At 45.4% G+C, this 57,671-nt stretch carries 55 protein-coding genes, 1 tRNA gene, 3 rRNA genes and 1 riboswitch (2 of these 60 cut by a window edge); of the genes, 20 read left to right on the top strand and 39 right to left on the bottom strand.

Annotated elements, in window-relative coordinates:
* Positions 1-709: the 5' portion of a pur operon repressor gene (gene purR / locus ACSYSK_RS01970; protein WP_491715290.1), read on the bottom strand. Its footprint begins 131 nt before the window's first position; only the first 709 of its 840 coding nucleotides appear in the window; the start codon lies at positions 707-709; its stop codon lies off the left edge, out of view.
* A gap of 267 nt (positions 710-976) precedes the next feature.
* Here purR and ispE point away from each other — a divergent pair, with 267 nt between their 5' ends.
* Positions 977-1,828, top strand: a complete 852-nt coding sequence (ispE, locus tag ACSYSK_RS01965; protein WP_491715289.1) for a 4-(cytidine 5'-diphospho)-2-C-methyl-D-erythritol kinase — start codon at positions 977-979, stop codon at positions 1,826-1,828.
* A 293-nt stretch (positions 1,829-2,121) separates the two neighbouring features.
* Here ispE and ACSYSK_RS01960 read toward each other — a convergent pair whose 3' ends face one another.
* The 12 genes from ACSYSK_RS01960 to rsmG form a co-directional block, all read right to left on the bottom strand.
* A complete protein-coding gene (locus tag ACSYSK_RS01960; protein ID WP_491715288.1) occupies positions 2,122-2,358 on the bottom strand; it encodes a Veg family protein in 237 nt (78 codons plus the stop codon).
* Positions 2,359-2,457: 99 nt separating this feature from the next.
* Positions 2,458-3,342, bottom strand: a complete 885-nt coding sequence (rsmA, locus tag ACSYSK_RS01955) for a 16S rRNA (adenine(1518)-N(6)/adenine(1519)-N(6))-dimethyltransferase RsmA (protein WP_491715287.1) — start codon at positions 3,340-3,342, stop codon at positions 2,458-2,460.
* Positions 3,332-3,910 carry a ribonuclease M5 gene (gene rnmV, locus ACSYSK_RS01950; RefSeq protein WP_491715286.1) on the bottom strand — a complete coding sequence of 193 codons (579 nt, stop codon included), beginning with the start codon at positions 3,908-3,910 and terminating at the stop codon, positions 3,332-3,334. The genes rsmA and rnmV overlap by 11 nt, the downstream gene beginning before the upstream one ends.
* Positions 3,903-4,673, bottom strand: coding sequence for a TatD family hydrolase (locus tag ACSYSK_RS01945; protein ID WP_491715285.1), 771 nt, complete (start codon positions 4,671-4,673; stop codon positions 3,903-3,905). The genes rnmV and ACSYSK_RS01945 overlap by 8 nt, the downstream gene beginning before the upstream one ends.
* A 287-nt stretch (positions 4,674-4,960) precedes the next feature.
* Entirely contained in the window at positions 4,961-6,982 is a 2,022-nt protein-coding gene (gene metG / locus ACSYSK_RS01940) for a methionine--tRNA ligase (protein WP_491715284.1), read from the bottom strand.
* A 22-nt stretch (positions 6,983-7,004) separates the two neighbouring features.
* Entirely contained in the window at positions 7,005-7,748 is a 744-nt protein-coding gene (locus tag ACSYSK_RS01935; protein WP_491715283.1) for a DUF1129 family protein, read from the bottom strand.
* Between the two features lie 20 nt (positions 7,749-7,768).
* Positions 7,769-8,872 carry a redox-regulated ATPase YchF gene (ychF, locus tag ACSYSK_RS01930; RefSeq protein WP_491715282.1) on the bottom strand — a complete coding sequence of 368 codons (1,104 nt, stop codon included), beginning with the start codon at positions 8,870-8,872 and terminating at the stop codon, positions 7,769-7,771.
* Entirely contained in the window at positions 8,873-9,073 is a 201-nt protein-coding gene (locus ACSYSK_RS01925; RefSeq protein WP_491715281.1) for a DUF951 domain-containing protein, read from the bottom strand.
* A gap of 11 nt (positions 9,074-9,084) precedes the next feature.
* Complete coding sequence (locus ACSYSK_RS01920; RefSeq protein ID WP_491715280.1) at positions 9,085-9,945, bottom strand: ParB/RepB/Spo0J family partition protein; 861 nt, start codon at positions 9,943-9,945, stop codon at positions 9,085-9,087.
* The gene (locus ACSYSK_RS01915; RefSeq protein ID WP_491715279.1) at positions 9,932-10,702 is read right to left on the bottom strand and encodes a ParA family protein; all 771 of its coding nucleotides are present in this window, start codon (positions 10,700-10,702) and stop codon (positions 9,932-9,934) included. The genes ACSYSK_RS01920 and ACSYSK_RS01915 overlap by 14 nt, the downstream gene beginning before the upstream one ends.
* 1 nt (position 10,703) lies before the next feature.
* Complete coding sequence (gene noc / locus ACSYSK_RS01910) at positions 10,704-11,546, bottom strand: nucleoid occlusion protein (RefSeq protein WP_491715278.1); 843 nt, start codon at positions 11,544-11,546, stop codon at positions 10,704-10,706.
* A 17-nt stretch (positions 11,547-11,563) separates the two neighbouring features.
* Positions 11,564-12,289 (bottom strand): 16S rRNA (guanine(527)-N(7))-methyltransferase RsmG, encoded by a 726-nt coding sequence (gene rsmG, locus ACSYSK_RS01905; protein ID WP_491715277.1) that lies wholly within the window; start codon positions 12,287-12,289, stop codon positions 11,564-11,566.
* Between the two features lie 160 nt (positions 12,290-12,449).
* Here rsmG and ACSYSK_RS01900 point away from each other — a divergent pair, with 160 nt between their 5' ends.
* From ACSYSK_RS01900 to ACSYSK_RS01890, 3 genes are all read left to right on the top strand, one after another.
* The gene (locus ACSYSK_RS01900) at positions 12,450-13,229 is read left to right on the top strand and encodes an alpha/beta hydrolase (protein ID WP_491715276.1); all 780 of its coding nucleotides are present in this window, start codon (positions 12,450-12,452) and stop codon (positions 13,227-13,229) included.
* A gap of 13 nt (positions 13,230-13,242) precedes the next feature.
* Positions 13,243-13,899: an HD domain-containing protein gene (locus tag ACSYSK_RS01895; RefSeq protein ID WP_491715275.1), complete on the top strand. Its 657-nt coding sequence runs from the start codon at positions 13,243-13,245 to the stop codon at positions 13,897-13,899.
* Between the two features lie 61 nt (positions 13,900-13,960).
* A riboswitch (THF riboswitch) is annotated at positions 13,961-14,057 on the top strand.
* Between the two features lie 52 nt (positions 14,058-14,109).
* Positions 14,110-14,637 (top strand): folate family ECF transporter S component, encoded by a 528-nt coding sequence (locus ACSYSK_RS01890; protein ID WP_491715274.1) that lies wholly within the window; start codon positions 14,110-14,112, stop codon positions 14,635-14,637.
* Positions 14,638-14,994: 357 nt separating this feature from the next.
* Here ACSYSK_RS01890 and ACSYSK_RS01885 read toward each other — a convergent pair.
* Both ACSYSK_RS01885 and ACSYSK_RS01880 read right to left on the bottom strand, forming a co-directional pair.
* Positions 14,995-16,406 (bottom strand): IS3 family transposase gene (locus ACSYSK_RS01885; protein ID WP_491715273.1). Its coding sequence is split into 2 segments (ribosomal slippage): positions 14,995-15,914 and positions 15,914-16,406, totalling 1,413 coding nucleotides; the frame shifts between segments, so codons are not numbered across the junction.
* A 95-nt stretch (positions 16,407-16,501) separates the two neighbouring features.
* Positions 16,502-17,086: a uracil-DNA glycosylase family protein gene (locus tag ACSYSK_RS01880; RefSeq protein ID WP_491715272.1), complete on the bottom strand. Its 585-nt coding sequence runs from the start codon at positions 17,084-17,086 to the stop codon at positions 16,502-16,504.
* A 388-nt stretch (positions 17,087-17,474) separates the two neighbouring features.
* Between ACSYSK_RS01880 and ACSYSK_RS01875 the strand changes: the two genes are divergently transcribed.
* Positions 17,475-18,467, top strand: coding sequence for a C40 family peptidase (locus tag ACSYSK_RS01875; protein WP_491715271.1), 993 nt, complete (start codon positions 17,475-17,477; stop codon positions 18,465-18,467).
* Between the two features lie 101 nt (positions 18,468-18,568).
* On the opposite strand, the gene ACSYSK_RS01870 is transcribed toward ACSYSK_RS01875, so the two are convergent.
* The 6 genes from ACSYSK_RS01870 to ACSYSK_RS01845 form a co-directional block, all read right to left on the bottom strand.
* On the bottom strand, positions 18,569-20,344 hold the full coding sequence (locus ACSYSK_RS01870; protein ID WP_491715270.1) for an alpha amylase N-terminal ig-like domain-containing protein: 1,776 nt from the start codon (positions 20,342-20,344) through the stop codon (positions 18,569-18,571).
* A gap of 164 nt (positions 20,345-20,508) precedes the next feature.
* Positions 20,509-20,625: ribosomal RNA gene (gene rrf, locus ACSYSK_RS01865) — 5S ribosomal RNA — on the bottom strand.
* A gap of 72 nt (positions 20,626-20,697) precedes the next feature.
* Positions 20,698-23,606 (bottom strand): 23S ribosomal RNA (locus ACSYSK_RS01860).
* Between the two features lie 139 nt (positions 23,607-23,745).
* Positions 23,746-23,818, bottom strand: a tRNA-Ala gene (locus tag ACSYSK_RS01855).
* Positions 23,819-23,879: 61 nt separating this feature from the next.
* Positions 23,880-25,443: ribosomal RNA gene (locus tag ACSYSK_RS01850) — 16S ribosomal RNA — on the bottom strand.
* The 16S, 23S and 5S rRNA genes sit together here with 1 tRNA gene alongside, the layout of an rRNA operon.
* A 449-nt stretch (positions 25,444-25,892) precedes the next feature.
* Positions 25,893-26,291: a PTS sugar transporter subunit IIA gene (locus ACSYSK_RS01845; RefSeq protein ID WP_491715269.1), complete on the bottom strand. Its 399-nt coding sequence runs from the start codon at positions 26,289-26,291 to the stop codon at positions 25,893-25,895.
* 357 nt (positions 26,292-26,648) lie between these two features.
* Here ACSYSK_RS01845 and ACSYSK_RS01840 point away from each other — a divergent pair, with 357 nt between their 5' ends.
* The 3 genes from ACSYSK_RS01840 (at position 26,649) to ACSYSK_RS01830 (ending at position 29,296) form a co-directional block, all read left to right on the top strand.
* Entirely contained in the window at positions 26,649-26,870 is a 222-nt protein-coding gene (locus ACSYSK_RS01840; protein ID WP_491715268.1) for a hypothetical protein, read from the top strand.
* A gap of 472 nt (positions 26,871-27,342) precedes the next feature.
* Positions 27,343-27,768: an Hsp20/alpha crystallin family protein gene (locus ACSYSK_RS01835; RefSeq protein WP_491715267.1), complete on the top strand. Its 426-nt coding sequence runs from the start codon at positions 27,343-27,345 to the stop codon at positions 27,766-27,768.
* 205 nt (positions 27,769-27,973) lie between these two features.
* Positions 27,974-29,296: a replication-associated recombination protein A gene (locus tag ACSYSK_RS01830; RefSeq protein ID WP_491715266.1), complete on the top strand. Its 1,323-nt coding sequence runs from the start codon at positions 27,974-27,976 to the stop codon at positions 29,294-29,296.
* Here ACSYSK_RS01830 and ACSYSK_RS01825 read toward each other — a convergent pair.
* On the bottom strand, positions 29,293-29,661 hold the full coding sequence (locus ACSYSK_RS01825; protein ID WP_491715265.1) for a PaaI family thioesterase: 369 nt from the start codon (positions 29,659-29,661) through the stop codon (positions 29,293-29,295). The two genes, ACSYSK_RS01830 and ACSYSK_RS01825, sit on opposite strands and share 4 nt — an antisense overlap.
* Positions 29,662-29,694: 33 nt before the next feature.
* On the opposite strand from ACSYSK_RS01825, the gene menB reads away from it, so the two are divergent.
* On the top strand, positions 29,695-30,513 hold the full coding sequence (gene menB, locus ACSYSK_RS01820; protein WP_491715264.1) for a 1,4-dihydroxy-2-naphthoyl-CoA synthase: 819 nt from the start codon (positions 29,695-29,697) through the stop codon (positions 30,511-30,513).
* Between the two features lie 6 nt (positions 30,514-30,519).
* Positions 30,520-31,962, top strand: a complete 1,443-nt coding sequence (locus ACSYSK_RS01815; RefSeq protein ID WP_491715263.1) for an o-succinylbenzoate--CoA ligase — start codon at positions 30,520-30,522, stop codon at positions 31,960-31,962.
* A gap of 80 nt (positions 31,963-32,042) precedes the next feature.
* Here the strand turns inward: ACSYSK_RS01815 and ACSYSK_RS01810 are convergent, their stop codons facing one another.
* From ACSYSK_RS01810 to ACSYSK_RS01795, 4 genes are read right to left on the bottom strand one after another with little or no spacing between them, the layout of a single operon-like run.
* A complete protein-coding gene (locus ACSYSK_RS01810; protein WP_491715262.1) occupies positions 32,043-32,870 on the bottom strand; it encodes a bifunctional 5,10-methylenetetrahydrofolate dehydrogenase/5,10-methenyltetrahydrofolate cyclohydrolase in 828 nt (275 codons plus the stop codon).
* Between the two features lie 4 nt (positions 32,871-32,874).
* Entirely contained in the window at positions 32,875-33,483 is a 609-nt protein-coding gene (locus ACSYSK_RS01805) for a cyclodeaminase/cyclohydrolase family protein (protein ID WP_491715261.1), read from the bottom strand.
* A 20-nt stretch (positions 33,484-33,503) separates the two neighbouring features.
* Complete coding sequence (locus tag ACSYSK_RS01800; RefSeq protein WP_491715260.1) at positions 33,504-34,496, bottom strand: hypothetical protein; 993 nt, start codon at positions 34,494-34,496, stop codon at positions 33,504-33,506.
* A 23-nt stretch (positions 34,497-34,519) separates the two neighbouring features.
* Positions 34,520-35,701 (bottom strand): MFS transporter, encoded by a 1,182-nt coding sequence (locus tag ACSYSK_RS01795; RefSeq protein WP_491715259.1) that lies wholly within the window; start codon positions 35,699-35,701, stop codon positions 34,520-34,522.
* 210 nt (positions 35,702-35,911) lie between these two features.
* On the opposite strand from ACSYSK_RS01795, the gene ACSYSK_RS01790 reads away from it, so the two are divergent.
* Together ACSYSK_RS01790 and ACSYSK_RS01785 are read left to right on the top strand one after the other, a co-directional pair.
* Complete coding sequence (locus ACSYSK_RS01790) at positions 35,912-36,787, top strand: NAD(P)-dependent oxidoreductase (RefSeq protein ID WP_491715258.1); 876 nt, start codon at positions 35,912-35,914, stop codon at positions 36,785-36,787.
* Entirely contained in the window at positions 36,784-36,999 is a 216-nt protein-coding gene (locus ACSYSK_RS01785; RefSeq protein WP_491715257.1) for a hypothetical protein, read from the top strand. The genes ACSYSK_RS01790 and ACSYSK_RS01785 overlap by 4 nt, the downstream gene beginning before the upstream one ends.
* 135 nt (positions 37,000-37,134) lie before the next feature.
* Here the strand turns inward: ACSYSK_RS01785 and ACSYSK_RS01780 are convergent, their stop codons facing one another.
* From ACSYSK_RS01780 to ACSYSK_RS01765, 4 genes are all read right to left on the bottom strand, one after another.
* On the bottom strand, positions 37,135-37,998 hold the full coding sequence (locus ACSYSK_RS01780; protein WP_491715256.1) for a cation diffusion facilitator family transporter: 864 nt from the start codon (positions 37,996-37,998) through the stop codon (positions 37,135-37,137).
* A gap of 13 nt (positions 37,999-38,011) precedes the next feature.
* Positions 38,012-38,326: an ArsR/SmtB family transcription factor gene (locus ACSYSK_RS01775; RefSeq protein WP_491715255.1), complete on the bottom strand. Its 315-nt coding sequence runs from the start codon at positions 38,324-38,326 to the stop codon at positions 38,012-38,014.
* A gap of 132 nt (positions 38,327-38,458) precedes the next feature.
* Complete coding sequence (locus ACSYSK_RS01770; protein WP_491715254.1) at positions 38,459-39,046, bottom strand: DJ-1 family glyoxalase III; 588 nt, start codon at positions 39,044-39,046, stop codon at positions 38,459-38,461.
* Positions 39,047-39,592: 546 nt separating this feature from the next.
* Positions 39,593-40,996 (bottom strand): C69 family dipeptidase, encoded by a 1,404-nt coding sequence (locus ACSYSK_RS01765; RefSeq protein WP_491715253.1) that lies wholly within the window; start codon positions 40,994-40,996, stop codon positions 39,593-39,595.
* 146 nt (positions 40,997-41,142) lie between these two features.
* Between ACSYSK_RS01765 and ACSYSK_RS01760 the strand changes: the two genes are divergently transcribed.
* On the top strand, positions 41,143-41,694 hold the full coding sequence (locus tag ACSYSK_RS01760; RefSeq protein ID WP_491715252.1) for a GNAT family N-acetyltransferase: 552 nt from the start codon (positions 41,143-41,145) through the stop codon (positions 41,692-41,694).
* 260 nt (positions 41,695-41,954) lie between these two features.
* On the opposite strand, the gene ACSYSK_RS01755 is transcribed toward ACSYSK_RS01760, so the two are convergent.
* The 5 genes from ACSYSK_RS01755 to ACSYSK_RS01735 all read right to left on the bottom strand — a co-directional run bounded on the left by ACSYSK_RS01755 (position 41,955) and on the right by ACSYSK_RS01735 (position 45,786).
* A complete protein-coding gene (locus tag ACSYSK_RS01755; protein WP_491715251.1) occupies positions 41,955-42,290 on the bottom strand; it encodes a hypothetical protein in 336 nt (111 codons plus the stop codon).
* Between the two features lie 21 nt (positions 42,291-42,311).
* A complete protein-coding gene (locus ACSYSK_RS01750; protein ID WP_491715250.1) occupies positions 42,312-43,142 on the bottom strand; it encodes an SPFH domain-containing protein in 831 nt (276 codons plus the stop codon).
* Between the two features lie 14 nt (positions 43,143-43,156).
* On the bottom strand, positions 43,157-43,474 hold the full coding sequence (locus tag ACSYSK_RS01745; protein WP_491715837.1) for an Arc family DNA-binding protein: 318 nt from the start codon (positions 43,472-43,474) through the stop codon (positions 43,157-43,159).
* Positions 43,475-43,640: 166 nt separating this feature from the next.
* Positions 43,641-44,759, bottom strand: a complete 1,119-nt coding sequence (locus tag ACSYSK_RS01740) for a uroporphyrinogen decarboxylase/cobalamine-independent methonine synthase family protein (protein ID WP_491715249.1) — start codon at positions 44,757-44,759, stop codon at positions 43,641-43,643.
* Between the two features lie 229 nt (positions 44,760-44,988).
* Positions 44,989-45,786 (bottom strand): hypothetical protein, encoded by a 798-nt coding sequence (locus ACSYSK_RS01735; protein WP_491715248.1) that lies wholly within the window; start codon positions 45,784-45,786, stop codon positions 44,989-44,991.
* Between the two features lie 133 nt (positions 45,787-45,919).
* Between ACSYSK_RS01735 and ACSYSK_RS01730 the strand changes: the two genes are divergently transcribed.
* A complete protein-coding gene (locus ACSYSK_RS01730; RefSeq protein ID WP_491715247.1) occupies positions 45,920-46,666 on the top strand; it encodes a tyrosine-protein phosphatase in 747 nt (248 codons plus the stop codon).
* 84 nt (positions 46,667-46,750) lie between these two features.
* On the opposite strand, the gene ACSYSK_RS01725 is transcribed toward ACSYSK_RS01730, so the two are convergent.
* Positions 46,751-47,515 carry a flavodoxin family protein gene (locus ACSYSK_RS01725; protein WP_491715246.1) on the bottom strand — a complete coding sequence of 255 codons (765 nt, stop codon included), beginning with the start codon at positions 47,513-47,515 and terminating at the stop codon, positions 46,751-46,753.
* A 174-nt stretch (positions 47,516-47,689) separates the two neighbouring features.
* On the opposite strand from ACSYSK_RS01725, the gene ACSYSK_RS01720 reads away from it, so the two are divergent.
* The 6 genes from ACSYSK_RS01720 (at position 47,690) to ACSYSK_RS01695 (ending at position 53,550) form a co-directional block, all read left to right on the top strand.
* The gene (locus ACSYSK_RS01720; RefSeq protein WP_491715836.1) at positions 47,690-49,051 is read left to right on the top strand and encodes a cytosine permease; all 1,362 of its coding nucleotides are present in this window, start codon (positions 47,690-47,692) and stop codon (positions 49,049-49,051) included.
* A 312-nt stretch (positions 49,052-49,363) separates the two neighbouring features.
* On the top strand, positions 49,364-49,822 hold the full coding sequence (locus ACSYSK_RS01715; protein ID WP_491715245.1) for a LytTR family DNA-binding domain-containing protein: 459 nt from the start codon (positions 49,364-49,366) through the stop codon (positions 49,820-49,822).
* Positions 49,822-50,619, top strand: a complete 798-nt coding sequence (locus tag ACSYSK_RS01710; protein ID WP_491715244.1) for a LiaF transmembrane domain-containing protein — start codon at positions 49,822-49,824, stop codon at positions 50,617-50,619. Before ACSYSK_RS01715 ends, ACSYSK_RS01710 begins: the two co-directional genes overlap by 1 nt.
* Before the next feature lie 286 nt (positions 50,620-50,905).
* Positions 50,906-51,193, top strand: coding sequence for a hypothetical protein (locus ACSYSK_RS01705; protein ID WP_491715243.1), 288 nt, complete (start codon positions 50,906-50,908; stop codon positions 51,191-51,193).
* Positions 51,194-51,434: 241 nt separating this feature from the next.
* A complete protein-coding gene (locus ACSYSK_RS01700; RefSeq protein WP_491715242.1) occupies positions 51,435-52,334 on the top strand; it encodes an ABC transporter ATP-binding protein in 900 nt (299 codons plus the stop codon).
* Positions 52,327-53,550, top strand: coding sequence for an ABC transporter permease (locus tag ACSYSK_RS01695; RefSeq protein WP_491715241.1), 1,224 nt, complete (start codon positions 52,327-52,329; stop codon positions 53,548-53,550). The genes ACSYSK_RS01700 and ACSYSK_RS01695 overlap by 8 nt, the downstream gene beginning before the upstream one ends.
* A gap of 212 nt (positions 53,551-53,762) precedes the next feature.
* Here ACSYSK_RS01695 and ACSYSK_RS01690 read toward each other — a convergent pair whose 3' ends face one another.
* The 3 genes in view from ACSYSK_RS01690 to ACSYSK_RS01680 are tightly spaced (at most 37 nt apart) and all read right to left on the bottom strand, a layout consistent with a single transcriptional unit that may run on beyond the window.
* Positions 53,763-55,130 carry an APC family permease gene (locus tag ACSYSK_RS01690; RefSeq protein ID WP_491715240.1) on the bottom strand — a complete coding sequence of 456 codons (1,368 nt, stop codon included), beginning with the start codon at positions 55,128-55,130 and terminating at the stop codon, positions 53,763-53,765.
* 37 nt (positions 55,131-55,167) lie between these two features.
* The gene (locus tag ACSYSK_RS01685; RefSeq protein ID WP_491715239.1) at positions 55,168-57,492 is read right to left on the bottom strand and encodes an ABC transporter ATP-binding protein/permease; all 2,325 of its coding nucleotides are present in this window, start codon (positions 57,490-57,492) and stop codon (positions 55,168-55,170) included.
* An 11-nt stretch (positions 57,493-57,503) separates the two neighbouring features.
* A protein-coding gene (locus tag ACSYSK_RS01680; RefSeq protein ID WP_491715238.1) for a type 1 glutamine amidotransferase crosses the window boundary here: on the bottom strand, positions 57,504-57,671 show its 3' portion. It continues 531 nt past the right edge of the window; the window shows 168 of its 699 coding nt (coding positions 532-699); its start codon lies off the right edge, out of view — the gene reads right to left on this strand; the stop codon is at positions 57,504-57,506.

Genomic DNA, 57,671 nt, shown 5'->3' with positions numbered 1-57,671 from the left:
ACGCCCCTTCGGCAAAAACGGTGATCCCAACTAATTCCGAATCAAATTCTTCGATCATCGACCGCATGCCGTTGACGGTGCCGCCACCCTTAATAAAATCGTCGACCACTAAAACATGAGAACCGCGCTTTAAACTCCGCTTTGAAAGTTCCATTTTTTCGATCCGTTCGCTAGAACCGGAAACATAATTGACCGATACCGTGGCGCCTTCAGTGATCTTAGAATCACGCCGCACGATCACAAAGGGAACGTTCAGGTATTCGGAAACACTTTGCGCGATCGGCACACCCTTAGTTGCCACCGTCATCACCGCATCGATCTGTTGTCCTAAATACTGGCGTGCGATCACCCGCCCGATCTTGCGCAAAACAGCCGGGTTGCCTAACAAGTCTGACAAATAAACGTAACCTCCGGGCAGTAGCCTACTTTTAGCGGACAATTCTTTGACCATCTCGGCGATAAAAGTGCGCACTTCACTTTCCGCGATCGAAGGAATAAAACGCGCTCCACCAGTTGCTCCGGGAATGGTTTCTAAAATGCCGATCCCCCGGGCGCGAAAAGTGCGTTTAACAATCCCCAGATCCTCTGAGATCGACGATTTAGCGGAACCATAACGTTTCGCAAAAAAAGTCAAAGAAATCACAGTATGTGGCCGTTGCATTAAGTAATTAGTAATATCGATCAATCTTTCGCTTCTTCTGATTTTCATTTTAACTTCCCCCAGATTAGTATAGTTTAACTTATCAGTGTTCGCTTTTTTATGTAAAAATTCCCCAATCAATGAGATTTAACTCCTTAATAAGGGCTGTAAGCTAACGTTCGGTTATTATAAATTGCAAAATTAAGGCTATCACTTTTAGGAGGCAAACGCAACTCTCATTAAAGCCGACTTATCATTAATTAAGCTAGTGCTTTTAAAATTCAAAGTTAACCTATATAATGAAAAATAATACCCAAATAGAAATCAGGTGAGACCTTGGAGCAGCTAGTAAAGGCACCGGCAAAGCTCAACCTTTGCTTGGACACGCCCTACCGCCACCAAAACGGCCAGCCCGAATGGCAAATGGCTATGACTGCGATCGATTTAGCAGACAGGATCAGCATTCAGTCCCTGACAAATACCCGGAAAATCACCGTAGAAAGCGACGCAGATTTTTTACCAGCCGACGGCCGCAACTTGAGTTACCAAGCCGCGGCTAAAATCAAAAAAATGTTTCAGATCACCACCGGCTTACAAATCAACATCTCCAAAAAAATCCCCGTTTCGGCGGGAATGGGCGGTGGTTCGGCCGACGCCGCTGCAGTTTTACGGGCTTTAAATCAAATGTGGCACTTACAATTAAATAACGCACAGTTGGCAAAAATCGGACTCGAAATCGATTCCGACGTTCCTTTTTGCGTTTACAGTCAATCGGCGATCGTCACGGGCAGAGGCGAGATCGTTACCCCACTGGCAATGCCTGCGATGTGGTTTGTGATCGTCAAACCACTGATCAGCGTTTCGACACCCCGGATCTTAAAACAGATCGACTACCAAAAACTACATCACCTAGACTTGGGTGCCTTTATTAGCGCCGCACGAGAAAATAACTTCGCCCAAATGACCGCCAACATGGGAAACGTCTTAGAACCGATCACCATGGGAGAATACGAAGAAGTGCGCAAGATCAAAAATAAAATGCTCCAGTTTGGAGTCAACGCCGCGGTAATGAGTGGAACGGGCCCGACAGTTTTTGGCGTTTGTCAGCAACGTTCTCAGGCCCTGCGCGTTTACAACAGCTTACGTGGGTTTTGCCCGCAGGTATATTTGGTGAGACAAAACAACTAAGACGTAAAAGCTAGCGGTTGGTCGCTGAAGTTAACCTAACTGGGAACTCGGGTTTTGTTTTTAGCATAGTTAAACTAAGCGGCCGCCAGCTGGGACACGATTAAAACAAGCTGTAAAGCCATGTCGCTTAGTCCCAAAATTACCATAAAAAAAGGAACTGCGACAAAATCAATTTGCCCCAGTCCCTTTTGTATCTCCGTAAATAATAGGCTAAGCACGGTACTCAAAATAATTAGCTTCCTCGCTTCTTGTGCCGCCAGCCATCATAACCCGTGGTTGTTTTTCAGCTCAACTTATTCACTATCAAAATCTAAAGCAATATTCTTCGTTAAAACATCCGTATAACTATACGAAACCCGTTTTAATGCGTCCTTTTGATCCAGTTCAACTACAAAAACAGCCGGAAAAGTTTCACGCAATACTCCGTGTTTAGTAGTCGCCTTTTTGCGCCCGACTTGAGTCGTTACCGTCAAATTATTACCGATCCGATTATCAAGGCGCTTTTTAATTGCAGCCAGTGTCAGCGGCATAACCTCAACCCCTTCGTGCGTTCTATTATACCATAATTAGATAAAAATTTCAATTTTACCATAACAACACACGAAAATGCAATAGTTAAACTAATTTTATCATTTAATTTTAAGGCCGCACCGAGACAAAGCCGCACTCATTGCAATAAATTGCTCCAAGCTAAGCGTCTCGGCTCGCACCTGCGGCGAGATCTTCACCTGAGCTAAAACTGCCTGCAACTTCTCTTTAGTGTCCTCTTCCCTGCCAAAAGTCCCTAACAAGTTGTTCCATAAATTTTTCCTCTTATGCATAAAGCTGCCGCGCACTACCCGATTGAAATAGTCTTCATCTTCCGTGCTTAACCGTGGCTGCTTTTTTTGAAGCACAATGATCGCCGAATCGACAGCCGGTTGGGGAATAAACGCAGTCCTCGGAACCTTGAATTTGATCTGAGCGTCTGCGCGGTACTCAATTTCAACAGTCAGTGAACCGTATTGTCTCCCCCCCGGAGCAGCCGTAAAACGCTGCGCCACTTCTAGCTGCAACATCACCGTGATAGACGCAAAAGCGGCAGGCGCAGCCAGTACCTTAGTAATGATGGGCGTCGTGATATAGTACGGCAAATTAGCCACGATCTTCACCGGATGCTTGCCATCGAAATAACGGTCCAGCAACTCGGCTAGATCCGCTTGCAAAATATCCTGGTGGATAATAGTCACGTTAGTATAGTCAGCCAACGTTTCTGCCAAAACGGGTAGCAGATCTTGATCGATCTCTAATCCCAACACGTGGTGTGCTTTTTTAGCCAGTTGTTCTGTCAACGCACCGATCCCCGGACCAATTTCAAGCACATCGTCATTTTCATCTACCTCTGCCGCCGCCACGATCTGCTGCAAAACGTCCAAGTCCGTTAAGAAATTTTGTCCCAAACTTTTTTTAGAACGTAAACCATACGTAGCCATGATCGCCCGGGTACGCGTCGGCGAACCAATTTCATAATCCATGTTTTTCCTCCCACTTTTGCACGTCTTTAAGTGCCGCCGCAAAATCTGCAGCCGTCACTTGAAATAGTTTAAGCCGCTTATACAACTGCTTACCGTTGACGTAACCGAGCTGCAAGCTTTCGCACAACACCGTTCGTTTCTGCTTGGCGTGCGGTCCGGCAACTAGTCCAGCGGCTAACAGGTCTTCTTTAGTGATCAATTCTTGTCCCGCCGGTTTTTCCGTGTAAACGTGGGCTAACGCCTGCCGAATGGCACGGGGACTAGCGTGTTCTACTCCTAGGCTCCCCTTCTTATGAGGACGAGCCGCTTTCTTAGCCAAAAAAGCGTGCTTAACTCCGGGGACTGCCTGTTGGATCGTATTTCTAATTTTTTCACCGGGAAAATCCGGATCGGTAAAAACGATCACACCCCGGGTCTGATTCAAGCGGGCGATCTGTTTTAACGTAGCTTCATCGATCGCAGAACCCCGAGTTTCTAACGTGTCGGCGTTGAGGGCTTCTTTGATCCTTTTGGTATCGTCTTTGCCTTCAACTACGATCACTTCTTGCACGTTTGGTTTTTCAGTCATTGATATGCAGCACTCTTTTCGTATTTTTAGTAGTGATTGCCGCGAGTTGGGCGGCGGAAACGTGCACTAACTGAGCCACGTATTCCAAAGTATAACGGGTCAGCGCAGGCTCATTTAATTTACCACGGTAGGGAACGGGTGTCAGGTACGGCGCATCGGTTTCTACCAGCAAGTGTTCCACAGGCGTTGCTAAGGCAGCCTGCCTTACTTCTTGCGCCTTGTTAAAAGTGATCACTCCGCTATAAGAAAGTTCCATTCCCAGGTCCAAAAAACGCTGGGCCCAAGATGCATTGCCGTTGAAATTATGCATGATCCCGCCATAACACCCGACGTCTGCTTTTTTTAACAGGCAATAACAATCGGCAAAGGCCTCCCGGTTATGCACGCAAACCGGCAAGTGTAACTCCTTAGCCAACATTAACTGGTCCCAAAAAACTTTTTGCTGTAAGTCAGGGGCAACGTCACAATGATAGTCCAAACCAATTTCACCAACAGCCACCATTTTGGGCCGTTGCAGCGCCGTTGCCAGTTGGCGTCTTACTTGTTGATCGTATTTAGCAGCGTCTTCTGGGTGACAGCCCAACGCTCCGTACACGTTCTGGTATTTTGCTAACAACGTAGTCAATGCTACCGTACTGGGCTTATCATAACCTAAAACTAACATTCTCGTCACGCCCGCCGCTTGCGCCCGTAAGATCACGTCGGGCACATCATTAGCAAATTCAGTGGCGTTGATATGCGTGTGCGAATCAAAAATTTCCATTAGTTTGACCTTCTTTCCCCGCTTAAGTACAACAGTTTTACCAGACATCAAACTTCATTTCCATGAAAATAAAGAAAAGACCGGGACAAAAGTCATTTTGTTCCGGCCCCATTTTTTCCGTAAGTAATAGACTTAATCGCGTTTTTCAAGCCAGCAGTCTAGGTACTAAGGACACTGACAAACAAATCTAAGTACAGGATTTGCTTGTCAGTGCCACTTAGTCCACGACCGCTAACCGGCTTGACTCACAACTTGTTTGATCGTACTCCCCCTATATCATGTAATTTTTAGCTGACCGGTGAGCCTGCCGGGATCTGTTCTGGCACCGTTACTAACTGAACCTGATCACCGTATTCTGCCGACAGCAACATTCCCTGGCTGACCTGCCCGCGCATTTTGCGGGGCTGCAAATTGACCACTGCAATCACTTTTTGTCCCACCAATTTTTCCGGTTGCGGGTACCACTGCGCGATCCCCGAAAGGATCTGCCGTGGCTTAGGATCGCCCGCGTCAAGCGTAAATTGTAACAGCTTGTCAGCACCAGCTACCTTAGAAACCGCCTTGATCTGAGCTACTCTTAATTCTACCTTGTCGAACTTATCGAAGCGAATTTCTTTTTTGGTCAGCTTCAATTCATCATTGTCGCTGAGCACTTGTTGCTTTTGAGCAGCCATCGCTTTTCTGCCCTTAGCCTTTTCGTTTTTCGTCATCTTAGACTGAATATAGGCAACTTCTTTTGCGGTATCCAACCGCGGAAAGATCGGGGTCCCCTTAGCAACTACCTGACAACCTAACGGTAAATCAAAGTAACTAACACCGGCGATCATGACCTGTCCTGCGGGTAAACCGAGTTGTTCAAAAATTTCTTTAGGTGTGTGCGTCATTACCGGCTGCAGTAAAACTGCCACCAACCGTAAGCAAGCAGCTAAGTGTGCCAAAACACTGTCTAGTTGTTCTTTTTTAACAGGATCTTTAGCCAGCACCCACGGCTCTGTTTGGTCGATATATTTGTTAGAGCGGGAAATAAACTTCCATAGCGCAGCTAGTGCGTTAGCAAAGTGCACCTCGTCCATTTCTTTTTGGTACTCCTGCAAAACAGTGGCGGCACTTTGCTCTAAATCGCCATCGAATTCGGTGACTCCCGCTTTGAGTGCCGGAATTTTGCCGTCACAATACTTATTGATCATCGCAACCGTTCTGTTCAACAAGTTTCCTAAGTCGTTTGCCAAATCGTAATTGACCTTCGCCACAAAATCTTCGGGGGTAAACAAGCCATCGTTGCCAAACGGTACCGCCCTCATCAGGTAGTAACGCAAGGCATCCAACCCGTAACGTTCTACGAGCATCTCAGGATAGACCACGTTTCCCTTAGACTTCGACATCTTTCCGTCTTTCATCAACAACCAGCCGTGACCGATAATATGTTTTGGTAGCGGCAAGTCGAGTGCCATTAAAATGATCGGCCAGTAGATCGAATGGAAACGCACGATTTCTTTACCGACCATGTGAATATCTGCGGGCCAGTATTTTTTAAATAACGAATCGTCAGCCGAACCGTAACCTAACGCCGTAATATAGTTGCACAGTGCGTCGATCCACACGTAGACCACGTGTTTCGGGTCGTTAGGGACCTTGACGCCCCAGTTAAAACTGGTTCGGGTAATCGCCAAATCTTCTAGTCCGGGATTGATGAAGTTTTTTAGCATTTCATTTTTACGACTTTGGGGAATAATAAAATCAGGATGTTCATTATAATAGGCCACCAACCGGTCGGCATATTTACTCATCTTGAAAAAGTAGCTTTCTTCTTCCACTAAAGTCACTTCGTGGCCGGACGGAGCCTTGCCCCCGGTCATTTGGCCATTTTCGTCGCGGTAAACTTCGCTCAACTGCGATTCCGTAAAATACTCTTCGTCCGAAACGGAGTACCACCCCTTATACTTGCCCAGGTAAATATCTCCTTGGTCCAACAGCTTTTGAAAAATCTTTTGAATTGCTTTTTCGTGGTAATCGTCAGTCGTCCTAATAAACTTGTCGTTAGAAATCTCTAACAGCTGCCATAATTGTTGCACTCCAGCCGCCATCTGATCGACATACTGTTGAGGTTGCAAGTTGAGTTGCTCGGCTTTTTCTTCGATCTTTTGACCGTGCTCATCGGTCCCAGTCAAAAAGAACACGTCAAAATTTTGCAGGCGTTTATACCGGGCTAAAACATCGCACGCGATCGTCGTATACGCGTTGCCGATATGTAATTTACCGGACGGATAATAAATCGGGGTCGTCAAATAAAAAGTTTCTTTAGCCATCAAATTCGTCTCCTTTGTTCAGTTACTAACGCGTTGGACGCGGAAAATTCAGTTTATTTTTAAGGTAATAGCGGGCACCAAAAGCTACCACACCAACGATCACGTACATCAACGGGCTAAGATTTTGGTTGATCGCCGCTGGGATCTTACTGATCAGTGCAAATAAAACAAACCACAAAACGATCAGTGCCAAAGTCGCCGCGATCCCGCGCAACCATTTATGACTAGCATTGCCCGAGATCTGCGGGTCCATCACGATATTCAGTGCCGCCAAACCTAAACCGGCGATCACAGAAACGCTCAAAAGCGTGATCCAACCGCCTTCCAGCGCTTGATTTTGCTTGTTAACAAAAAAGCCCATGATCGCATACATCACGCAAAACATGATCAACATCAACAGTCCATTGTCTAGTGACATTACCCAAAAAAGTTCTTTAATGCTGCGCTTTTTCGGCTTTTCCGTCTTACCCGCGATCACTTTTTGCGCGTACTGATTGGCGGTACCGTAAAGTCTAGCCGCAGTGATCCCCTTTTTTTGGTTTTCCAGTAATTCATGGTAGGTTTTATCCAGTGCAGCTTGCTTTTTTTGTTCATCATAATTGTGCGCCGTTAAATTTTTGTTCAAGTGAAACATAAAATCTTCGTTACGCTTAGTCAGTGCAGCATAAGAAACGGCTGCCTGTTGTTGCTCTTTTTGTTCTTCTTTCAAATATGCGTTTTGCTTTGCAGCAGCATCTTGATTTTTTTGCCTAGTCGTTTTTTCTGCCACGCTAATTCCTCCGTTTATTATTAAACATTGAAACGAAATTCAATAATATCGCCGTCTTGAACCTCGTATTCCTTACCTTCTAAACGCAAACGTCCCGCCTGTCGTGCGGCTTGCAAACTGCCATACTTGACTAGATCATCGTAAGAGACGGTTTCTGCCCGGATAAAGCCCCGTTCAAAATCAGAATGAATGATCCCCGCAACTTGAGGGGCTTTCATTCCCTGTTTAAACGTCCAAGCCCGCGTTTCCTTGCCACCAGCAGTGAAGAAAGTTGCTAAGCCTAACAACTTGTAAGAAGCGGCGATCAAACGATCCAAACCCGATTCGCTAACACCCTCAGCAGCTAAGAAATCCTGGCGGTCACTTTCCGGCAGTTCGGCGATCTCTTCTTCCGTCTGAGCACAAACAGCCAAAGCCTGAGCCCCTTCGCTTTGCGCGTAATTTTTGATCTCTTGGTAATAATGCGACTGGTCGGGTTGGGCCATATCGCTTTCGGCAATATTGGCAACATACAAAACCGGCTTAGCGGTCAGTAAAAATAACCCGCGCACGATTTTTTGTTCTTCTTCGTTAAATGCTAACGACCGCACCGGCTTCCCCGCTTCTAACACCGGCTTGATCTTTTCTAAAACTGCAAACTCGGCCAAAGCTTCCTTGTCTTTAGTAGTCCGGGCTACCTTTTCAACTTTAGTATAACGCTTATTGACGGCTTCTAAATCGGCCAGCGTTAATTCCAAATTGATCGTTTCAATATCGTCTAGCGGTGCGATTTTGTCGGATACGTGGGTCACATTTTCATCGTCGAAGGCCCGTACAACGTGAACGATCGCGTCAACTTGCCTAATGTTTTCCAAAAACTGGTTACCTAAACCTTCACCCTTACTTGCGCCCTTCACGATCCCTGCGATGTCAGTAAATTCAAAGGTCGTATGAATGATCTTTTTAGCCGGAATAATGCTATCGATCTGTGCGAGTCGTTTGTCGGGGACCTCGACCATCCCTACGTTAGGTTCGATCGTCGCAAACGGGTAATTAGCCATCTCGGCTCCCGCCTTAGTGATTGCATTAAATAAAGTCGATTTACCTACGTTGGGCAAACCAACGATCCCTGCTGTCAGTGCCATTTATTTCACTTCTCCTTGATCTGTGTGTTTTTGTAGTACCTTTTTCATCCTGCGTTCAAATTCACGCCGCGATAACATGACCAGCCGGCCACATTCCGTGCATTTAATCTTAATATCCATTCCCATGCGCACGATTTCCCAACAATTTGCGCCACAGGGATGCTTTTTTTTCATTTCAACTAAATCATGCAAACCGTACATTTACCCACCACCTAATCTAAATTGACCTGCAAAACAGCTAAGATCCGGTTCAAGTCCTCACTGGAAAAATACTTGATCTCGATTTTACCCTTACCAGACTTCTCGTTTTTAATGGCTACCTTGGTGCCAAACTTTTCTTCCAGTTGATTAGCGCTCTCCTTTAAAAACGGGGACTGCTTTTTGGGGGCCCGCTTGCGTTTGCCGTTCAAGTTAGCGACCGCGGCCTCCAATTGCCGCACGGTCATCTTTTGGTCCTGCGCTTTTTGAGCCAGTGCCAGTAACTGATCTTTATTTTGTAACGAAAGTAGCGTCCGGGCTTGTCCCATCGACAACTTCTTATCTTGAATCATCTGCTTAACGGGTACCGGCAAACTCAGTAAGCGCAGGTAATTAGCGATATACGGACGCGATTTGCCTAAACGTTGCGCCACTTGAGTCTGTGTTAGGTCTAATTTTTCCATCAGCATCTCGTAGGCCTGCGCTTCTTCGATTGGATTCAAGTCCTCGCGTTGCAAGTTTTCTAGCACCGCGATCTCCATCATCAGCTCGTCGTCTAACTGGCGAATGATCGCCGGAATAGTTTGTTTACCCGCGATCTTAGAAGCCCGAAAACGCCGTTCTCCGGCAATGATCTCGTAACCTTTGATGGCAGAACGCCGCACGATGATCGGCTGGAAGACCCCATTTTTCGCGATCGAATTAGCTAACTCATTCAACGCGTCTTGGGCAAAATCCTTCCGCGGTTGGTAAGGGTTGGGTCTGATCTGTTCCAATTCTAATTCGACCACCGTTTCGTCGCCAACTTGTTCCTGGGTAAAATCGGTAAATAAAGCCTCGATCCCGCGCCCTAAGCCTTTTTTATTCTGTGTCATGAGCAGCCAAGACCTCCTTTGCTAGTTGGGCATATTTCCAAGCTCCCTTGGAATTTGGATCATAATCAATGATTGCCATTCCGTGGCTGGGTGCTTCTGACAGTCGCACGCTACGCGGAATGATCGTCTGGTAAACTTTTTGCTTAAAGTAACTCTTAACTTCGTCAACTACTTGGTTAGCTAAATTAGTCCGCGCGTCATACATCGTCAGCAATACCCCTTCGATCTTAAGCATGGGGTTGAAATGTTTTTGCACCAAACGGATCGTATTCATCAGCTGACTTAGCCCTTCCATCGCGTAATATTCAGTCTGGACGGGAATCAAAATGCTATCACAGGTCGTAAAAGCATTGATCGTCAGTAAGCCTAACGACGGCGGGCAGTCGATCAAAACATAATCGTAATCGTCAATGATAGGTAACAACGCGTCCGCTAAACGCTTTTCGCGAGCCATCTGCGCGGTCAATTCGATCTCCGCTCCCGATAACCGGATCGTCGCCGGGACCAAGTCTAACCCCCGAGTTTTAGTGTGCAAAACTACCTCTTGCACCGGAGTTTCATTAATCAAAATATCGTAAATGTCTTGTTTGATCTCTGACTTATGAACCCCCAGTCCGCTGGTAGCATTACCCTGTGCGTCTAAATCTACCAGTAAGACCCGCTGACCTTTACGCGCCAAACAAGCGCTTAAATTGATCCCCGTCGTAGTTTTTCCGACGCCGCCTTTCTGGTTGGCCAGTGCAATCACTACTGCCATATTAGGATCTCCCCTTTTGTTTTGTCTTCTGTGTTGCGACCGGAATATCGATCACGATCCGGTGAAAATCCGCATGATCTTCCTCGCTAGTCTGCAACTCAATGCCACTAGCACGAACCATTTTAAGCGCCCGTCGGATCGTATTAGTCGCGATCTTGGCGCTCTTAGCACTACCCTTGAGCTTCACTTTTTTAGTAGGCTTAGCCTTTTTAGCCTGCAACAACTGTTCGATTTCTTTGACGGACAGTTTTTCCGTCAAGATCTTTTGTAATAACACCTGCTGTTGTTTGGGGGAAGCCGTTACCAAAGCACGGCCGTGTCGTTCACTGAGTTGGCGGTTCAATAACGCCTCTTGGACCGGCGGGATCAGCTTTAATAACCTTAATTTGTTAGCGACAAATGACTGACTTTTGCCTAACGCCTCGGCCAATTGCTTTTGCGTACAATGATTCAGTTCTATTAGTTTTTGGTAGGCTTTTGCTTCTTCGATCACGCTGAGCTGTTCTCTTTGCAAATTTTCGATCAGCGCAAACGACGCCGTTTCTTGGTCTGACATCTGGCGAACAATCGCCGCAATTTCACTCCAACCTAGCTTTTGGGCGGCTCGAAAACGTCGCTCCCCGGCAATGATCTCGTAACGTCCATCATCTGGTAATTTACGCACGACGATCGGTTGAAGCAAGCCGTGTTCTTCAAGTGTCTGTGCCAGCTCAGCAATACTAGCCGCACTAAACACCCGCCGGGGTTGAAACCGATTCGGTACGATCCGGTCCAAGGAGATCTTAGTGATCGTTTGTTGTGCTGAAGTCGTCGGCGTTTTATGGTTAAAAAAAGAAAATGCCATTTACTCCCACCTTCTTTTTACAGTAACGGTTCTTTTGCCGGTACCCCCGCTTTACGCGGATATTTTACCGGAGTTTGTTTTTCCTTATTAATAATAATAATTTGGCGCTGTTCTTGGCTTTGTGGTAAATCCAAAACCTCTCTTGCGACTGTTTTACCGCCCAAAAGCGTGATCGCCTTGTGCGCCTCTTGTAATTCCACCTGCGCATTTTTCGCTTTTAGCGCCACCAACTTACCGCCAACAGCGACCAGCGGCAAGCATAACTCGACTAGCACCGGCATTTTAGCGACTGCCCGCGCCATCACCACGTCATAGTGCGCGCGTGCGGGACTTTTTTTAGCACCAAAGTCCTCGGCCCGTGCGTGCGTCAAAGTAACGTCCGTTAAGCCTAACTGCTCGATCAGCGTGGCTAGAAATTTGAGCCGCTTATTCAATGAATCTACGATCGTGATCTTTAACTGCGGAAAAGCGATTTTCAGTGGCACCGACGGAAAACCCGCTCCCGCACCAACGTCGCACACTGCTAATTTTTGCGCACGCAAAGTCGGGAGGTAAAAAGCGGGGGTCAGTGAGTCGTAAAAATGTTTGCTGTAGACCTCTTCTTTAGCAGTGATGGCAGTCAAGTTAATTTTTTGGTTCCACTCGACTAGCAACTCATAATAAGTCGCAAACTGGTGGACCTGCTGTTCGGTCAAATCGATTTGTTGTTTGTGTAATTCGGCCACAAATTCTATTGGTGTCATGCCATCCCTCTTATCTTTGCTTTTGTGAAACAACATGTTAACCCTAATGTTTCACACATTAACTACAGTTTAATTTATTTGTACCCCAAATACAACCTTTGCAACTGGGGGAAAGTTAATTTAAGATAGAAGAAAATTTATCAGTAAAGAAGAGTGCGCGATGACGATCACCTCACCTTTAAATACTGGCAGCCATGAGCTCCACGAACCTGCCATTGCTAGTCAACCGTTAATTTTTAGCGGACTACGTTATAATTTGCAAGCGCCGACTCACCGCTTAACGTTGGCCGTGCCGCCCACGACCAATGAAGTTAAAAAACACTTTCCTGTCCTACTATTTATGCCCGAACAAGACGAGTTGGCGACTAAAAATCGCTTTAGCGGTCTGTTGCAACTGGTCCGTGGCGGGATCGCGTTAGCTTTTTTGGCAGGCAACGCCTACACGACTAACGAACAACTGCTGGCCTGCCACGATTTTAACTGCGCGGCCCGTTTTTTAGTGGACCACGCCTGGCAATACCACTTAGACCCCCGGATCATCGCCGCGGGTGAAGGTTACGGCGCGATGATTGCGACAAGTTGCGTGTTGACCACCCGCCAGCAAAAATTCAACTCGGCAGACATTCACTTAGCGCCGTTGCATTACCACGGATGTATCACTTTAGGATTAACGCCTGACCTAACTGCTGATCCCGCGCAAAAGGAAGTGTTTCGTTTGGCACCACCCAAACTACCACCATTTTTACTTTTTCACGCCAGCGCCGATCACATCGCACCACTGGTCAACAGTCACCACCTATATTCCTGGCTGCAACACCAAAAAGTTCCCGTATCTTATTACCAATTTAAAAAAACAGGGCATAAAACCGAAGCCTACTTTACCCCCTACGTCTTAGATATCTTAGCAGAATTCTGGCGCAACGCCGTCCACTTTCATTAAGGGAGGAAACATCATGGAACAAGCAGAACAGTTGGCCCAGATCGCCAAATTTACTCACGACAAACTGACTCACGACCGGACCGGACACGGCTTCGATCACATCAAACGAGTAGTTAACATGGCTAACGAATTGAACCAAAGCGAACACGCCGATCAATTTATCACCACCGCGGCGGCGTACCTCCACGACGTGATCGACGAAAAATTAGTCGCCAGCCAAGACGAAGCGGTCGCCGAAGTCAAAGCCTTCTTAAATCGCATTGAACTGACGACCAAGCAAATCGATCAGATCATCACGATCATCACCAGCATTTCTTTTGCCCATAGCTTGGAAGATTCCACGCAAAAACTACCGCTAGCCGGACAGATCGTGCAAGACGCCGATTGGCTCGACGCGATCGGCGCGATCGGGATCATGCGCGCTATTTATTACGGTGGCCACCACTCCGAAAAAATTTACGATCCTCAAATCAAACCGCGCACCAACATGACTAAAGCTGAATATCGTAACCTGGCTAACGAAACGATCATTAACCATTTTTACGAAAAACTGTTACTGATCAAAGATAAATTAAACACTGCCAGTGCCCGCCAAATCGCTGCCGGTCGGCAAGAATTCATGTTGGCGTTTCTAGCAGAATTTAAAGCCGAATGGAATGCGACCAAATAATCAGCTTGCACCAAAAGCTATTTACTAGTATTACCTGGTATTTAATGTTATCGTAAGAGCGCTAGGGGTAGGTTTGAACGCGTTAATGGCTGACGGAACGGAATGTGAACGCCAGCAGAAAAACCAGTTGGTTTGCGTGCCCATACCGCATTCACCAGATCATTTTGTGGTGCTTGTCCCCCTTAATTCTAAATTAGGGAGATGCATAACATGTCACTTTTATCTTGGAGAAGCCCGAAATTAACTACTAAAACGTTAACTTTGGCTTCTTTTTTAATTGCACTTAATGTTGTCTTGGCTAAAATTGCGCTCGGCAGCGACAACTTAGTCAAATTTAGTTTTGGTTTTTTAGGTACGATGCTTATCGGTTATTATTTAGGACCATGGCTGGGTGCCTGTGCTAAGATCATCTTCGATCTACTCAGTAATACTTTGCTGGCGACAAACGCTCAATTTTTCATCGGCTTCACCTTTACTGCTGCCATTTCGGGGATCATCGCGGGCCTGTTTTTAGCTCACCAAAAAATCACTTGGCGCCGCTTGGCTCTTTACGAAGTGGTGCAAGTAACAGTCACCAACATATTTTTTAATACACTGTGGATCCACTTACTGTATCAGACTTCATGGCAAGCATTGCTAGTGGTACGTTTACCCAAAAACCTTTTATTATTGCCAGTTGAAGTCGTGATCGGGATGCTAGTTTTTAAGGCATTGGAGCGGACAAAGGTCAAAATATAAGCTGTGAGACAAGTCGTTTAGCAGTCGTGGACTAAGTGGCACTGAATGACAAATCCTGTACTTGGATTTGTTGTTCAGCGTCCTTAGAGCCTAGACTGCTGACTTGACGAACGCGATTAGATCAAAGCTATGGGACAAGCCTGTCAGCAGTCATGAAGCAAGAATCACTTACAAAAAACTAAAGGGATCTAGGACATAATTCATGAAGTGCAACAAAAAAGTTAGACATTTATAAAAGCTTAAAAATTTATCGCTTAACCAAAAAAGCAAAAACTCAAGTCATGTATATTTAAAAACCAATGGAGGTTTAGGAAGCGTCGTGCCTAAGCCTCCATTGGTTTTATGTACATTTTTAAATTAAGCCGTCAGTTTTTGGCGATAAGCGCTTGGCGTAGCGTAATTTAACTTGTTAGATCTCCTAACTTGGTTAAACCAAGCAACGTATTCTGTTAAGATTGCCTGCATTTTTTCCAGTGAAGCTATTTTTTCTCGATTTAACTTTTCTCTTTTTAACAAGTTAAAAAACGTTTCTGCTGGAGCGTTATCTAAGCAGTTACCTTTTCTAGACATACTTTGCTTGATGTGCATTTGCTTTAAGCGAGATTGGTAATTAGGATTACGGTATTGAAAGCCTTGATCTGAATGCAAAATGGGACGAGCGTCTGCTGGTAAGTTAGCTTGTAATTCTTCTAACATTGCATAGACTAATTCCATATTAGGTGAATAACTAACCTGACAGGCTAAGATTTCTAGCGAAGCTTCATCAATTACTGGTGAAATATAGACCTTACGGCCGGTAGTTAATTTGTATTCAGTAATGTCGGTGTGTAAAACGTGGTATGGCTGAGTTTCATCGAATTGTTGTTTTAGTAAATTAGCTTTAGTCGTCCCCATTGGTCCCGCATAAGAACTATAACGAGCTGTGTGGCGACTATAAACTTGAGTTTTAAGCCCCAACTGCCGCATAATTTTACGAATTGTATTCAATGAATAACGGTAACCGCGGTCTAATAAAGCACTATGAACACGTCGATAACCGTAGGTTGCATGACCTTCATGATAAAAAATATCTTGAATAATAGGTCTTAAACTAGCGTATTTATCGGGCTTATTAAGTCGATTCCAACAATTATCATAATAGGTTTTCCGATTCATATTTAACTTCTTGAACAAGACTTTTAATGGAATATCTGGTCTTTGTGCCCGAATTTCCAAGATTATTCTGGTTTTTTGGCGGTTGGTAAGCTTGGATATCGGGCAGCCACTTTTTTTAAGATCAAATTATCTAATTCGAGATCTTGCTTTTCTGCCTTTAACTTAATATTTTCTTGGCGTAATCGTTCAATTTCAGTTAATGGTTTAGTTGGTTTTTTGGTCCGTTTTTTAATTTTTTTAGTTTTTTTCTTAGCCACTTGAGATCGTCTCCCTTTAGGTTGAGGTGCTAAGCCGGCTAAACCATTTTCGCGATAGGCTTTCTCCCAAGCACTTAAGCCAGAAAGTGCAATTTGAAAATGAGCGGCGACTTTAATTTTTCCCCAATCATGTTCTTGATAAAAGCGTAACACATGTAGCTTAAATGTGGGAGAATAACTTTTTTTATGTCGTGAGGCTTTTAAAGCTGATAAGCCGTGTTTTTGGACTAAAAGAGCCCACTGTTTGATTCTATCTGGTTTAATTGCATACTCTCTGGCTAAACCTTCAAATGAATTTTCATGCCGTAAGTATTTAGTAACAATTTCTATTTTGAGTTCAGTTGGATATCCAATCATAAAAAATGCCCCCTAATAGTTAGTTTCTATGTCTAACTATTATGGAGCACTTCATTCATCTTGCCCTGGATCCCTATTCGTATAAATGAAAACTACTATTTCTTAGTTAACAAGTCTTGCACTCGCATTTGTAATTCTGGCACCAATTGTTTTTCAAACCACGGATGGTCACGCAGCCAGCGCCGATTACGCGGTGAAGGGTGTACCAGCGGAAAATACGCCGGCAAGTACTGGTGATAATTTTGAATCACATCTGCTAACTTGGCGGATTTTTTCAATTGCAAGTAATACTGGCACGCATAACTTCCCACTAGCAATGTCAGCTCGATATGAGGCATCGTCGCGCGTAATTTAGGGTGCCATTTGGCGGCAAAATCTTGCCGCGGAGGAAGGTCACCGCCCTTAGCACTACCCGGAAAATAAAAGTCCATCGGCAAAATACCGATCAGCCCCGAGTGATAAAACTGGTCGCGCGTCACTCCCATCCATTTGCGTAACAAATCTCCCGAACGATCATTCCACGTCAAACGTGTTTCTTGCGCCACCCTGCCTGGGGCTTGCCCTACGACCAGGATGCGTGCGTCAGGACTGCTGATAAATAACGGGTCGATCCCATTTTTAGTGTAAAATTCATTTTGAGGGTCGGCCTTGATCTGCGCAGTTATTTGTGCTACTTCCATTTTGTCCCCTCCATTTGCTCATCAAAATAAAAAGAGCGTTGTGTCCAAATACTGATCACAACCTCTTTTGTGCCCCTGCCAAGGATTTTATTATAACATTCATCCCCACACCACTCCACTTAACTGTAATCTTTTTTTAATTTGACGTCTGCCAGCAAGCCAATTCCTTTGAAATGCGCAACGGTGCAAATTTGAATTTAAAACGGCTGATTTTATAACTTTTTACCACTAAATAACAATTGCCATATCAGCTTAAAACCACCTTTTGTTACAATTTTGCCAAAATTGTAATATTAATTGAATTAGAATGCAATATAGGAAGCATATAATAAAGTTATTCAATTTTGAAAGTTAATATTATAAAAATTTGGTTTAGGAGTGACGTTAAGTGAAGAAAATTACAAAATCATTGTTGGCTGGTACGGTCGGTGCCGCTGGTTTATTTTTAGCCGGTAATACTACTGCTAACGCAGCTACTACTCATAAAGTTGTCAGCCACGACACCGTGTGGGATCTTTCTCAAAAATATGGTGTTTCAATCAAAGCTATCGAACAACTTAACCATATCGATCCTAATTCACATTTGATCATTGCTGGTCAAAGCTTACAGATCCCTGCTAAGGGTGAAGTTGCTACTCCTGCTGCGCAAACACCAAGTGCTACCGGTACATACACAGTCAAGGCCGGTGATTCGCTCTGGACAATTGCTAATGCTTATCACACTTCTGTTGATAACCTGCGCAATTTAAATGGCATTGATCCAGCCGCTTCGTTGATCACAGTTGGTCAAACTTTGAAGGTTAGTGGAACAGCTCCGGCCCAACCAGCACCAGCTCAACAACCTGCTGCTCAACCAACACCTCAAGCTCAGCAGCAACAAGCTCCGGCTCCTGCACAACAGCCTGCTACTCAAGCTCCACAGGCTCAGGCTCAACCAGCACCTGCACAACAACAGCCCGCTGCTCAGGCACCACAACAAGCTCAGCAACAGCCTGCTGCTCAAGCAAGTGCCCCAGCACCTGCAGCTACTAACGCTTCTTCCGTAACTGCTTATGCGCAACAATTTATCGGTACCCCATATACTTGGGGTGGTACTAACCCAGCTAGTGGCTTTGATTGCTCCGGTTTCGTTCAATACGTTTACGCTCACTTCGGTGTCCAATTACCGCGAGTAACATCTGCTCAAGAAAATGCCGGTACTGCTATTCCAGTCAGCCAAGCACAACCTGGTGACTTATTGTTCTGGGGTAGCCGTGGTAGTTCTTATCACGTAGCCATTTCTCTTGGTGGTTCGAGCTTCATCCATGCTCCGGCTCCTGGTCAATCAGTAACGATTGGTAGTACCCAGTACTTCCAACCATCATTTGCTGTTCGCCTTTAATTAACAGTTAATACTCAACGCTGTGGCGCAAAAATTTGCGCCACAGTTTTTTTATGGACAAAAAAAGAGCCGGAACCAAGCGACGATCCCGACCCTTTTCATTACGCTTCTAAAATTACAAAACCATTATGTCCTACTCTTTGTTGGTCTTGCACCAGATTTTGACTCACTATTAGCTTAGCATTTTGTGGAAAAACAAACTTGACGCTCCCATTTCCCAGGTTAAAAAGGGAAAAGAGCCGCTGATCACCTAAGATTCGTGCAAAACTAACGTAATCTTTTTTATCGCTCACCTGTCCCCACTCTAGCCTACCTTCGTTTAACAGTGCGGCGTAATCCTTGCGCAATTTGCCTAGAGTTTGGACAAAATGGAGCATTTTTTCATTTTGCTGTTCTTTTTTCCAAGGAAAGCATTCACGGTTAGCGGGCACAGCTGCCCCAGATAATCCCACTTCCGTCCCGTAATACAGCGTTGGCGCGGAGGGCAGCAGGTAAATAAATGCCAGCAATAAGCGAGCAAGTTCCTCATCTTGACCAGTTTGAGCCAGCAACCGCGGAGTAAACGGATCGTCAAATTCGCACAGTAACATCTGTTGCACGTGATCCGCATATTTCATCAGTTCGCGATTAGTAGCAGTGATCAACTCAGTCACGTTGAGCTTTTTGTTAATAAAATAATCCCGTAAGGTGGTAGTCAGTGAACGATCCACCACTGTGTCTACGGCTTTAGCAGCAACAAAATTTCCCTCCGCATATTTAAGCTCGGTCGTCCCGATCACGCAAAATCCAGGGCGAATAGCGTGCAGCTGCGCAGTTAGCCGTCGTAAAAAGCCCGGATCCATTTCCTGTAAGTTTAAAATTTTGATCCCATCAAGATCAAATTCCAACATCCAGTACTTGATAACCGCTAAGATGGCTTCTTGTACCGCAGGATTATCAAAATTTAACTTAGGCTGGTGGGGATTATTATGAGCCACTCGGTAGGAACTAGCTTGCACACAGTCCGGATCTTCGGTGGTGCGGTACCGCAGTGGCAAGGAATCGATCAAAAACCACTCATAAAAGCTGGAGTCTTGCCCTTTTTGTTTGACATCTTGCCATTGCAATGAAAAGTCCATCAGGTGATCTAACACAACTTCTACCACAACGTGCATTTTTTGCTGGTGCAACTGTCCCACCAATTTTTTTAAAGTTGCTTTCGTCCCAAAAGCCGGATCAACGTTATAAAAATCAAACGAATCGTACTTATGATTGGAAAAAGCCGTAAAAATCGGACTTAAAATCAAACTGTTGACTCCTAAACTGGTAATTTCCGGTAAATGATCGAGGATCCCCTGAAAATCACCCCCAAAAAAGCTAGTTTCCTGCGGTTCTGCACTGGCCCATGGTAGAATAGCTGCGGAATCATTTTGCGTATCCCCGTCGGCAAAACGATCGAGGAACAAATGATACCACACGGCATTTTTCACCCAGTTTTGCTGGGGTAACACATCCGCATTATAAACGTACGGCAAAACAAAAGGAATCACGTGTGTCAAGCTATCAGCGGTATATAATTCGATTTTTTGCTCATCGTATATGTATTCTTCGCCACTGCTAGCAATAATATGAAAAGCATACTGTAAGCGTCGGTTAGTCCCAAGATTGACGGTCACACTAAAATAGTCATCTTCACTACTTTGCATAACTTTTTGCATCGCCGCAATCTCCGGCAACCAGCTATTATTTTTATCTGGTTTAGTGTACAAGTCATCGTACAGCAATTCAACTCTGACTATATCGTTATGTTTGACTTTTAAGCGGAGTTTAACGTTATTCCCTAAAATTTTAGCTGCCATCGCTTGGTTAGGTTCGTGTAGGATAGCGGATTTTTCCATTTTGATCATCCTCATTATAATTACTATACTTAATTTTAATTAATTATAGTCCAAAATGCCAACAAATTCTAAAACAGATTAAGACAAAATACCAAAATAAAATCCATTTTAAAAAAGAGAACATACAAAAAAAGGATACTTCATCAAGAAGTATCCTCTAAATTGCGTGGCGACGACCTACCCTCGCAGGGGGCGATCCCCCAACTACTCTCGGCGTGACGAAGCTTAACTGCTGTGTTCGGCATGGGAACAGGTGTAGCCTTCGTGCCATCATCACCACACGTGAGCTTTGCTCACTCAAAACTAAATCATCTTTATTTCTTCTGTCTTCCGACTTCCACTGCGCTTGCTACTTGGTTAAGTCCTCGACCGATTAGTAATGGTCCGCTCCATACCTCACGGCACTTCCACTTCCATCCTATCTACCTGTTATTCTCTCAGGGGTCTTACTTCATTTCTGAATGGGAAATCTCATCTGGAGGCGAGTTTCGCACTTAGATGCTTTCAGCGTTTATCTCATCCATACTTAGCTACCCAGCGCTGCCTTGGGCAAGACAACTGGTACACCAGCGGTATGTCCATCCCGGTCCTCTCGTACTAAGGACAGATCCTCGCAAATTTCCTACGCCCGCGACGGATAGGGACCGAACTGTCTCACGACGTTCTGAACCCAGCTCGCGTACCGCTTTAATGGGCGAACAGCCCAACCCTTGGGACCGACTACAGCCCCAGGATGCGATGAGCCGACATCGAGGTGCCAAACCTCCCCGTCGATGTGAACTCTTGGGGGAGATAAGCCTGTTATCCCCAGGGTAGCTTTTATCCGTTGAGCGATGGCCCTTCCATACGGAACCACCGGATCACTAAGCCCGACTTTCGTCCCTGCTCGACTTGTAGGTCTCGCAGTCAAGCTCCCTTGTGCCTTTACACTCTGCAAATGATTTCCAACCATTTTGAGGGAACCTTTGGGCGCCTCCGTTACCTTTTAGGAGGCGACCGCCCCAGTCAAACTGCCTACCAGACACTGTCTCCCACCGGGTTAACCGGTGTGGGTTAGAGTGTTCATACAACGAGGGTAGTATCCCACCAACGCCTCGGGCGAAACTGACGTTCCGCCTTCTATGGCTCCTACCTATCCTGTACAAGTTATACGAACACCCAATATCAAGCTACAGTAAAGCTCCATGGGGTCTTTCCGTCCTGTCGCGGGTAACCCGCATCTTCACGGGTATTATAATTTCACCGAGTCTCTCGTTGAGACAGTGCCCAGATCGTTACGCCTTTCGTGCGGGTCGGAACTTACCCGACAAGGAATTTCGCTACCTTAGGACCGTTATAGTTACGGCCGCCGTTTACTGGGGCTTCACTTTTGAGCTTCGCTTGCGCTAACTCATCCGCTTAACCTTCCAGCACCGGGCAGGCGTCAGCCCCTATACTTCATCTTACGATTTTGCAGAAACCTGTGTTTTTGATAAACAGTCGCCTGGGCCTATTCACTGCGGCTGATCGCTAGATCAGCACCCCTTCTCCCGAAGTTACGGGGTCATTTTGCCGAGTTCCTTAACGAGAGTTCTCTCGCTCACCTGAGGATACTCTCCTCGACTACCTGTGTCGGTTTGCGGTACGGGTGACCAGATCCTTACTAGAAGCTTTTCTCGGCAGTGTGACTCGCTTCCCTTCGCTACTTAGATTTCGCTCCCCATCACAGCTCGTGTTGCTTGAATGCAAACATTTAACTCACACTCGCACTCGCTGCTTGGACGTGCATTTCCATTCGCACGCTTCGCTTGCCTCCTGCGTCCCTCCATTGTTCAATCAGATCTGATCAGTACAGGAATCTCCACCTGTTATCCATCGCCTACGCCTTGCGGCCTCAGCTTAGGTCCCGACTTACCCTGGGCGGACGAGCCTTCCCCAGGAAACCTTAGTCTTTCGGTGGGTCAGATTCTCACTGACCTTGCGCTACTCATACCGGCATTCTCACTTCTAAGCGCTCCACTAGTCCTTACGGTCTAGCTTCGCCGCCCTTAGAACGCTCTCCTACCATCCAACCTGCGGTTGGATCCACGATTTCGGTAATGTGTTTAGCCCCGTTACATTTTCGGCGCAGAACCACTCGACTAGTGAGCTATTACGCACTCTTTAAATGGTGGCTGCTTCTGAGCCAACATCCTAGTTGTCTGTGCAATTCCACATCCTTTTCCACTTAACACATATTTTGGGACCTTAATCGGTGATCTGGGCTGTTTCCCTTTCGACTACGGATCTTATCACTCGCAGTCTGACTCCCGGTCATTGATCTGTGGCATTCGGAGTTTATCTGAATTCAGTAACCCAAGACGGACCCCTAGTTCAAACAGTGCTCTACCTCCACGATCATTCATACCGAGGCTAGCCCTAAAGCTATTTCGGAGAGAACCAGCTATCTCCAAGTTCGTTTGGAATTTCACCGCTACCCACACCTCATCCCAGCATTTTTCAACATACACGGGTGCGGTCCTCCGGTGCGTTTTACCGCACTTTCAACCTGGACATGGGTAGGTCACTTGGTTTCGGGTCTACGTCAAACTACTTTGTCGCCCTCTTCAGACTTGCTTTCGCTACGGCTCCAGTCTTTCCACTTTAACCTTGCAGCTTAACGTAACTCGCCGGTTCATTCTACAAAAGGCACGCCATTACCCTTAAATGGGCTTTGACTACTTGTAGGCACATGGTTTCAGGAACTATTTCACTCCCCTTCCGGGGTGCTTTTCACCTTTCCCTCACGGTACTGGTTCACTATCGGTCACTAGGTAGTATTTAGCCTTGGGAGATGGTCCTCCCAGCTTCCGACGGGATTTCACGTGTCCCGCCGTACTCAGGATCCCGATTCTCGGTTCGTCGTGTTTCACTTACAGGGCTCTCACCTTCTATGGCTGACCTTCCCAGATCATTCAGCTACATTCCTCACCGTCTATGTTCGGTCCTACAACCCCGAAAGACAAGTCTTTCGGTTTGGGCTGTTCCCCGTTCGCTCGCCGCTACTCAGGGAATCACTGTTGTTTTCTTTTCCTGCAGGTACTGAGATGTTTCAGTTCCCCACGTCTGTCTTCAACTGACCTTAACGGTCAGCGATAATAACCTCACGGTTATTGGGTTTTCCCATTCGGAGATCTGCGGGTCATTGCTTACTTACAGCTGACCGCAGCATTTCGCTGTTAGTTGCGTCCTTCTTCGACTCCTAGTGCCAAGGCATCCACCATGCGCCCTTCCTAACTTAACCTTTAATTTATCTGACGATAAATTGGTTATGAGTTGACGTTGTTCTCGTCAATTTTTACGCAATGTTTTTCTCGGTTGATTATTAAGAAATAAAAATGATTCAGTTTTCAATGAACAATGCTTTGACAGTTGCCTGTCAATGGAGCTTAACGGGATCGAACCGTTGACCTCCTGCTTGCAAAGCAGGTGCTCTCCCAGCTGAGCTAAAGCCCCCAAGTAGAGCTTTCAAAACCAAACAAAGTTTCGTTGTGTGAGTTTCCGTTATTTTCCTTAGAAAGGAGGTGATCCAGCCGCAGGTTCTCCTACGGCTACCTTGTTACGACTTCACCCCAATCATCTGTCCCACCTTAGACGGCTGGTTCCTTACGGTTACCCCACCGGCTTTGGGTGTTACAAACTCTCATGGTGTGACGGGCGGTGTGTACAAGGCCCGGGAACGTATTCACCGCGGCATGCTGATCCGCGATTACTAGCGATTCCGACTTCATGCAGGCGGGTTGCAGCCTGCAATCCGAACTGAGAACGGCTTTTAGAGATTAGCTTGACCTCGCGGTCTCGCAACTCGTTGTACCGTCCATTGTAGCACGTGTGTAGCCCAGGTCATAAGGGGCATGATGACTTGACGTCATCCCCACCTTCCTCCGGTTTGTCACCGGCAGTCTCGCCAGAGTGCCCAACTGAATGCTGGCAACTGGCAACAAGGGTTGCGCTCGTTGCGGGACTTAACCCAACATCTCACGACACGAGCTGACGACAGCCATGCACCACCTGTCTTAGTGTTCCCGAAGGAAACACCTAATCTCTTAGGTTAGCACTAGATGTCAAGACCTGGTAAGGTTCTTCGCGTTGCTTCGAATTAAACCACATGCTCCACCGCTTGTGCGGGCCCCCGTCAATTCCTTTGAGTTTCAACCTTGCGGTCGTACTCCCCAGGCGGAATGCTTAATGCGTTTGCTGCGGCACTGAAGGGCGGAAACCCTCCAACACCTAGCATTCATCGTTTACAGCGTGGACTACCAGGGTATCTAATCCTGTTCGCTCCCCACGCTTTCGAACCTCAGCGTCAGTTACAGACCAGAGAGCCGCTTTCGCCACTGGTGTTCTTCCATATATCTACGCATTTCACCGCTACACATGGAGTTCCACTCTCCTCTTCTGCACTCAAGTTCTCCAGTTTCCAATGCACGACTCCGGTTAAGCCGAAGGCTTTCACATCAGACTTAAAAAACCGCCTGCGTTCCCTTTACGCCCAATAAATCCGGACAACGCTTGCCACCTACGTATTACCGCGGCTGCTGGCACGTAGTTAGCCGTGACTTCCTCGTCAGATACCGTCATGGCTCTAGCAGTTACTCTAGAACTCGTTTTTCTCTGACAACAGTGTTTTACGATCCGAAGACCTTCTTCACACACGCGGCGTTGCTCCATCAGACTTGCGTCCATTGTGGAAGATTCCCTACTGCTGCCTCCCGTAGGAGTTTGGGCCGTGTCTCAGTCCCAATGTGGCCGATCAACCTCTCAGTTCGGCTACGTATCATCACCTTGGTAGGCCGTTACCCTACCAACTAGTTAATACGCCGCGGGCCCATCCTCAAGCAATAGCTGACGCCATCTTTTCCCCATAAAGCATGTGCTTTATGGGCTCATTCGGTATTAGCACCTGTTTCCAAGTGTTATCCCCAACTTAAGGGCAGGTTGCCCACGTGTTACTCACCCGTTCGCCACTTTCCTGTCTTGTTCGTGATACAAGTACCACTCCCAACACATTCTCGTTCGACTTGCATGTATTAGGCACGCCGCCAGCGTTCGTCCTGAGCCAGGATCAAACTCTCAGTTTGTTTAGCTCATTTTTGATTACTAGCGAAATTGACTTCGCAAATGTTTGCACCCGGATTGCTCCGAGCGACCTCACACATTTTTACGAAACTTTGTTCAGTTTTCAAAGTTCTACTCTGTTGATTCGTTCAAGTTGTTGACCAGCAACAACGTTATTAAATATAACACACAATCAATCTTTTGTCAATTAATATTTTCTTTGAAAAATAAATAATTACTAATAAATTAATAATGTGCTTCACCACAGCTTTTCTAAATCTCAAAAGCAATTGCGGTGACAACGTTTATTACTATACCTTCAATCCCTTTAAAAGTCAACCACTTTATTCATATTTTTTCGTTTTAATCATGAAAACGCTCAATTTCAATAAATATTTTTTACTTAATTCATTATATATAGTTATCGTTAAAAAAATAACTTGTTAAAGCCTTCTATATATAACTAAGCAACTCACGGTTTAACGCGCACGCCAGCTTTAGCTATCTCACTAACACGTGCAGCAATCTCGCGCACACCACTTAATTCCATTCGTGCAGCATAAGCCTCAAGTACCATTGGCAAATTCATTCCCGCAACTATCGCCCAGCCACCTTGATCTTGGTGTTCTTGCAATAAAATATCCGCCTGTTTAAAGGGAGTACCATCCCACAGATCGACTAAAAATAATACCTGCTCTTGCTGTGAAAATGATGCTACGGCTCGGCGCATTTTATTTTGCATAGCACTACCAGTTTCATTAGACGCTAACGTTACCGGCACAGCATCATCTTGTTTACCAAAAATCATCCCGGCAGCTTGATAAATTCCCTGCGCTAGTTCACCATGACTCGCGAGTACAATTCCTACCATTTCTTTCCTCCTATTTTTAACTTTCTACTATATAAAAGCAGTCCCGCAAACATAAAAATAGGCATCCGCCGTGCACGCAGATGCCTGACCGTATAATAGAATCTTAAGTATAACAAACCTCGCTAAGTATTGTCAAAAATACTTTTAAATTTTGTCATTCTTTGTCATTCACATCTGATAATGTCTTAAGTAATCACACGAGAAAATGTCTCAAATAACTAGAAAAATTCCTCCGCTTCTGCCAAAATAATCAGCCACAAATCATACATTAGATGTGAATAACAAAAAATATGCAATTTTTTACCTCTTTCTATAAAAATGGTATTATATGTTTAAATATAGATTGGAGGCTGCTGTATGAATACAAATAAAAAATTTTTTCTTTACATGTTAGTTATGGTTTTGGCTACTAGCGCAGCACTTTCAGCTGGCATCATTACAATGGCAATGTTTAACTTTGATAATCTTTTTCTACGAGGTCTAACAGCACTGATTGTGATTATTGTTGTTGACCTTTTAATAGCTTTTATTGGAAAAAGATTAATCTATGGCAAAAGTAGACACAACGAAAATTGGTAAATTCTTTCTTTAAATTATACCCCATGAATAATATAAAAGTCCCCCTAGCCCAACCACTTAGATCAAAATTGGTCTAGGTGGTTTGTTATTTTTAAGTCGTTTTTGGTTTTGAATTGATTTTTAAGAAGTCATCTTATACTTCTTCATCTCCTCACTTGCAAATCAAACTATACTCTTTGACATAACGTTAAGGTCAAATAAAAAATTTTTATCCAAATTACCAATGATGTACTACAATTTTTTAAGCAGCTACCAAAATCAGGCAAATTAACCTTGATATAACGAAACAAAATTTAGAAAATGATTGACAAACTGTTTTCAAATTTTCGTCTGTAGATCCGCTGCTATGGTCCATTCAAAATCAATTTGACCTTTTTTGACCTTTTTGAGTGTTTTTGATTGCAATTTGGGCTAAAAGAACTAAGATTGAAACTGTAAGAAACACCAAATAGTTTAGAAGGGAAGTTTTATCATGGCAAATGACATTGCTAATCGTTTCAATGATTTTGTTAATTCCGGTGACGAATTCTTCAAGAATTTTGGACGCTCATTTCCAAGTATGGGCATCAAAGAATTACGCAGCGACATTCAAGAAACTAAGCATGACTACGTAGTATCCGTTGATATTCCGGGCGTTGCCAAAAAAGACATCTCGCTAGATTTTAAAGATAATACCCTGACAGTTTCTGTCAAACGGGATTCGTTCAGTGATACCGCCGACAGCGAAGGCAACATGATCGCTAACGAACGCAGCTACGGGCGTTTCACTCGTCAATACAGTTTCCCCGATGTCGCCCAAGAAGACATTAGCGCTAAGTACAAAGATGGCGTCTTAAAAATCACTTTGCCTAAAACTAAAGACGGTCAAGAAAAGAGCCATCAAATTACTATTGACTAAAATTGACTAATTAACAATTTTTTCACTTTTCACTAAAAAAATAGGGCCAGCAGCAAACAATATTTTGCCGCTGGTCTTTTTTGTTCTCATCAGACTAGCTGAAACTCGCCAAACCCATAGCCGCTGAGCAAACCGCGCAGCTTGCTTTTATTATTGGATGAGTGATAATGGAATTATCCTAATTTTAAAGAAGTGAAACATCATAATGAAGCAAACCTCCCTTTTTGCAACACCGCAAAATGAACCCTTAGCTTACCGGGTCCGGCCCCACAACTTAGCCGAATTTTGCGGGCAAAAACATTTGTTGGGTAAAGGAAAGATCCTTTCCGAGCTGATCACTCACGACCAAGTCACTTCGATGATCCTCTGGGGACCACCGGGAGTTGGTAAAACTACTCTGGCACAAATTGTCGCTCACCAAACTAAAGCCCGCTTTTTAACTTTCAGCGCCGTAACTAGCAGCATTAAAGACCTGAAAAAAATCATGGCAGACGCCCAGGCCAACCAAGACCTCGGGCAAAAAACGATCGTCTTTGTCGATGAGATCCACCGTTTCAACAAGGCGCAACAAGACGCATTTTTACCCTACGTGGAAGCCGGCAGCATCACCCTGATCGGAGCGACCACCGAAAATCCCTCTTTCGAACTGAATTCAGCGTTGCTCTCCCGTTGCAAAGTATTCGTCTTGCACAAATTAACCCAAAACGAACTCGTTGAATTACTACAACACGCACTCTCATCTCCGCAGGGATTTCCCAACTTAAAAGTCAACGCGACACCCGCAATTTTAACTCAGATCGCTGCTTTTGCTAACGGCGACGGCCGTTTTGCGTTAAACACGTTAGAGATGGCCGTTTTAAATAGTCCCCAAACTAACGGTGCAGTCACACTGACGCCCGAATTGCTAAAGCAACTGAGTGGCACTAAAACCCTGCGCTACGATAAAAACGGCGACCAACACTATGACTTGATCTCCGCCTTGCATAAATCAATGCGCAACAGCGACGCCGATTCCGCCGTGTACTGGCTAGCGCGCATGCTGGCTGGCGGCGAAGATCCGCTTTACATCGCCCGTAGATTGGTGCAATTTGCCAGTGAAGATATCGGCATGGCAGATACCAACGCGTTAAACATCGCCATCAATGTCTTTCAGGCCTGTCAGTTTCTGGGCATGCCCGAATGCGACGTCAATTTGACCCAAGCCGTTATCTATCTGGCACTGGCTCCTAAATCTAATGCCGTGTACCAAGCACTCAATTCAGCCAAAGCCGACGTGCAAAAATACGGTAACTTAGCGGTCCCCCTTCAGATCAGAAATGCTCCGACCAAACTAATGAAGGACTTAGATTACGGCAAAGGCTACCAGTACGCACACGACAACCCAGATAAATTGACTACAATGAAAACTCTTCCCCCTGAGATCGTGCAGCACCATTACTACCACCCGACTACTCAGGGCCACGAGATTCGTTTTAAAAACCGGTTAGCCGCCCTCCAAGAATGGCACAGAAAACACGATCCTCGTTAAGCCGAAGTATGATTAGCCAACGTTACCTGACTGACACTAGTCAAGCGGTCGTTATTTTTAACGGTGACCTCAAAAGTCTGCAAGGTCCGCCCCACGTGTAAGGGACGCGCACAAGCGATCAGCGTTCCTTGGCTAACTGCTCTGAGGTGCTGGGTCGTCAGGTTGACACCCACGGCATGACTTCCCGCTGGCAAATTTTGGTTGGCGGCCAAACTCGCCACACTTTCGGCCAATACCGCGTTGATGCCACCGTGAACGATGCCGTAAGGCTGTTTGATTTTATCTGTGACCTCAAGTGTTATAATAGATTCGTTTGCGTCTTGTTTGACGACGCGAATTCCTAAATTTTGCATTAGATCAGACATTTACTCACTTCTTTTCGAAAGGATTTGACTTATTTGACAACCAAGTGGACTAAAATCAAGGACTACCAGGAGATTTTATTTGAGCGCAACGACAAGATCGCTAAAATCACGATCAACCGTCCGGAAAAACGCAATGCCTTTACCCCGTTGACCGTTAGTGAAATGATCGCAGCTTTTACTATCTGTCGTGATGATAGCACGATCGGCGTGATCATTCTAACCGGAGCGGGCGACCTCGCCTTTTCTTCCGGCGGAGATCAAAGCATTCGCGGCAATGGCGGTTACGTCGGCGCCGATAAGATCGCGCGCCTCAACGTTTTGGACCTGCAGCATTTGATCCGGATCATTCCTAAACCGGTGATCGCCATGGTTAAAGGCTGGTCAGTCGGCGGCGGTAATATCTTACAACTCGTCTGTGATCTGACCATTGCTGCCGATAACGCCAAATTTGGTCAGACCGGTCCGAAAGTCGGCAGTTTCGATGCCGGTTACGGCTCCGGTTACTTAGCACGCGTGATCGGCCATAAACGGGCGAAGGAAGTCTGGTTTTTAAACCATTTTTATTCCGCTCAAGAAGCACTGGCGATGAACTGGATCAACCGCGTCGTTCCATTAGAGCAAGTTGAAGATGCCACTTTAGAATGGTGCCACGAAATTTTAACCAAATCACCAACGGCACTGCGCTTTATTAAAGCAGCGATGAACGCCGACACCGACGGGCTAGCGGGGATCCAACAATTGGCCGGCGATGCTACGATGTTATTTTACCAGACTGACGAAGGTAAAGAAGGACGCGACGCATTTAACGAAAAACGTCAACCCGACTTCGACCAGTTCCCTAAATTTCCGTAAAAAGCGATGGATAACTGGATATTAAAACAAGCCCGCATCAATCCCACCAAATTGGCGGTGACTGACGGACACACGCAATTAAATTTTAAACAGTTAGCGACTAAAGTTAACCGGCTGGACGGCAAATTAACAGCACTGCACGTTTTGGACGCCGAGCGAATCGCCTTATTAAGTGATAATTCTTTGACCGGCTACCTCCTGGCCTTAGCATTGTTAAACGCCGGCAAAACGATCGTCTGGCTCAATATCAGGCTGGCAGCTGCCGAATTAAACCGGCAAGTAGCAGATAGCGGCGTGACAGTTTGTTTATGCGCCGATCACTTGGTCACTAAAAAACTAGCCTGTCGCCAACTGACTTTTAGTCAAATCAATGCTGCTAGTGGCCCAAAATTTACCCCCGTCGCTGAATGGAACTTACAACAAGTCGCCAGTATTATGTACACTTCCGGGACGACTGGGCAAGCCAAAGGAGTCTTACAAACTTTAGGCAATCACCTCGCATCCGCCACGGCTTCTGCTTTCAATCTCGGTTTAAGTGCTCAAGAAGAATGGTTATGCGTGGTCCCGATTTTTCACATCAGTGGCTTTTCGATCATCATGAGGGGGCTGATCTACGGCATGACGGTGCGTTTGGTAGCTCACTTTGACGCCGCTAAAATTCATCACGTGCTAGTTAGCGAACCCATTACCATGATCTCGGTCGTTCCCGTAATGCTCACAAAATTGCTCGCAGTTAAAAATGACGTGGCCTATAACCCGAAATTTAAAGCAATGCTACTCGGAGGCGGCCCGATCGCCGCAACGACTTTAGCCCAATGTCAAGCAGCCGCCATTGCGGTCATTCAATCTTACGGCATGACCGAAACCTGTTCGCAAATCGTTGCTTTATCCTTTGCGGACGCGCAAGATCACCTAGGTGCAGCCGGCAAGCCGTTATTTTTGACGCAACTGCGTGTCGAGCACCAAACACAAGAAATTCAGCTCAAGACCCCGGCGTTGGCTCAGGGTTATTTAAACCAGCCAGCCAAATTTGCGGCCAAGTTCACACCAGATCACTGGTTCAAAACTGGCGACCGCGGTCATTTTGACCGGGAAGGCTTCCTTTATGTCGACGGGCGCGCCGATGAAATGCTGATCTCCGGCGGCGAGAATATTTTTCCCGCCGAAATCGAGAGCGCCTACGCCGGCTGCCCGCTGATCACAGACATCGGCGTTTGCGGCACGGACGACCCGACGTGGGGCCAAGTTCCGGTAGCCTACGTGATTGCTGCTGACTCACAGCAGGTAACTGCCGCCCAGTTGACGGCATACGGGCGCCAACATTTGGCTCACTACAAGGTACCGCACCACTTTTACCTCGTAGAGCATCTACCCTATAATGCCAGCGGTAAATTACAGCACTACAAGCTAGCACAATTACCACACACTGAACTGAAATCAACAAATTAATATTCAAGAGGACCTGAGACAAGTTCGATTTGTCTCAGGTCCTTCTTAGTATTTCCACTATAATTTACATTACATTCCAACTAACGAGTAGCTGCCAGCCGACTCACCCGCCATGCCAGTAACGCGGTAGTTACCGCACCGACTCCGCCTGGAACCGGCGTGAGCAATGTTACTTTATCCTGAACGGCAGCAAAATCGACGTCCCCGCACAAGTGTCCCGCCTGATCGTAGTTAGTGCCGACATCGACGACCACCGCGTGAGCAGCTACCATTTCACTAGTCAACAGCTGCGGAACTCCTGCCGCAGTGATCACCACGTCGGCGTGTCTCGTATAGTGAACCAAATCGCGCGTCTGGCGGCTACAAACTGTGACCGTCGCTCCCATATTTAGCAACAACTCAGCTAGTGGCCGCCCGACCGTCAGGCTGGCTCCGACCACCGTCACTGACTTGCCCGCCACATCAACGTGATAATAAGCAAGTAACTCCAATACCGCAGCGGCCGTTAACGGCACCAACTGTCCCTGATCAAAATGAAAAACACCGCTAAGATTGGCCGGATGACTGCCGTCGATGTCTTTATCGACCGCCACCAGCTCCGCCGTTTTACCCTGCAACTGAGGTGGCAACGGATTTAACACTAAAATCGCGTGCACCTCGTCATCTTGGTTGAGTTTACTTAACTTTTCTTGCAGTTGCGTTAGTGTCGTTGTCACCGGTAAATTAACGTTTCTGACGGTGATACCAACCGTCGTCATCACTTTTTGGGCGTTACGCTGATAGCCCAGCGCAGCAGGAGCCGTTCCCACTCTGACTAAGGCAACTACCGGGTACACCGCCTGATTTAGCCGTTTAGCTTGCACTAATAAACGCTCAGCTACCGGCTTACCTAACATTAATTTAGCCACAGTCTCACTCCCGCACCACTTTGATTACCGTCGCGTAAAGCTGTTCGCTATCTTTGGTACACTGCTCGACGGCCTGCGCTGCAGTAGCATTATATTTTTGCGCTAGATCCTGGTCTTTTAGCAAACGGGTATTTTCATAAACGTTTAAGACCGCCGTCCGGGCCGTTGCCTGCGCCAATAGCGCTCCACTACCCAAATCACTCAGTAAAGACTTGGACGAATACTGTTGCATCTGTGCTAACTGAGATACGATCTGCGCAGACAGCTGAACGATCCGCAACGGTGTCTTAGTCGCCGCAACCAATTCCCGTTGCACCTGTGTCGTGCGCGTATTTTGCTGCTCAGTAGTTTTCTTAGGCAAACGCAAAGCCCGTAACAACGCGTTAAAAGCCCGTTCGTCGTCTTCCATTAACTGCAACATTTTAGCCCTACTCTGGCTTAAATCGCGTGTTACGTCAAGTGCGTCAGGTGCTTTTTTTCGCCTGATCTGACCGACCATTTCGCCCAAAGCCGCACTCAAAGCCCCGACCAGTGCTGCTGCCGCACCTCCTCCGGGAGCAGGTGTTGCACTAGCTAGTTGAGCCGCAAAATTCGTTAGTGTTTCATTTTTCACCGGTCATTTCTCCCATCAACTTACTTTTCTTTAAATAACTTAGGACCATAAAAGGCTAAACCGATAGCCAATACCATAATAGCTATTGGGAACGCCAAGCTCTTTAAGTCCAAATCGGGTGACATTTCGACTAGCGGATGCGAACGTGGCTTTTGTAGCGGCAAACGTGGTTGCAGTTTAAACGGCTGGCGCTGACGCGGAACAGCATTCGCAATACTATTATTGCCATTAATGCTATTGTCGGTCCCATTTGCTTCGTTGGGCAAATTGCCATTAGCCGGTTGCCAAAAATTCTGCCCACTTTGCGGCTGCAAGAAAGCTTGCAAATTAGACCAGTTGTTAGCCAATGGTAACTCCGGCGTTTGCTGGATCACGGAGATTTGCCCACTAGGAGGCGTTGGTTTTTGCTCGTTAGTAGTAGCCGGGATCCCGATCGCTCCAGAACTAGCCTGGGCACTGCTGAGCACACTCGTATCCGATCCCGTCCCGGGAATAATCGTTCCTTCCACAGGATTTTGCAGCGCACTATCCGCTACTGTAAAGTGGGCCGTAAACAAATTCTCATCCACCCCACTAACAACTATCTGCCACCTTAAACCAGATTCCAGTAATTCAGCAGTTGCTTTGGGCTTTAATTTAGCCTGCCATACCCACGAGTTTAGGGTCCCCGGTAGCAAAGAGCGCGTCATAAAAATACTTTTTTTGTTGCCTAAAATTAACGTGATCCCCGTCGCTTGCGCCAATTTAGGATTATCACCAAAGGTCAGGACAGAACTACCATCAGCAGCGACATCCAAGTTCCACACACCCCACATATCGAGCTCGTTGTGCGTGAAAGTAATATCTAATTTATGTAAGCCGGGATCTGGGCGCTTTTGTTGCCAGTCTTGTACCAGCACACTCTTCCCCGAATTACGCGTACTAGTAGCCGTAGTCTTAGCCACGACTTGCAGACTACTACCCAAACATAATAATAACCCTGCCGCAAACGTCAGCATCCGAATCTTTTTCATCAACTATCCCCCCTGAACTAAACTCATTTAATACTTACGGATCGCCGGTCTTGTCTAACCGCAAACGTCAACAAGTATGATACCGCTAAGAAAAACGCGACGATCGTGTACGGATAATTTGGATTTAAATCTAACAGCGCTCCCGACATCAACGGGCCGACCACGTTACCAACACTGGTCAGTGACATGTTCAAGCCGTTTAACAGTCCCTGGTTATCCGGACTGAGTTTGGTCAGTAGCGTAGTGATCGCCGGTCTGATCAGATCAAAGGCACAAAAGACGATCAACGTTGCGATCACAACTTCGGTCTTCGTGCGTGCCAATAAGATCCAGACTGTGCCTAAAAGAGAAAGTAAAAAACAATAGCGCATCAACTTGCGTTCCGTGAACTTGGCGACCATCCAGTCGAACAACACGACCTGAAAGAATAAAGAGAACACCCCATTTAATGTTAACACTAATGCGATGTCACCTAAACTAAAATCAAAAACTTGATTGACAAATAAACTAAAAACACTTTCAAAACCTTGAAGGCCAAACGAAGAAATAAAGATCAACCCAAATAAAATGATACCCGAAGTTCCCAAAACTTTCCAGAGATTTTCCGTTTTCTTTTGCTGTTCAACTTCGTTGGCTTCGACCACACGCTTCATTCCCCGCGGTAAGATCATGATCATCGCCACCATACTGATGATCCCCAAAATACCGGCAGTCCAAAAGGGTAACTTATAATCAATCTTGGCTAGTAGTCCGCCTAAGCCCGGTCCTAAAATCAGCCCGCCCGAAAAAGCAGCGGATAACCAACCGACAACGCGCGCCCGGTATTTTTTAGTGGTAATGTCTGCCGCCAGCGCCATTTCAGTCGGCACCGTCATTGCAGCTGCGATCCCCCCGATCACCCGCGAAACATTAAATAGTAACAATTTATTAGTAATGGCAAACAGAAATTCTGAAAAGGCAAATAAAAAAAGACCACTCACTAAGATATTTTTCCGGTCACCGCGATCGGAAATTTTACCGATCAAAGGAGAAGCAATGAACTGTGCCAATGCGAATAATGAGTTCATCGTTCCCATTTCAAAAGCCGATAAGTGTAATTCATTACGCAAAAAAGGCATGACTGGAATAACGATACTGATTCCTAAACAAACTAAAAATTCGCTAAAGATCAAAATAAAGATTACCCGTTTAATCGTCTTAGTCATTGCCTGACCTCCTAATAATAAAAGAGCCCGTTTAATTAAGAAATTAAACAGAACCCTTAATTAATTTAGTATAGCAGTTTTGATTTCTCCTTGTCTATTATCCGCAACTATTTTTATCAGTAACTAAAATTTCACTTTAACATTGGCGCCCCGTTTGAATTCGGTATATGATAAAGTTGTAAGTAAAATTTAATCAAAGGAGTAAAGCAAATGAAAATTGGATTGATCGGAACGGGTATGATGGGCGCAGCGATTGGTAGTAACTTAATAGATGCCGGTTATCAACTCAGTGTTTATAATCGTACCAAGGCTAAAGCCAACGCCCTGATTGGCCGGGGAGCTATCTGGGAAGACTCGCCTAAAGCCATTGCTAAGAAATGTAAGGTCGTCTTCACCATGGTTGGTACTCCTAACGACGTCAAAGACGTTTACTTTGGCAAAAACAGTCTCTTTTCCGGTGCTCATTCGGGAATGTACATCGTTGACATGACTTCCAGCCAGCCCTCATTAGCTCGCGGAATCGCTACTTTTGGCGCTAAATATGACGTGCACACCTTAGACGCACCGGTTTCCGGCGGTGATATCGGCGCTAAAAATGGTACTTTAACCATCATGGTCGGTGGTGAACGCAAAGTTTACGACCGCATGAAAAACATTTTCAACGTCATCGGTGATAAGGTTCATTATTTTGGTGGCCCTGGTGCAGGACAAAACGCCAAGATCGCTAACCAAATCATGATTGCCGGCACGATGACCGGGATGACCGAAGCGTTACTTTATGCTAAATCTACCAATTTAGACCTGGGAAAAATTATCAGCACCCTCAATTCCGGTGCCGCAGCTAATTGGAGTTTAGCTAACCTAGGACCCCGAATTTTAAAAGAAGACTACAGTCCTGGATTTCAAACCCGGCATTTCGTCAAGGACTTACGGATCGCTTTGCAAGAAGCCAGCAACATTGGTTTGACTTTACCGGCAACGGCTCAGGCCGAAAAGCTTTACCAAAAAATGAACGATGATTATCATATGGCTGATAAGGGAACCCAAGGACTGATCAACACTTACCGCCAGGAGCAAAAGAAGTGAGCCTGCTAGCCGCCATTACTACCAGTGATTTTATTTTTGCCATCGTTTTATTAATTTTAGTATTAGATGGAATATGGCAAATCATCCGGGGAGCCCGGCACTTATTGCACCAAAAAATAGCCGTATTGAGTTGGCTCCAAATTTTATTAGGCGTAGTGATGGTTGCAGTCGGCTTTTTAGTAGTGCGGGGATATTATATTCACTTACATTAACCAGCAAAACCAAAATAGGCCAAGACAATATAATAATTACAAACACGTGCACCGCGCTAGAGCAAAACCGACTGGTTTTAAAATCCAAAAGGGCACCGAAACAAAAGTAATTTCTTATTTCGGTACCCCTTTGGATTAAATTTTTGCTGCACAGTGTTGTTTATCACACGTTTCTAACTGCACCGTAACGTGATTGATCGCAAATTGCTGCCGGATCCCGGCCGTAATTTGAGCGACCATCGCTAAATAATTACTGTTATCATCAACTTCCAAATGCGCCGATAACGCCGTTTCCGTCGTCGATAACGGCCAAATATGCAAGTCGTTGATCGCTTCTACTTGCGGCAAGTTCAATAAATACTGCTCCACTTTTTCTCCTTGAATCTTGCGTGGGACCGCATTAGTCGACATTTCAAACGACTCTTGCAACACGTCCCATGATTCGTACAAAATAAAGAGCGCCCCGCCGATCGAAACCACCGGGTCAAGCCAATTCCAGCCCGTAAAACTCATTACTATTCCGGCAACAAAAACCGCCAAGCTCAACAGTGCATCCCCGAAGAAATGCCAGAAATTAGCTTCCTTATTCAACTCGCCGCTGTTATCATGCATCAACAACGCCGTGATCCCGTTGATCACCACTCCGCTTAAAGCCACGACCGCTACGATCCAACCGACCGGTGCGACCGTAGTTTTGCTAGTTAGTCGGATAACTGACTGCCAAATAACCAGCGCCAAACTAACAAACAAGATCACGGAATTCAACAACGCCGACATAATAGTCGTGTTATAAAAACCGTAAGTGTGTTTTTTAGTCGGCTTTTGACGCATCAGGTAAACGGCTCCTAACGAAATCAAAAGTGATAATACATCCGTCATGTTATGAACCGCGTCGGTCACTAAAGACATCGAATTAGCAAACAACCCTAAGCCAAATTCCGTAACGATAAAAGCCGCGTTTAACAAGATACCCAACTTATACGCTAAACCATTTTTCATTCATCTCACCTCCCTACCGGTGTGTGATGTGCTCGGCGTGCTCAAAAGCAGCGGTCAAAACGCTTAAAACGTGGGAATCGTCCAGGCGATAAAAAATCTGCTTGCCGTAACGCTTGCAGGCTACCAGGTGATTTTGGCGCAACAAGGCCAAGTGATGCGACACTACCGATTGTTCGACGTCCAAAGTTGCAGCCAGCGTCGTCACGTTCATCTCACCGCGTTCCAGTAAGTACAGTACTTGCATTCTCACCGGATTACTGAGCATTTTGAAGATTCGTTGAACTTCCGCTATCGTTTGTTCGTCAATTCCCGTTTTGGCACCCACCATTGATTATTTATTCTCCCACCAGTTATATGATATATGTTGCATACATCATATATTCTCCAACAAATTTTGTCAACCCTAAAAAAACGTTTCCATTTATTGGGATAGCCAATATTAGCTTATTGGCCAGTAATACTATTTAATATGTTGTGCTAAGTAATCATACTGCATGCCGGCACGCACGGCACTAATGTCACAACCTAAGGCCTGTCCAATCGCAAACCCATACGCAAAAGCCGTCGCTGGTCCCCTGCTAGTGATCAAATGGGCGGCTTGGTCAACCACTACCAGCGCATCTCGGTGTTTAGCCGTCGGAGTTTCCGGCGCAATTTGCTCTTCCATTCCGGGAAAGCAAGTATACTCGTGGCCATCGAGCAGGCCAAAATGAGACAATGCGTACGGTGCGGCACACATCGCCGCGTTCCACTTACCTTGCTGCGCGCGTCGTTGCATGATCTTCATTAATTTTTCACTGTTACGTAAGTTGTTGGCTCCCACCGACCCGCCAGGAAAAATCACGATGTCAGCGGCTAGTAATTCATCATCTACCACCCGTTCACAACGTAAGGGGATCTGGTGTGCACCCGTGACCTCCAGTTTGTCTAAACCAACCATTTCAGTTTTTAATTCATTAGTAGCACCCAACCGCCGTAAAATATCTACCGGGATCAGCGCCTCGATCTCTTCACAACCATCCGCGAGGATCACCGCTGCTGTTTTCATCTTATCCCACCCTTTCACCGCCATTTTAGCATGTTTTGGGGGCAAAGACATTTTTATTAGCCAAAAAAGAGTTGGGACAAAAAGCGCTTTCGAGCACTAGCCTAGTTTCAAAGTAAAACCCGCACTTAGTTTTTATTTTGAAACGTAGCTAGGCGCAAACTGCTGCTTTTTGGAGCACGATCAAACAAGTTGTGAGTCAAGCAGGTTAAGTCGTGGACTAAGTGGCACTGACAAGCAAATCCTGTACTTAGATTTGTTTGTCAGTGTCCTTAGTACCTAGACTGCTGGCTTGAAAAACGCGATTAAGTCTATTACTTACGGAAAATAAAAATAGGGCTGGAACAAAACGAAGTTTTATCCCAGTCCTCTCCTTTTTAGCTAGCTTGTTCTTAATTGCGCTCCAGCTGGCAATTTCCGCAGCTTGTCTTTAATTGCGCTCCAAGCGGCAACAGTCTGTGTCTAGCTACGGTCAACAACAAGTCTCAAACCGACTTATTGCTGACCTAGGCTAGTCCTCGACTGTTAAGCGCCGCTTTTCGCAGCTTGTTAGTCTAACAGCGAAAATTTTAGCTTCATTCGAGCCGATCCTGCCACTACCATCTTGCCTAACAGTTCCAAACTATTCTTAATATACAAATCAGCCATTTCCTGATTGGCTTTCATCAATAATTCTTCGACGTTGTTCGTCTGCGTGACCTCTTGTTCCACCCGTAAAATTACGGCCCGGCATGCAGCCTGCGTATTTTGCTCAAAGTGTGCTCCCAAATCACTGTACAAATCGTAATTGGTGTCGCCCAAAGTGCCCAACGTCCGCGACAACCAGTACGCATTTTGCGGATCATACTCAGCAGTCGTGTCCTTGAATGCAGCCGGCGTGTCGTTTACGTTGACCAAAAACGGCACAAACGAGTTAAAGGTATTCGGACCAAAACCAAGCCAGTGCAAGCCAGCAACTTCTGGCGCCACGCCATTTCTAATCTGTAAAATATGACTTTCTTCGTTACGGTTAATACCCACCGGACGCAATTTGCCCCCAGCAGTGCTCATTTTATCATACGGATCAAATTCGGTATTTTGGTAATGTGAGCTTAACGCCCATTTAAAATCTTCGACGCTTAACTTGCGGTTAGCCCGACATATAAACGGCAGATCTTGATCATAGGGATCTTGCTTAACGTTCGGGGTAAAATAAGACTGAATGTACCATGCACGCGGGTCGTTATAGCGTGTATCTTTGACCGACGATGAGCCAAAAATATGGCGCATGTTGTAGCCTTTCTTATCCGGATTAAGGTGATAAATCCCGATCATTTCTTTAAGATCAGCCGAGCAGAGCGTGTTCGTCGTATCGGAAAAATCAAAATCGGTGATATTCAAACGATTAGGTGCTACTACGTAAGCGTCGTCCGGAATCTTGACCGCAGCAAAATGATGACCACCGTAAGTTTCTAAGTACCAAACTTCATCTTGATCAGCAAAAGCAATCCCGTTAGACTCGTAAGTCCCGTACTTGGTCAGCAATTCACCCAAACGTTTAACACCCGCACGCGCCGAAGTGATGTAAGGCAAAACGATCGTCGGAATATCCTCTTCACCAAAACCATCTTCGACGAGCGGATCAACGGCTAGTACCCGGGCATTTGTCGTGATCGTTTCGGTGGCAGACATCGCCACATTTTGACTGTTGATCCCGGCTCCCGCCCAGATCCCGTGATCGTGCACGGCGTCTGGCGTTGCGGTGTAACGTAACGGGTCGTCCGGTAGATCAATGTTAAATTTAGATAATTTTGCTTGGTAATGACGGGGTTGTTGGCTCGGTGTCACTACGACAAATTGTTGCGGTTCAGCTTTGTCGCTGTGATCTTCAGTGCGCGCGATCATCGTCGAACCGTCTAACGTCGCTTTTTTCCCTGCTAAAATCGTCGTACATGACGAAACAATATTTTTCATCGCAATTCTCCTTTTACTAATTTATTACTATCTATCATATTATCATAGCAAACCGTTCCCTAAATTAACAGCAAACAAATTATTTGCATCTAACTTCTTTTTGAGTAAAATATTCGTGTTAATCATTTGAGAAAGAAGGTCCACACATGCAGCTTCGTAAGGCAACGATGAAAGATTTAGAACAACTGATCACCATCCTTGCGGATGGTCGCGACCAACTCGCCGAAAAAGGTGTTAATCAGTGGCAGGGAAACTACCCGTCACGAGAGCACGTCCAGTTTGATATCGAACACGGCTATGCGTTTTTAGCAGAAGCAGACGATCACCAAACCGTTGGGGCAATTTCGCTGATCCCCGCGCCAGATAACTCGTATGATCAGCTGGATGGTCACTGGTTAGTAGACGCCAGCGATTACGTGGTGATCCACCGCGTCGCTATTCATTCGAATCACGGTGGCAAGGGATACGCCACACAATTATTTGAAAAAGTTATTGCCCAGATCATCAGCGATTACCCGCAAATCCAAAGTATTAGAGTCGATACCCACGAACGCAATTTTGCAATGCAGCATGTTATCGAAAAAATGGGCTTTGAAAAAGTTGGAGTTTTGCAGGGGGACTTCGCGTTAGACGACGATGGTTCGAGTAATTACTTTGTGTATGAAAAAGATTTGAGAAAAGCTGCGCAGCACGCTTAAAACGCTGTAAGTCAAGCCGGTTAGGATCGGCTGGCGCGTAATCAAGACTATATAAAAGAGTTGTGACAAAAAGAGGTTAGCAGTCGAGCACTAGCCTAGTTTCAAAGTAAAACCCGCACTTTGGTTTTATTTTGAAACGTAGCTAGGCACAAACTGCTGCTTTTTGGAGCACGATCAGTCTATTACTTACGAAAACCAAAAAGTGGACTAAGACGAAATTACTTTCGTCTTAGTCCACTTTTTGTCCCAACTCCCTCTTTTTATCTGCGTCTACTATTGTTATCAGTACTACTCAAAGACTTTTGGGGCATCCGCGAAAAATTAGAACGCCGGTAGTGTTTCGTGTGGTACAATACCCCGTTTTTTAACACCCCGTGGGCAGTATCATCACGCTTGACCTGACGTGCCCGCGCAGAATTTTTATTCTTGTCACCATTATTAGTACGCTGTTTTTGCTTACCACGCTGTTTGGGCCGCGCTGTTTGTTGGCGTTGCTTGCCCGTTTGCGGTGTGGTTTTCTTTTGTCCCTTACTGCTAAAAACCATTTCTAAACACACATAAAGAAAAACTAAAAAAACTACGGTCCAAAAAACCATCGCGGCCACCTTCTTTACTTATTATTTACCCGCAACATCATTCTTGCCCTCAGCCACAGCAGCTGCTAGTAACGCCGTTTGGCCGAACTGGCTGCTGTCATCGTTAGGAACAACGATCATATTGGCAGGTGATTGAGCTAAATTGCTATAAGCGTTGATCGATTGGTTTTTAAAATATTTCTCATCGGCATTAGCCAGCCCGGCTTGAACCGTGTCGATCCGGTAACGTTCGGCATCGGCACGGGTCCGCGTAGCATCGGCTTGGGCCTTAGCCGTCGCCATCAGCGCGTTGTTTTGTGCCTCATTAGTCAAACGGATCGATTCAGCCTCACCTTCGGCCTTAGCGATCGCAGCGATTCGCTCCCGGTCGGCGGTCAACTGTTTATCCATCGCCGTTTGGATCTCGTCTGACGGCAATAATTCATCAATATTGATCCGGTCAACATTGATACCGTATGTATTAGTCAAATCCCCGATTGCTTGTGCTAGATCAGCGTTGATCCGCGCCGTCGAACCGAGTGCGTCATTCAATTCCATCCTGCCAATAATATCCCGCAAATGACCACGGACTAACTGCGCCATCGACTCCACGGAATCCGTGTTATTGTACTCGTATTTAACGGCGTCCGTTACGTGATAATTAAGCGTGACCGAAGTTGAGACCTCGGCGTTATCTTTAGTGATGATCGAGTAATGTGGTAATTCGATCGGCTGCATTGCCAGCGGAACTGTGCGGATCTTTTGGACCAACGGAATGTAAAAATGCAATCCCGATTCGACCGTGTGCTGGTACTTACCAAAAGTTTCAACTAATCCCTGATAGTTTTGGGACACAACCTTAATTCCTAACATTTTACTTCCTCCTATTATTGAATGGCTTTGATAGTTAAAATATTGCCATTAGTAGCAACTACTACGTAATCAGTAGCGGCAATGATCGGCTGATTATCAACGGTCAAATACCGGTAGTAGATACCATTGACCTGCACCAAACCACTTTGTTCCAAGATATTGGCAGGCGGGATGACCTGATTTAACGCCAACTGATTTTCGATCTGCGAGTTGTTGGATTGCAACATTTTTTCAACACTTTGTACTACCAACTGGTTAATACTCAAATGGCTCGTTGCCGCTTTTTTCTTCAACGCAGCATAGGTATGATCCGGAAAACGAACAGTTGTCATCTGCACCGATATCTCACCCCCTAGTAATAGCAACTTAATATCACATTGATATTATAAAATAATTTAACTTTTTTGTAAACTTAATTTAATAAAATCCGCATAACTACCATTTTTGCCGGCTAAATAAAAACCGAGACTATGGCTACTCGTCTCGGTTTCACTTGAGTTATTCAGTTTCTTCAGTTCGTTTTTGGCGCAAATAATTAGCTAAACTTTGCACCAGCTTGACTTTTGCCCACTGCTGCTCTTCTGTGATCGTGTTTCCCGTAACGGTCGAAGCAAAACCACACTGGGGGCTGACCGCTAAATTAGCTGCTGGCACCAATTTCAGCGCTTGGTCTAACAACTCTTCTAACTGGGATAAGTCTTCTAACTCACCTTTCTTAGAAGAAATCAGGCCCAACACAAAAACTGCCTGCGGTTGTTTAGCGTGCACTTCCGTCAAAAAATTAAAGTCGCCAGCTGTTTTGAAGTCGTCGTATTCCAGCAAAAAAGCATCGTATGGCAGCTGCGCTAGCAGAGAACTAATTTGATTGTAAGTCCCACCACCTAAAGAATGCGAGTGAAAATTGCCGCGACAAATATGAGTAGCCACTATCATGTCGTCTGGCACGACCGCCAAAATTTGTTGTAACACCGTAACGATTTCCGCTTCGCTTTCGCCTTTTTCCTGCGGTGCATCCGGTAGCGTCAGTCCCAGTAGCCACGGATCGTCTAGTTGCAAGTAACGCAACCCCAACTGGTAAAATTGTTGGATCGTCTGCTGGTAAGTTTGCACGATATCGGCTAAGTAATCCTGTCGGTTATCGTAAATTTCATCCACGTTTTTGATGACGGCTAACTGCCCTGCCAACAGCAAGGGTGTCGGGGCGGGGATCGTCACCTTATTATGGATCCCTTGGGGCGAGATTTGCTGCAAAAATTGATAGTCGGTCAAAAACGGGTGCTGCAGGTTGGCTTGCAACCTGCCAGTCAGTTGCAACCCGTCACCGTGAAGAGTCTCACCGCTAAAATTCAACTCAAACCCGTTGGGAATGCTTTTTATCCCATTTAGTCCTGCCAAAAAATCGATAAAGAAGTTCTGGCGGTTGTATTCGCCGTCGGAAACGATCAGCATTCCCCGAGAAATTTCCTTTTCCACCAAGCTCTTAGTAGCCGCTTTTCTGATTTCGGTAAACTCAGCCGCAGACATCTTGTCCCGATTAGCGTAGGCTGCCTTGAGGTTTTCCGGCCGCAAAAAACTCCCCACCGTATCGGCTGCCAGCTGATATTTGATTTTAGTCATGATTTTCCCACCTATTCTTGAGCACAGTTATTTTTAATATTAACAATAAATAAATTTTCCCACTTCGATTTTAGCACAAATCCCGAAAACTAGGGAGAAAGCAGATTAGTCAAACTCTCCTGAAGCACTAAAAAAGCGGCTAGGACCATTTTGATCCCGACCGCTTTTAAGCTACCTTAACCGCGCTTCGCAAGGCAACACACTACTAACCGCCTTGCCTCGCAAATTGCTATTTATATCTATCCAAAATATTTTGCGCCTGTGACAGTGACTGTGCATTTTGCAATTGCGAAACCGTGTCTTGCAACTTATCTAACCTACTATTAAAAATACTATACAGCCAGCCATTTTGCTGCGTTTGGCTGTCCAACTGGGCCTTAAGAGTCGCTAAACTATCCGAAACTTGATCAATTTTCTCTTTGTATCCTTGTTCACTCTTCATAGCACCTTTCAAGGTATTATAGTTATCCTTTAAGCCACTCATCTGCGTCTTTAACGTGTCGATGTCATCGCCCATCGAATTATTTTGCCGCTGCAATTCACCGATCTTAGCTCCCTGATCAGCTACCTGCTTACGAGTATTATGGTAGCTCAACATGATCCATAACAGATAAATCGCCAGCAGCGCTACGACTACTAAACACACATTTCTGATAATTTTTTTACGTTTGGACTTCTTATCTGCCGGCTGTTTTTCATTCGGCGTCGTCGGTCCTTGTGGCTGTTCTTGTTGCCTAGTTACCGGCTGCTGTTGTTCACCTGGACCTTCCGTCGTGATCTTGATCGTGATCCGGCGTAATAATTGCAACGTATTTGCTTCATTTAACACCGACACCCCGGCTTCATACATCCCCGGCTGCCCTAACTTGACGTCCGCTAAATTGACCAGCAGCTTATTAGTAATATCCGCGCCAGTCTGTTCGTCAACCGCCCGCGCGCCGATGATCCGTAAAATATCTTCACCGGTCAACGCAGTTTTAGTGTCAATTGCGATCACATCTTTTGTCACTGTTAAGTTTGGTTTCATTTTCACACCTCGTTTACGTGTTTAATTTTAGTATATAAAATTTAAAAACACAACTTGTCGTCCCGCCTAGTAGTTACTTCGCCCTAACAATTTGCTATAATAAATTTACTAATTAGCAGAAAGAAGAGACATTATGCCAGCAGTTAAACCAGTTAATTTCAGAGACCTCGGCGACGTGTCGTTGCCTCACGGTCGCCTAAAAAAAGGTGTCTTCTTGCGCAGCGGTCAGCTAGTCGACCTTTCTTCAAAAACCATTTCTTTTCTCACCGATACTTGTCGCTTAAAAACCGTTTATGATTTCAGAAGCGACCAGGAAAAAAACGAAATGCCGGACATGCCGCTTGCGGGTGTGACTTTTAAACACCTCGATATCCTAGCCAGCGTGCAGGTCAACTACGCTTCGGCGGGAGAAATGACCCAAGGAGCACGCGATACCTACGATAACATGCTGACGACTTACGAACAAATGGTGACGTGTGACTCGGCCAAAGCCGGCTACCACACCTTTTTAAGCGACTTAATCACCGATGAACCGACGCCGATTTTGTTTCACTGTTTTGCTGGTAAGGACCGCACCGGATTTGGTGCCGCACTGATTCTCAAGATCGCCGGTGCCAGCGACCAAGCCATCATGGACGACTACTTATTAACCAACGAACTGCGTAAAGAAGCTAATGACCAGATCATCGCGGGGTTAAAAGACGTGCCCGCCGACCAAGTCGCAGCGATCAAAGTGGCGCTGACGGTCAACCCCGACTACCTAAAACACGCATTTGCGACGATCACCAAGGAGTTTGGCACCTTTGATAATTACTTGCAAGCAGGATTAAAACTACCGGCGGACTATCCGCAAAAATTTCGCGAGAAATACGTTAGCTAAGCTACAAAAACACTTAAAACAGTTACGTAAAAAGAAACGCGGGCAAAACAACTGCCGCGTTTCTTTTTGTGCCTACGCAATTTTTTATTTTCTCCGATGCTTAACAAACGTCATGAAATGTAAGATACAGCCTAATAAAATAAAGAAGATCACCACAAAAGTTGCGTAACTCACCCAAAAATGAGCTGTTGGGATCAAGCCAACTGCCACTTGAATTTCCATCGTGGCTAAGGCCATCACCGCCACCATCACAAACAATTCAAAATATCTTTTCACCGTACTGTCGTCTCTTTTCTGTAATGAATTTAACCGCTGCCCTAACTTGTGACACTCGACTTTTTTAGCGTGCGGTAATGCGGTCAGGTGTTGCGTGTTCGTTAAAACCAGCTCGCCGACCTTGATCACGCCGGCGGCCGTCATCACCCGGTCAATCGTACGCAAAGTTTGGTCGGTAATGCCCGTTACCAAATTTTCAAACGTGCCCATGTAACAACTGGTGATACTGAGATAGTGCTTATTTTTAAAACGTGCGGGGTGCGTTTGTCCCGTGGCATCGAAGCGCACCAAACGATGGCGCATGCAATCCCAAAAATCTTTCATTTTGCCCGCCATCGTTCCCCAATAAGTCGGCGTCGCTAACACCCAGACGTCACTTGCCAGTAGTTTATCTTCTAATTCATCCAAAACTGGATCACTGGCCGTTTTAGTATCCGGTTTAAACTGGTAGTCCGCTAAGTTGACAATTTCGGTCTCGTTAGGGGCTGCTACTTGGCTGAGCACCTCTATCAACATTTGGGCCGTCAGACCGTGCGGATCATGGGCACTTAATAATCCTAATACTTTGACCATTCCTATGCTTCCCTCCATCGCTTTTAAATCTCATTATGAAACTCATAACGACTAGAAACAATAGGGTTTTTGACTGTAATTTTATTTCTAGCTATTTTTACTTTGCATTTGTTAGGAATTCGTGTAAAATACCCTTCAATGTGGCAAATTTGATTTTACTTAGGAGGGATCATGATGAGAGACAAACAGTCGCCTGAAATTCAGGCGATCTCTATGGAACAGCGTCATCAGACGTACTGGGACATGTTTGCAACTTGGGTCGGCGCCAACGCCAATAACGGCACGTGGTACGTCGGCGGAGTCATTGCCGCTTGCGGTTTCGCAACGGCTTCAACTACATTAGTGCTCGTCGGAGTCGCTTCTTACTTGTTACTCAGCCTGGCAGGTTACATGGGGTATAAAACAGGGTTGCCCGCCATGTCGTTGACACGTGCTTCTTTCGGGGTGCGAGGGAGCTTTTTACCCTCGGTCATCAATCTCGTGCAGTTTATCGGCTGGGCCGCCGTCAACACCTTTATTGCCGCCACCTCGATCAGCTACATCTTACATGATCTGTTAGGTTGGCCGGTCTATGGTAAACCCGGTGGGACCAAAGGTTTGATCTGTGGCATTTTAGTAATGAGCGTCTTACATTTGCTCAGCACTTCAGTCGGTGAACGTTCGGTACAACTGATCGAACGTTGCGGGATTATCCTAGTTTTTGCGTTAGTGATCTGGGAGTCGGCGATCGTTTTCCAGCACGTTTCACTAGCACAGATCATTGCTTGGCGTCCCCCAGCCGCGGCTAAAATGAACAGCGGCCAGGCCATCGACACGCTAGCCGCTTTCAACCTCGCTTGGGTCACCGCGGGCAGTGATTTTACCCGTTTCACTAAGAAAAAAAGCAGTGCGACTAGCGCACCGTTTTTAGGAGCAACACTAGGCTTATTATGGTTTGCCATGATTGGGATCGTCTCGACGATCGCCACAGCCATCACGTTAAATCATTTCGATGCCAACAATTCTGATCCTTCAACGATCGCCAGCAAATTAGGCTTGGGTGTCCTGGCGATGTTAGTGATCGTGATTACCAGTACCACCGCCAACGCCGTCAACTTGATGTCCGCTGGCTCCGCTTTAACCAATATCACCCGCAAATTTTCGTTACGTGTCAGTTTAATTTTAGTTACAGTGATAGCTGTTTTCGTCACCTTCATTCCGTTGTTATATTCCACTTTCTTAGACGTGTTCACCGTCTTTTTAGATGGGATCGGGATGTTTTTAGGTCCGGAAATAGCTATTTTTCTAGTCGATTTTTACCTCATCCAACACCAAAACTACCGGTTAGAAAGTTTTACTAATGCCAAATACTGGTATCATGGCGGTGTCAACTGGAAAGCCATCTGCTCGTGGGGCATAGCAGTTATTTCTTATTTGTTACTAAAACATGTCACCTTAGTCAACGCAACGTGTGGCGCAACGCCACTAGCGATGATCATAGCAGGAACTTGCTATTATCTTAGTTGTAAAACAACGCAACTAACAGACGGAGACTGACTTAAATTCCGGAAAAATTCGCCTAGCAAGCGTGGACTAAGTAGTACCGAATGATAATTTGTTGTTCAGTGTCCTTAAAGCCTAGAATGCTGGCTTGACGAACGCGATCAGACTAACTAGAAAGTAAAAAAGAGGGTGCTTGAGACAAAAAAATTTTGTCTCAGACATCCTCTTTTTGTTCCAACTCCTTTTTACGTCTTTAAAATTGACCACTTAGTACCCCAAAATCGACCACTTAGTCAAAATGACTAGATTTTAAGCAAAAATAAGCGTTTAATTAAAAAATAAATTAATGAAGGGCAGGTGAGAAGCGTGAAAATAAAAATAGAAGTGGATCCAGATATGAGTGAGGAACCGGCCGTAACGATTCAGACGCAGGCTGTAACACCAGAGATCGAACAAATTTATCGGCAACTGCAAAGCATCAATGAACACTCTGATCAAGTTGAAGGCAAGAAAGATAATGTATCTTATTACTTAAGCTTAAATGAAATTTTATTTTTTGAAACTGAAGAAAAGCAGGTTATTGCTCATACAGCGCGGGATGCATTTACCGTTAACTATAAGCTTTATGAATTGGAAAAATTATTGAATAGCCAATTTATGCGGGTGTCGAAATCAACGATTTTGAATTTGAATCAAGTTTATGCGTTGACGCGGTCAATTTCTAATTGCAAGATCAATTTTCGCGATTCTTACAAAACTGTCTATGTTTCGCGGCATTACTATCATAATTTGAACGATAGATTAACTGAGAGAAGGTCATCATAATGAAAAAGTATAAGATTAAAGAAATACTTTGGGGTATCGCATTAGTTTCTGCCGCCGTCTTTTTAGTGCTTGACCAATTGCATTTATTTACGTTTCATTTAGGATTTGGCACGATCTGTTGGACAATTATTTTTGGTGCCTCTTTGATTGAAGGAATAGTTAATAAAAGCTTGTGTACTAGTGTTTATTCAATTGCATTTCTATTGATTATTTATGCTAGACCGCTTCACATCACTAAATTGGTTCCATGGACGCTTTTGCTTGCAGCAACGTTGCTTTGGCTCGGTTTGAAACTGATTTTTAGGAAAAATTGGAGACCAAAAGTTTACAGCAATAATCATAAAAACGGTCCTGATTGCTCTGACATTAAATCTAATATTAAGTCAGGTACTAATTCAAACATTAATAATGGTCATGATTTCCACGATGGTCATGTCATTATTAACCAATCCGAATCATCAGATGAAGCTAATATTTTTATTGATCAACACCTGTCATCAGTTTCACGGTACGTACGTTCACAAAACTTGCAGAGTATAACGATCAATTCATCTTTAGGCGAAGCTGATGTATACCTTGATGAAGCCAAACCAGCTGGCAATACTATTACAATTGACTTGAATATGTCTGCTAGTGAAGTTAATCTTTATATACCACTATCTTGGAAGGTCGATAATGAACATTTGAAAATTAACTTAGCTGATATGGAAATTTACGGTGAGCCACGTAATGCAAATACTACAATGATTTTGACTGGACATTGTAGTATGGGAGAACTGGAAATACATTATGTGTAAAAATCAAATATTAACTAGTAAAATTGGTTTGATTTTGGAAAGTCGCTAAAGTACAAACTGTCACTTATGGAAATATAACTAGAAAGCGCGTTTATCAGCGGACACGATGCCCAAAATTTCTAGGGCACCGTTGGCTTCGCGTTTAGGTTCGTTAGGTTACGGGATGTGTTTTGAACGACGGCAATGATTGAATTACTAAATTGTTGATCGTGACGTGGGTTACTAAGTCGCCCGCATAAAAAGTGCTTAGTAGCAATTTTGACATAAATTAAGGAGAAAAAAACAAATGTTTAGTGAACTGCATGATTACGTAAAACAAAATTATGAGGCTGGTAACTACGATAATGCTAAAAAGGTTTACACGTGCTGGCAAGAACAAAGAAGACACCACTCTGGATTAACAGATTTTGAGCTGGGAGTTAAACAAGCTCAAGCTGATTACCGCGAAAAAGGAAGCTTTGCCGTTTATCCGGAATTCGTGATCGACATCTTGAATCGGCTATTTAAGAACAAAGCAATTGAAATCTCTGAGTTCATTCGCGGGTATAACTCCTACAAAAAGGATAAAAGTTAGGACAAAAATGGTCAGTAGTCGTAGACTAAGTGTTACCAACAGATAAATCCTGTACTTGGATTTATTTGTTGGTTGAGCAACGTGATTAAGGCTAACATTTGTGGATACCCAAAAAGTGGTTGAAGCAAAATAGTTTGAAGTGTTCCATAATAGTTAGTTTCGATGTCTAACTATTATGGAACACTTCAATTTTGTGCAAAATTAGCATATTTAATATAATGAAAGTAAGGGGGGACCAACCATGCTAGTAATCGAACACCTTGCTAAAAATTTTGGCACAGTTCACGCATTGAATGACGTTTCATTTTGCGCTCCTAGCGGCCAGATCACCGGTCTGATCGGACAAAATGGTGCTGGCAAAACAACTACCTTTCACAGTATTCTTCGCTTTTTGGATTACGATGGTACTATTTTGTGGGACGACCAGCCGCTCACACCCAAACGCTTAGACCAGCTCGGCTACTTACCGGAAGAACGCAGCTTACTACCTTACTTAACGATCGAACAGCACATTTTATACTTAGCTCGGTTGAAAAATCAAAAAAGTACGGCAATCAAACCCCAAATTCCCCAGTGGCTGACTAAATTTGCGGTTACAGGCACACCGCGCACTAAAATCAAAGATCTTTCCAAGGGTAATCAGCAAAAAGTACAACTGATCTGTACCTTAATTACACAGCCACAGTTATTAATTTTAGACGAGCCGTTCAGCGGACTCGATCCGGTCAACGCCGACTTATTGAAAAAAGCGATCTTACAACTCAAAGACAACGGCACCACCATTATTTTTTCTAGTCACAACATGGAAAACGTGCAGGAACTCTGCGACCAACTGGTAATGCTCAAAAACGGCCAGGTGGTCTTAAACGGTCCGGTCGATCAGGTACGTGCGCAATTTGGTAATACCGAATTATTCGTGACTACCACTTGGAGTAAAGAAGAACTGGAGCGTCTACCCGAAGTCAGTGAAGTTAAACAGTTACACCCACAAAATCGCTACTTACTACACCTCACTTGCCCGCAAGACGGTCCCAAGGTTTTTAACGTCTTGACTAACGGTAATTACATCCAAGAGTTTAGCCAACAACCACCTACCCTGAGCGCTATTTTTAAAATGAAAGCAGGTGAAACCGATGAATAAATTCTGGACGATCTGTTGCCAAACCTATCTGCGCCAGGTCAAGAACTGGTCGTTTTTAGTACTGGTGCTCTCGCCTTTCATCGTTTTGGCCATTTCCGCGGGTGTGGGCTATTTCAGTGGCAAAAATGCCAGTAACAGCGACCGAATCGCCGTCATCGCCGAACCTAACCAGTTACGCCAGGCTTACCTTAAGCAAAATGCTGGCAGCGTTAATCCGCACTTCAAGACCAGCGCCAGTGTCAAACGTGCGTTACACCAAGAAAAGATCTCGGGCTACTTAGACTTACGGGTAACTGGGAAACATTTGCATGCCACTTACCACGGAAAAGAAACCATGGAAGAAGGAATCCAAGCTAAAACTACGACTTTTTTGGCCGGCTACCAACAAGCATTAAACCAACAAAACGCGCGGCTGAGCGTTAACCAGCAAAAAGTATTACAGACCCAACCCGTGCTGACCCAAAAAATTACTGATTCCACAGCCGCCACGATCCAAATGGCACGCATCCTGTCGTTTTTCATCCTAGTTTTTGTTGCTTACATGATCATCGCGACCTACTCCGCAGTCACCGCCCAAGAAATTGCTACCGACAAGGGAACTAAAATCATGGAGATCATTTTTTCTAGTACCTCTGCCAGTACTTATTTTTGCGGTAAGATCATCGGTGTAATAGCTGTGATCTGCACCCAAATATTGATTTATTTAGTCGGAGGCGTGGCAATCTGGCAGATCACCGACCACATTGCTGCTGGTCATTCATTTTTGCTCCAGCATCATAACTTACTTTTGCCAATCATTCATAATTTAAGTAACATCAACTTGCTTTTCTTATTGCTAGGCGTAGTCGGCTACACGATCCTCGCAGCATTTTGCGGGGCGCTCGTAGCACAAGCACAGGATTCTGCCAAAGCTGCTAGCCCGGTGATGTATTTATTGGTACTCGTATTTTTCCTCACCTTTCCGTTCATTTCAAACTCAGAGGCACTACTGGTAAAAATCTGCTCGTTTATCCCGTTTTTCTCCAGTTTCTTTATGCCGCTACGCATCATTTATCAAACAACGACGGGCTGGCAGATCGCCTGTTCGTTGCTCATCTTGGTCGTGACGCTGGGTGCGTTGAGTTGGTACATCAGCAAAATTTACGGTGGACTAATGTTACAGACAGACGATAACAATTTTATTAAAAGACTGAAAAAGGGAATTAGCTACCATTAATAAAACACAGAAGTATTACAAAATAAAAAACGGAGAAGTTAAGACAAAATAGTCTTTTGCCTCAACTTCTCCGTTTTAGTATTCCCGTCAATAATAAACTTAATCGCGTTCGCCCAACCAACGGTCTCGGTCCTAAGGAGACCAACAGACAAATCCAAGCACATGATTTGTATGTTGGTGCCACTTAGTCCACGACCGCTAACCGGTTTGGCTCACAGCTCGTTTGTTCGTGCTACTTTTTTGCCGATGAAATAACTAGCAAAGCCGATCACGATCCACGCACCTAAAATGACGTATTCATACGGCCACACTAGTGAAACCGCCGTACCCGGAATGACCGTAATTAATGCTACTCCTAACGCGAAGATGCCTCCAACTAACGGTAAAAACAAACTCCGATTACGAAAACCACCCCGTAATTCCGGATGTTTATGCCGAATACGTACAAGGTTAAAGGCATTGAAACTCCACGCAAGTGAGGTCAATAAACCACCGGTATCCAAAAAATACGTTAACCCGCCCTTACCGAGCCAACCAATGCTTAATACTAGTACCAACGTCAAACAAATTGCTCGGTATGGCGTTTTGAATCTTGGATGAATCTTAGCAAAGTAACGGGGCAAAATATCCTTTTCCGCCAACGAAAAAACTAAGCGCGGTGCCGCCGAAAACAGCGCTAAAGAACCGGTCCCTAAGCCGACAAAAGAGATCGTGAAGGCCAGGTTTCCTAATAGAGGATAGCCCGCTGCCTTGAACGCGTCGATCGTTCCCATCTGCATCTGCGCCGTTTTGTGCCACGGGTAAATCCAAGCAGAAGAAAGCAACACGCCAATGTAATAGGTAGCAGCAATCGCGATCGCTAACACCACGATCCAACCGATCTTGCGGGGCGGTGTCTTAGCTTCCCCAGCTAGGATACCGATCGACTCCCAGCCGGTCAAAAAGGTCATCGCTGGTAAAATAAAGCGAAAAATCTGTGGCCAGCCACTTTGATTGGGATAAAAAGACGGCCAAAAATTATGAACGCTGCCATGCGAAAAACCAACGACTGCTAAAATCAATCCTAAAATCACGAGTAACGAAAATAAAATAGTCTGCACGTTACTGGTCAGTTTTGCTCCTAAATAGTTTAGCGCAAAAACTACCACCATGATCCCCACGCCGATCGCTAGTTCCAAATAATGGACCCGCACGCCCGCAAAAGTATAATACGGTCCCGTCGCTATCTGGGGGAAAACGCGAGCTAATAACAAACTAGAAGCCGTCACAAAAAAGCCCAAGGCACTTAGATAAGCACCAAATAATGCCCAACCGGCAAATAGCGCCCCCTTATTACCAAATGCTTCGTAACCATAAACAACTTCTCCTCCTGATTCCGGATAAATCGTTGATAATTCCGCAAACGACAGTGAAACAAAAATCGCCAAAACCGCCGCTGCCAACAGGCCGAATATCTCCCCGCCCGCACCGTACTGGTGAAAAAACTGACTGTTAGTATAGATCCAGCTACTGCCGATCACCCCGCCGGAGCCAATCGAAATTAGCCCCACCGTACTAACGTTGTGTTTTAATTTTGCCATCTTTAATTAATTCCTTTACTTTTTAATCTACTTAATTTTATTGCGAACGTAAGGCGATCGCCGCGTCCTTTTTAGCCGCCATCCGCGCTGGAATGTGGCCACCTAAAACCGTCAATATCGTACTAATAATAACTAACAACAGCGCGTGTCCCGGATTTAACTGGGCAACGTGGCTCAAGTCGGTCATCTTTTCTAACAATACGTTGGCCGGAAAAGTTAACAGCCATGCGATCACTACGCCCAAAATTCCTGAACCTAAACCTAAGATCGTAGTCTCCGCGTCAAACACCCTAATGATGTCTTTTTTACGCGCACCTAAAGCCTTGAGCACCCCGATCTCTTTGGTCCGTTCCAGCACCGAAGTGTAGGTAATGATCGCGATCATGATCATCGACGTCACTAACGAAATGGCCGCAAAACCGATCAAAACGTAGGTGATCGCGTCCATCAAGCCCCCCGTCAGCGAACTAATGTTGCCCGCCAAATCGTTATAGATGATCTTATTTCCCGCTTTATGTTTGTGATTATAACGGTCCAAGTAATCGGTTACCCGGTCTTTTTGTGCGAAACTGTGCGGATAGATCTGAATCATATTGGGCACTTGTGCAGCACCCAAATAAGCTAAGACTTGCTCTTTAGTCCCGGGCTGCAGCGGCGTTTTAGTCAGCACATTTTGCGTACTATTTTTTTGCGCGCTGACGATTTGAGAATGCTGGTTTTGTTCCACTGCCCGCTTAGTCAAGCGGTCGTTTAACGCGATACCAGCCGGTAATAAGCCATCTGAATCCTGCGCTTTAGTCCGCACGACCGCGGTGACCGTCAATGTTTTGGTGCGCGGGGACTCCGCCATTTGGTCGTAATCAGTTCCCGGCACAAACGTCTGTGGCCCTAACTGCTGGTAGTAATCATCGTTAGCGATCAACTTAAACTGCGTTCCCACTAAATCCTTCAGCTTAAGGTGCTGGCCGTCTTTGACCTGATAACCAAGATTTTTGAGCGCCGTTAAATTGATATTGTTATCCTTATCGGTGACTAAGACCACGTCAGTCACTTTGACCGGTAACTTACCGGCTAAAACTTGGTAGTTACGCTGTAAAAAACTCATCTTGTGCTGCCGGTCGGTCGGAAAGATCCGGTCGACGGGAAAAGAATCGCTGCCAGTAGGACTCGCTGCACTTTGTTGGGTCGCATCCTTACTGGAAAAAGTCACCGGCTGGTACTTGCCGTTGACTTGCCGCACTAAATTAAAATTAGCGGTGTAGTAGTTGAACGCCAAGTCTTTAGCCGCACTAGGCTTAATTTTCTGGACGTAATTAACGTACTTAGCATCGATGTGATTAATATGCTGCGCGGCATCTAACATACTTTTTTTAGCCACAACCGTGTGTTTGTTAGTCGCTACTTTTTGCGTCGACGTCACAGCAGCTTGTTGGTCCAAACCAACTTGCGTGATCGTCACCGGAAATTGCGCCAACGTGTCGGCTTGCGTGCGATCGATCTGCTTTTGAAAGCCGTTTGATAGTGCCAAAACGACCCCGATCCCGATGATCCCGATACTAGAAGCGAACATCGTCAAAAACGTGCGCGCCTTTTTAGTCCTGATGTTGGTAAACGACAATTTTAGTGCTGTCGCAAAACTCATCTTAGTGTGGTTGAGTGCGAATTTTTCTTCCGTCTGCCCGTTTTCGTAAGGATGGGAATCGCTGTTGATCTGCCCGTCGCTAAAATCAATGATCCTGTCCGAATACTCACGCGCGAGTTCGGGATTGTGTGTCACCATGATCACCAGTCGTTCTTGAGCCAGATCTTGGATCAGGTCCATGATCTCGTGACTAGTTTGCGTGTCTAACGCTCCGGTCGGCTCGTCGGCTAGTAAGATCTGCGGATCGTTAGCTAGTGCCCGCGCAATCGCCACGCGCTGCAACTGCCCGCCTGAAAGCTGAGTCGGCTTTTTATCGAGATGCTCACCTAACCCCACGCGCTGTAAAGCCGCCCGCGCTTTTTGCGCTTTGACGGCATTGGAAACGCCGCTTAAAGTCATCCCTAACGAAACGTTATCAACGATACTTAAATGACTGATAATATTATAATCCTGAAAAATAAACCCGATCGAGTTATTGCGGTAAGCATCCCAGTCACTATCGCTAAAAGTTTTAGTCGACTGGCCGTTTAGCACCAAATCACCGCTATCATAACGATCTAACCCACCGATCACGTTTAACAGCGTCGTTTTTCCCGAACCGCTGGGACCTAAGATCGAGACGAATTCTTGCTTACGAAATGCGACCGAAACGCCGTCCAACGCCTTGGTGACCGTGTCACCCACGTGATAATGTTTTTTAATGTTAGTTAAAGTTAACACCGGCTCGCCTCCTATTTGTCAGCTGAAGCGTGCTTATTTCCAGCCGCTACCAAATAATCGAGTAACGTGAACAAGGCCTGTTGGTTAAGCGCCGGGATCTCGTGTGCCAAAATCTGGGCGCTCGTTTGGTGTAACTGGGAACCGACTAAATAGTCGCCGTCGTTAACTAGCATTGTCCG

It is taken from the genome of Ligilactobacillus sp. ESL1201 (assembly GCF_058503265.1).
The sequence above is the reverse complement of the archived record's forward strand: the minus strand, read 5'-3'. Positions and strand labels throughout refer to the sequence as shown.

What these genes read in the sequence shown, in the direction of transcription:
- ACSYSK_RS01915 (WP_491715279.1), bottom strand. Translation starts at nt 10,702, where the DNA reads ATGGCAGTAGTGATTGCACTGGCCAACCAGAAAGGCGGCGTCGGAAAA.
- ACSYSK_RS01800 (WP_491715260.1), bottom strand. Translation starts at nt 34,496, where the DNA reads ATGAAAAAGATTCGGATGCTGACGTTTGCGGCAGGGTTATTATTATGT.
- ACSYSK_RS01830 (WP_491715266.1), top strand. Translation starts at nt 27,974, where the DNA reads ATGAAGCAAACCTCCCTTTTTGCAACACCGCAAAATGAACCCTTAGCT.
- ACSYSK_RS01880 (WP_491715272.1), bottom strand. Translation starts at nt 17,086, where the DNA reads ATGGAAGTAGCACAAATAACTGCGCAGATCAAGGCCGACCCTCAAAAT.
- ACSYSK_RS01720 (WP_491715836.1), top strand. Translation starts at nt 47,690, where the DNA reads ATGAGAGACAAACAGTCGCCTGAAATTCAGGCGATCTCTATGGAACAG.
- noc (WP_491715278.1), bottom strand. Translation starts at nt 11,546, where the DNA reads ATGGCATTTTCTTTTTTTAACCATAAAACGCCGACGACTTCAGCACAA.
- ACSYSK_RS01870 (WP_491715270.1), bottom strand. Translation starts at nt 20,344, where the DNA reads ATGGAAAAATCCGCTATCCTACACGAACCTAACCAAGCGATGGCAGCT.
- ACSYSK_RS01695 (WP_491715241.1), top strand. Translation starts at nt 52,327, where the DNA reads ATGAATAAATTCTGGACGATCTGTTGCCAAACCTATCTGCGCCAGGTC.
- ACSYSK_RS01840 (WP_491715268.1), top strand. Translation starts at nt 26,649, where the DNA reads ATGAATACAAATAAAAAATTTTTTCTTTACATGTTAGTTATGGTTTTG.
- ACSYSK_RS01730 (WP_491715247.1), top strand. Translation starts at nt 45,920, where the DNA reads ATGCCAGCAGTTAAACCAGTTAATTTCAGAGACCTCGGCGACGTGTCG.
- ACSYSK_RS01740 (WP_491715249.1), bottom strand. Translation starts at nt 44,759, where the DNA reads ATGACTAAAATCAAATATCAGCTGGCAGCCGATACGGTGGGGAGTTTT.
- ACSYSK_RS01745 (WP_491715837.1), bottom strand. Translation starts at nt 43,474, where the DNA reads ATGACAACTGTTCGTTTTCCGGATCATACCTATGCTGCGTTGAAGAAA.
- rnmV (WP_491715286.1), bottom strand. Translation starts at nt 3,910, where the DNA reads ATGACTGAAAAACCAAACGTGCAAGAAGTGATCGTAGTTGAAGGCAAA.
- ACSYSK_RS01835 (WP_491715267.1), top strand. Translation starts at nt 27,343, where the DNA reads ATGGCAAATGACATTGCTAATCGTTTCAATGATTTTGTTAATTCCGGT.
- ACSYSK_RS01900 (WP_491715276.1), top strand. Translation starts at nt 12,450, where the DNA reads ATGACGATCACCTCACCTTTAAATACTGGCAGCCATGAGCTCCACGAA.
- ACSYSK_RS01705 (WP_491715243.1), top strand. Translation starts at nt 50,906, where the DNA reads ATGTTTAGTGAACTGCATGATTACGTAAAACAAAATTATGAGGCTGGT.
- ACSYSK_RS01895 (WP_491715275.1), top strand. Translation starts at nt 13,243, where the DNA reads ATGGAACAAGCAGAACAGTTGGCCCAGATCGCCAAATTTACTCACGAC.
- rsmA (WP_491715287.1), bottom strand. Translation starts at nt 3,342, where the DNA reads ATGGATTATGAAATTGGTTCGCCGACGCGTACCCGGGCGATCATGGCT.
- ACSYSK_RS01690 (WP_491715240.1), bottom strand. Translation starts at nt 55,130, where the DNA reads ATGGCAAAATTAAAACACAACGTTAGTACGGTGGGGCTAATTTCGATT.
- ACSYSK_RS01710 (WP_491715244.1), top strand. Translation starts at nt 49,822, where the DNA reads ATGAAAAAGTATAAGATTAAAGAAATACTTTGGGGTATCGCATTAGTT.
- ACSYSK_RS01845 (WP_491715269.1), bottom strand. Translation starts at nt 26,291, where the DNA reads ATGGTAGGAATTGTACTCGCGAGTCATGGTGAACTAGCGCAGGGAATT.
- ACSYSK_RS01790 (WP_491715258.1), top strand. Translation starts at nt 35,912, where the DNA reads ATGAAAATTGGATTGATCGGAACGGGTATGATGGGCGCAGCGATTGGT.
- ACSYSK_RS01750 (WP_491715250.1), bottom strand. Translation starts at nt 43,142, where the DNA reads ATGTTAGGAATTAAGGTTGTGTCCCAAAACTATCAGGGATTAGTTGAA.
- ACSYSK_RS01755 (WP_491715251.1), bottom strand. Translation starts at nt 42,290, where the DNA reads ATGGTTTTTTGGACCGTAGTTTTTTTAGTTTTTCTTTATGTGTGTTTA.
- ACSYSK_RS01725 (WP_491715246.1), bottom strand. Translation starts at nt 47,515, where the DNA reads ATGGTCAAAGTATTAGGATTATTAAGTGCCCATGATCCGCACGGTCTG.
- rsmG (WP_491715277.1), bottom strand. Translation starts at nt 12,289, where the DNA reads ATGACACCAATAGAATTTGTGGCCGAATTACACAAACAACAAATCGAT.
- ychF (WP_491715282.1), bottom strand. Translation starts at nt 8,872, where the DNA reads ATGGCACTGACAGCAGGGATCGTTGGTTTGCCCAACGTAGGTAAATCG.
- ACSYSK_RS01795 (WP_491715259.1), bottom strand. Translation starts at nt 35,701, where the DNA reads ATGACTAAGACGATTAAACGGGTAATCTTTATTTTGATCTTTAGCGAA.
- ACSYSK_RS01780 (WP_491715256.1), bottom strand. Translation starts at nt 37,998, where the DNA reads ATGAAAAATGGTTTAGCGTATAAGTTGGGTATCTTGTTAAACGCGGCT.
- ACSYSK_RS01890 (WP_491715274.1), top strand. Translation starts at nt 14,110, where the DNA reads ATGTCACTTTTATCTTGGAGAAGCCCGAAATTAACTACTAAAACGTTA.
- ACSYSK_RS01925 (WP_491715281.1), bottom strand. Translation starts at nt 9,073, where the DNA reads ATGTACGGTTTGCATGATTTAGTTGAAATGAAAAAAAAGCATCCCTGT.
- ACSYSK_RS01825 (WP_491715265.1), bottom strand. Translation starts at nt 29,661, where the DNA reads ATGTCTGATCTAATGCAAAATTTAGGAATTCGCGTCGTCAAACAAGAC.
- ACSYSK_RS01815 (WP_491715263.1), top strand. Translation starts at nt 30,520, where the DNA reads ATGGATAACTGGATATTAAAACAAGCCCGCATCAATCCCACCAAATTG.
- ACSYSK_RS01920 (WP_491715280.1), bottom strand. Translation starts at nt 9,945, where the DNA reads ATGACACAGAATAAAAAAGGCTTAGGGCGCGGGATCGAGGCTTTATTT.
- ACSYSK_RS01945 (WP_491715285.1), bottom strand. Translation starts at nt 4,673, where the DNA reads ATGGAAATTTTTGATTCGCACACGCATATCAACGCCACTGAATTTGCT.
- ACSYSK_RS01700 (WP_491715242.1), top strand. Translation starts at nt 51,435, where the DNA reads ATGCTAGTAATCGAACACCTTGCTAAAAATTTTGGCACAGTTCACGCA.
- ACSYSK_RS01765 (WP_491715253.1), bottom strand. Translation starts at nt 40,996, where the DNA reads ATGAAAAATATTGTTTCGTCATGTACGACGATTTTAGCAGGGAAAAAA.
- ACSYSK_RS01760 (WP_491715252.1), top strand. Translation starts at nt 41,143, where the DNA reads ATGCAGCTTCGTAAGGCAACGATGAAAGATTTAGAACAACTGATCACC.
- ACSYSK_RS01960 (WP_491715288.1), bottom strand. Translation starts at nt 2,358, where the DNA reads ATGCCGCTGACACTGGCTGCAATTAAAAAGCGCCTTGATAATCGGATC.
- ACSYSK_RS01775 (WP_491715255.1), bottom strand. Translation starts at nt 38,326, where the DNA reads ATGGTGGGTGCCAAAACGGGAATTGACGAACAAACGATAGCGGAAGTT.
- ACSYSK_RS01735 (WP_491715248.1), bottom strand. Translation starts at nt 45,786, where the DNA reads ATGAAACCAAACTTAACAGTGACAAAAGATGTGATCGCAATTGACACT.
- ACSYSK_RS01770 (WP_491715254.1), bottom strand. Translation starts at nt 39,046, where the DNA reads ATGAAAACAGCAGCGGTGATCCTCGCGGATGGTTGTGAAGAGATCGAG.